Source organism: Caldalkalibacillus uzonensis (assembly GCF_030814135.1).
GTDB classification, from domain to species: Bacteria; Bacillota; Bacilli; order Caldalkalibacillales; family Caldalkalibacillaceae; genus Caldalkalibacillus; species Caldalkalibacillus uzonensis.
The window spans coordinates 1-56,607 of the sequence record NZ_JAUSUQ010000014.1 but is presented as its reverse complement, the minus strand read 5'-3'; the positions used below and the strand labels follow the sequence as shown (position 1 = coordinate 56,607).

Annotated in this window: 57 protein-coding genes, 8 tRNA genes, 1 rRNA gene, 1 pseudogene and 1 riboswitch (1 of these 68 only partly in view); of the genes and pseudogenes, 51 read left to right on the top strand and 16 right to left on the bottom strand. The window is 48.1% G+C overall.

Annotation, left to right across the window (positions count from 1 at the left end):
* Both J2S00_RS16195 and mbcS read left to right on the top strand, forming a co-directional pair.
* On the top strand, positions 1 to 825 hold the 3' portion of the coding sequence (locus J2S00_RS16195) for an SPL family radical SAM protein (RefSeq protein ID WP_307342172.1). It extends 15 nt beyond the left edge of the window; only the last 825 of its 840 coding nucleotides appear in the window; the start codon falls outside the window, past its left edge; its stop codon occupies positions 823 to 825.
* A 184-nt stretch (positions 826 to 1,009) separates the two neighbouring features.
* Positions 1,010 to 2,605: an acyl-CoA synthetase MbcS gene (gene mbcS, locus J2S00_RS16190; RefSeq protein ID WP_307342170.1), complete on the top strand. Its 1,596-nt coding sequence runs from the start codon at positions 1,010 to 1,012 to the stop codon at positions 2,603 to 2,605.
* A 183-nt stretch (positions 2,606 to 2,788) separates the two neighbouring features.
* Here mbcS and kapB read toward each other — a convergent pair whose 3' ends face one another.
* The 5 genes from kapB to J2S00_RS16165 all read right to left on the bottom strand — a co-directional run bounded on the left by kapB (position 2,789) and on the right by J2S00_RS16165 (position 7,469).
* Positions 2,789 to 3,172, bottom strand: a complete 384-nt coding sequence (gene kapB, locus J2S00_RS16185) for a kinase-associated lipoprotein KapB (protein WP_307342167.1) — start codon at positions 3,170 to 3,172, stop codon at positions 2,789 to 2,791.
* A 72-nt stretch (positions 3,173 to 3,244) separates the two neighbouring features.
* Positions 3,245 to 4,261 (bottom strand): aldo/keto reductase, encoded by a 1,017-nt coding sequence (locus J2S00_RS16180; RefSeq protein WP_307342164.1) that lies wholly within the window; start codon positions 4,259 to 4,261, stop codon positions 3,245 to 3,247.
* A gap of 55 nt (positions 4,262 to 4,316) precedes the next feature.
* Entirely contained in the window at positions 4,317 to 5,528 is a 1,212-nt protein-coding gene (locus J2S00_RS16175) for a chromate transporter (RefSeq protein WP_307342161.1), read from the bottom strand.
* 67 nt (positions 5,529 to 5,595) lie between these two features.
* On the bottom strand, positions 5,596 to 6,180 hold the full coding sequence (locus J2S00_RS16170) for a bifunctional transcriptional activator/DNA repair enzyme AdaA (RefSeq protein ID WP_307342158.1): 585 nt from the start codon (positions 6,178 to 6,180) through the stop codon (positions 5,596 to 5,598).
* Complete coding sequence (locus J2S00_RS16165) at positions 6,177 to 7,469, bottom strand: APC family permease (RefSeq protein ID WP_307342155.1); 1,293 nt, start codon at positions 7,467 to 7,469, stop codon at positions 6,177 to 6,179. The genes J2S00_RS16170 and J2S00_RS16165 overlap by 4 nt, the downstream gene beginning before the upstream one ends.
* A gap of 200 nt (positions 7,470 to 7,669) precedes the next feature.
* Here J2S00_RS16165 and J2S00_RS16160 point away from each other — a divergent pair, with 200 nt between their 5' ends.
* Together J2S00_RS16160 and J2S00_RS16155 are read left to right on the top strand one after the other, a co-directional pair.
* Positions 7,670 to 7,897 (top strand): EamA family transporter, encoded by a 228-nt coding sequence (locus J2S00_RS16160; RefSeq protein WP_307342152.1) that lies wholly within the window; start codon positions 7,670 to 7,672, stop codon positions 7,895 to 7,897.
* 107 nt (positions 7,898 to 8,004) lie between these two features.
* Positions 8,005 to 8,295, top strand: coding sequence for an EamA family transporter (locus J2S00_RS16155; protein ID WP_370875891.1), 291 nt, complete (start codon positions 8,005 to 8,007; stop codon positions 8,293 to 8,295).
* 28 nt (positions 8,296 to 8,323) lie between these two features.
* Here the strand turns inward: J2S00_RS16155 and J2S00_RS16150 are convergent, their stop codons facing one another.
* The 4 genes from J2S00_RS16150 to J2S00_RS16135 all read right to left on the bottom strand — a co-directional run bounded on the left by J2S00_RS16150 (position 8,324) and on the right by J2S00_RS16135 (position 12,625).
* A complete protein-coding gene (locus J2S00_RS16150; RefSeq protein WP_307342149.1) occupies positions 8,324 to 8,701 on the bottom strand; it encodes a DoxX family protein in 378 nt (125 codons plus the stop codon).
* A 656-nt stretch (positions 8,702 to 9,357) separates the two neighbouring features.
* Positions 9,358 to 10,269 (bottom strand): homoserine kinase, encoded by a 912-nt coding sequence (thrB, locus tag J2S00_RS16145; protein ID WP_307342146.1) that lies wholly within the window; start codon positions 10,267 to 10,269, stop codon positions 9,358 to 9,360.
* Positions 10,266 to 11,327 (bottom strand): threonine synthase, encoded by a 1,062-nt coding sequence (gene thrC / locus J2S00_RS16140; RefSeq protein WP_307342143.1) that lies wholly within the window; start codon positions 11,325 to 11,327, stop codon positions 10,266 to 10,268. Before thrC ends, thrB begins: the two co-directional genes overlap by 4 nt.
* 2 nt (positions 11,328 to 11,329) lie before the next feature.
* Entirely contained in the window at positions 11,330 to 12,625 is a 1,296-nt protein-coding gene (locus tag J2S00_RS16135; RefSeq protein WP_307342140.1) for a homoserine dehydrogenase, read from the bottom strand.
* 172 nt (positions 12,626 to 12,797) lie between these two features.
* On the opposite strand from J2S00_RS16135, the gene J2S00_RS16130 reads away from it, so the two are divergent.
* Positions 12,798 to 14,207: a class II fumarate hydratase gene (locus J2S00_RS16130; RefSeq protein ID WP_307342138.1), complete on the top strand. Its 1,410-nt coding sequence runs from the start codon at positions 12,798 to 12,800 to the stop codon at positions 14,205 to 14,207.
* Between the two features lie 68 nt (positions 14,208 to 14,275).
* Here the strand turns inward: J2S00_RS16130 and J2S00_RS16125 are convergent, their stop codons facing one another.
* Complete coding sequence (locus tag J2S00_RS16125) at positions 14,276 to 15,046, bottom strand: rhomboid family intramembrane serine protease (protein ID WP_307342134.1); 771 nt, start codon at positions 15,044 to 15,046, stop codon at positions 14,276 to 14,278.
* A 95-nt stretch (positions 15,047 to 15,141) separates the two neighbouring features.
* Between J2S00_RS16125 and acpS the strand changes: the two genes are divergently transcribed.
* From acpS to J2S00_RS16085, 8 genes are all read left to right on the top strand, one after another.
* Positions 15,142 to 15,516: a holo-ACP synthase gene (acpS, locus tag J2S00_RS16120; RefSeq protein WP_307342131.1), complete on the top strand. Its 375-nt coding sequence runs from the start codon at positions 15,142 to 15,144 to the stop codon at positions 15,514 to 15,516.
* A 90-nt stretch (positions 15,517 to 15,606) separates the two neighbouring features.
* Positions 15,607 to 16,614, top strand: coding sequence for an outer membrane lipoprotein-sorting protein (locus J2S00_RS16115; RefSeq protein ID WP_307342129.1), 1,008 nt, complete (start codon positions 15,607 to 15,609; stop codon positions 16,612 to 16,614).
* A gap of 151 nt (positions 16,615 to 16,765) precedes the next feature.
* Positions 16,766 to 17,959 (top strand): alanine racemase, encoded by a 1,194-nt coding sequence (alr, locus tag J2S00_RS16110; RefSeq protein ID WP_307342127.1) that lies wholly within the window; start codon positions 16,766 to 16,768, stop codon positions 17,957 to 17,959.
* Positions 17,960 to 18,117: 158 nt separating this feature from the next.
* On the top strand, positions 18,118 to 18,396 hold the full coding sequence (locus J2S00_RS16105) for a CopG family ribbon-helix-helix protein (RefSeq protein ID WP_307342124.1): 279 nt from the start codon (positions 18,118 to 18,120) through the stop codon (positions 18,394 to 18,396).
* A gap of 3 nt (positions 18,397 to 18,399) precedes the next feature.
* Positions 18,400 to 18,750, top strand: a complete 351-nt coding sequence (ndoA, locus tag J2S00_RS16100) for a type II toxin-antitoxin system endoribonuclease NdoA (protein WP_307342121.1) — start codon at positions 18,400 to 18,402, stop codon at positions 18,748 to 18,750.
* A gap of 223 nt (positions 18,751 to 18,973) precedes the next feature.
* Positions 18,974 to 19,441, top strand: a complete 468-nt coding sequence (gene rsbW / locus J2S00_RS16095; protein ID WP_307342118.1) for an anti-sigma B factor RsbW — start codon at positions 18,974 to 18,976, stop codon at positions 19,439 to 19,441.
* Complete coding sequence (sigB, locus tag J2S00_RS16090; protein ID WP_307342115.1) at positions 19,410 to 20,186, top strand: RNA polymerase sigma factor SigB; 777 nt, start codon at positions 19,410 to 19,412, stop codon at positions 20,184 to 20,186. Before rsbW ends, sigB begins: the two co-directional genes overlap by 32 nt.
* Positions 20,187 to 20,212: 26 nt before the next feature.
* Positions 20,213 to 22,414 carry a Tex family protein gene (locus J2S00_RS16085; RefSeq protein WP_307342112.1) on the top strand — a complete coding sequence of 734 codons (2,202 nt, stop codon included), beginning with the start codon at positions 20,213 to 20,215 and terminating at the stop codon, positions 22,412 to 22,414.
* Between the two features lie 101 nt (positions 22,415 to 22,515).
* Here the strand turns inward: J2S00_RS16085 and cmpA are convergent, their stop codons facing one another.
* On the bottom strand, positions 22,516 to 22,653 hold the full coding sequence (cmpA, locus tag J2S00_RS16080; protein WP_307342109.1) for a cortex morphogenetic protein CmpA: 138 nt from the start codon (positions 22,651 to 22,653) through the stop codon (positions 22,516 to 22,518).
* Positions 22,654 to 22,890: 237 nt separating this feature from the next.
* On the opposite strand from cmpA, the gene J2S00_RS16075 reads away from it, so the two are divergent.
* The 10 genes from J2S00_RS16075 (at position 22,891) to J2S00_RS16030 (ending at position 25,670) form a co-directional block, all read left to right on the top strand.
* Positions 22,891 to 22,965, top strand: a tRNA-Asn gene (locus tag J2S00_RS16075).
* A 5-nt stretch (positions 22,966 to 22,970) separates the two neighbouring features.
* A tRNA-Ser gene (locus tag J2S00_RS16070) sits at positions 22,971 to 23,063 on the top strand.
* Positions 23,064 to 23,092: 29 nt separating this feature from the next.
* A tRNA-Glu gene (locus tag J2S00_RS16065) sits at positions 23,093 to 23,169 on the top strand.
* A gap of 8 nt (positions 23,170 to 23,177) precedes the next feature.
* Positions 23,178 to 23,254: transfer RNA gene (locus J2S00_RS16060), tRNA-Asp, on the top strand.
* A 7-nt stretch (positions 23,255 to 23,261) separates the two neighbouring features.
* A tRNA-Gln gene (locus J2S00_RS16055) sits at positions 23,262 to 23,336 on the top strand.
* Positions 23,337 to 23,388: 52 nt separating this feature from the next.
* Positions 23,389 to 23,474, top strand: a tRNA-Leu gene (locus J2S00_RS16050).
* 104 nt (positions 23,475 to 23,578) lie between these two features.
* A complete protein-coding gene (locus J2S00_RS16045; RefSeq protein ID WP_307342107.1) occupies positions 23,579 to 23,827 on the top strand; it encodes a GIY-YIG nuclease family protein in 249 nt (82 codons plus the stop codon).
* 182 nt (positions 23,828 to 24,009) lie between these two features.
* The gene (locus J2S00_RS16040; protein ID WP_307342104.1) at positions 24,010 to 24,288 is read left to right on the top strand and encodes a hypothetical protein; all 279 of its coding nucleotides are present in this window, start codon (positions 24,010 to 24,012) and stop codon (positions 24,286 to 24,288) included.
* Complete coding sequence (locus J2S00_RS16035) at positions 24,285 to 24,848, top strand: hypothetical protein (RefSeq protein ID WP_307342103.1); 564 nt, start codon at positions 24,285 to 24,287, stop codon at positions 24,846 to 24,848. The genes J2S00_RS16040 and J2S00_RS16035 overlap by 4 nt, the downstream gene beginning before the upstream one ends.
* 90 nt (positions 24,849 to 24,938) lie before the next feature.
* Positions 24,939 to 25,670 (top strand): DUF421 domain-containing protein, encoded by a 732-nt coding sequence (locus tag J2S00_RS16030; protein ID WP_307342100.1) that lies wholly within the window; start codon positions 24,939 to 24,941, stop codon positions 25,668 to 25,670.
* A 136-nt stretch (positions 25,671 to 25,806) separates the two neighbouring features.
* Here the strand turns inward: J2S00_RS16030 and J2S00_RS16025 are convergent, their stop codons facing one another.
* Positions 25,807 to 26,421: a cell wall hydrolase gene (locus J2S00_RS16025; protein ID WP_307342097.1), complete on the bottom strand. Its 615-nt coding sequence runs from the start codon at positions 26,419 to 26,421 to the stop codon at positions 25,807 to 25,809.
* 190 nt (positions 26,422 to 26,611) lie between these two features.
* On the opposite strand from J2S00_RS16025, the gene J2S00_RS16020 reads away from it, so the two are divergent.
* Positions 26,612 to 26,688, top strand: a tRNA-Pro gene (locus J2S00_RS16020).
* Between the two features lie 9 nt (positions 26,689 to 26,697).
* A tRNA-Gly gene (locus J2S00_RS16015) sits at positions 26,698 to 26,771 on the top strand.
* 110 nt (positions 26,772 to 26,881) lie between these two features.
* On the opposite strand, the gene J2S00_RS16010 is transcribed toward J2S00_RS16015, so the two are convergent.
* Entirely contained in the window at positions 26,882 to 27,076 is a 195-nt protein-coding gene (locus tag J2S00_RS16010; RefSeq protein WP_307342094.1) for an iron-sulfur cluster biosynthesis family protein, read from the bottom strand.
* A gap of 205 nt (positions 27,077 to 27,281) precedes the next feature.
* Here J2S00_RS16010 and thiL point away from each other — a divergent pair, with 205 nt between their 5' ends.
* From thiL to tsaD, 5 genes are all read left to right on the top strand, one after another.
* Entirely contained in the window at positions 27,282 to 28,316 is a 1,035-nt protein-coding gene (thiL, locus tag J2S00_RS16005; RefSeq protein WP_307342092.1) for a thiamine-phosphate kinase, read from the top strand.
* A gap of 3 nt (positions 28,317 to 28,319) precedes the next feature.
* Positions 28,320 to 28,784, top strand: a complete 465-nt coding sequence (gene tsaE, locus J2S00_RS16000) for a tRNA (adenosine(37)-N6)-threonylcarbamoyltransferase complex ATPase subunit type 1 TsaE (protein ID WP_307342089.1) — start codon at positions 28,320 to 28,322, stop codon at positions 28,782 to 28,784.
* Positions 28,781 to 29,488 (top strand): tRNA (adenosine(37)-N6)-threonylcarbamoyltransferase complex dimerization subunit type 1 TsaB, encoded by a 708-nt coding sequence (tsaB, locus tag J2S00_RS15995; protein WP_307342086.1) that lies wholly within the window; start codon positions 28,781 to 28,783, stop codon positions 29,486 to 29,488. Before tsaE ends, tsaB begins: the two co-directional genes overlap by 4 nt.
* 76 nt (positions 29,489 to 29,564) lie before the next feature.
* Complete coding sequence (gene rimI, locus J2S00_RS15990) at positions 29,565 to 30,092, top strand: ribosomal protein S18-alanine N-acetyltransferase (RefSeq protein WP_307342083.1); 528 nt, start codon at positions 29,565 to 29,567, stop codon at positions 30,090 to 30,092.
* Complete coding sequence (gene tsaD, locus J2S00_RS15985; RefSeq protein ID WP_307342282.1) at positions 30,070 to 31,131, top strand: tRNA (adenosine(37)-N6)-threonylcarbamoyltransferase complex transferase subunit TsaD; 1,062 nt, start codon at positions 30,070 to 30,072, stop codon at positions 31,129 to 31,131. Before rimI ends, tsaD begins: the two co-directional genes overlap by 23 nt.
* Positions 31,132 to 31,209: 78 nt before the next feature.
* Here the strand turns inward: tsaD and J2S00_RS15980 are convergent, their stop codons facing one another.
* Positions 31,210 to 32,106, bottom strand: a complete 897-nt coding sequence (locus tag J2S00_RS15980; protein ID WP_307342080.1) for a Cof-type HAD-IIB family hydrolase — start codon at positions 32,104 to 32,106, stop codon at positions 31,210 to 31,212.
* A 261-nt stretch (positions 32,107 to 32,367) separates the two neighbouring features.
* Between J2S00_RS15980 and J2S00_RS15975 the strand changes: the two genes are divergently transcribed.
* Both J2S00_RS15975 and speE read left to right on the top strand, forming a co-directional pair.
* Positions 32,368 to 34,653 carry a hypothetical protein gene (locus J2S00_RS15975; RefSeq protein ID WP_307342076.1) on the top strand — a complete coding sequence of 762 codons (2,286 nt, stop codon included), beginning with the start codon at positions 32,368 to 32,370 and terminating at the stop codon, positions 34,651 to 34,653.
* 99 nt (positions 34,654 to 34,752) lie between these two features.
* Positions 34,753 to 35,613 carry a polyamine aminopropyltransferase gene (gene speE / locus J2S00_RS15970; protein ID WP_307342073.1) on the top strand — a complete coding sequence of 287 codons (861 nt, stop codon included), beginning with the start codon at positions 34,753 to 34,755 and terminating at the stop codon, positions 35,611 to 35,613.
* Between the two features lie 79 nt (positions 35,614 to 35,692).
* On the opposite strand, the gene J2S00_RS15965 is transcribed toward speE, so the two are convergent.
* Positions 35,693 to 37,621 carry an ABC-F family ATP-binding cassette domain-containing protein gene (locus tag J2S00_RS15965; protein ID WP_307342070.1) on the bottom strand — a complete coding sequence of 643 codons (1,929 nt, stop codon included), beginning with the start codon at positions 37,619 to 37,621 and terminating at the stop codon, positions 35,693 to 35,695.
* A 229-nt stretch (positions 37,622 to 37,850) separates the two neighbouring features.
* Between J2S00_RS15965 and moaC the strand changes: the two genes are divergently transcribed.
* From moaC to J2S00_RS15905, 12 genes and pseudogenes are all read left to right on the top strand, one after another.
* On the top strand, positions 37,851 to 38,339 hold the full coding sequence (gene moaC / locus J2S00_RS15960; protein WP_307342067.1) for a cyclic pyranopterin monophosphate synthase MoaC: 489 nt from the start codon (positions 37,851 to 37,853) through the stop codon (positions 38,337 to 38,339).
* Between the two features lies 1 nt (position 38,340).
* The gene (locus J2S00_RS15955) at positions 38,341 to 38,829 is read left to right on the top strand and encodes a MogA/MoaB family molybdenum cofactor biosynthesis protein (protein WP_307342064.1); all 489 of its coding nucleotides are present in this window, start codon (positions 38,341 to 38,343) and stop codon (positions 38,827 to 38,829) included.
* Positions 38,829 to 39,494: a redox-sensing transcriptional repressor Rex gene (locus tag J2S00_RS15950; protein WP_370875890.1), complete on the top strand. Its 666-nt coding sequence runs from the start codon at positions 38,829 to 38,831 to the stop codon at positions 39,492 to 39,494. The genes J2S00_RS15955 and J2S00_RS15950 overlap by 1 nt, the downstream gene beginning before the upstream one ends.
* Before the next feature lie 4 nt (positions 39,495 to 39,498).
* Complete coding sequence (locus J2S00_RS15945) at positions 39,499 to 39,684, top strand: twin-arginine translocase TatA/TatE family subunit (protein WP_307342062.1); 186 nt, start codon at positions 39,499 to 39,501, stop codon at positions 39,682 to 39,684.
* A gap of 110 nt (positions 39,685 to 39,794) precedes the next feature.
* Positions 39,795 to 40,517, top strand: coding sequence for a twin-arginine translocase subunit TatC (tatC, locus tag J2S00_RS15940; protein ID WP_503128588.1), 723 nt, complete (start codon positions 39,795 to 39,797; stop codon positions 40,515 to 40,517).
* Between the two features lie 153 nt (positions 40,518 to 40,670).
* Positions 40,671 to 40,952: a co-chaperone GroES gene (gene groES, locus J2S00_RS15935; RefSeq protein ID WP_307342057.1), complete on the top strand. Its 282-nt coding sequence runs from the start codon at positions 40,671 to 40,673 to the stop codon at positions 40,950 to 40,952.
* A gap of 85 nt (positions 40,953 to 41,037) precedes the next feature.
* A complete protein-coding gene (gene groL, locus J2S00_RS15930; protein WP_307342054.1) occupies positions 41,038 to 42,660 on the top strand; it encodes a chaperonin GroEL in 1,623 nt (540 codons plus the stop codon).
* Between the two features lie 301 nt (positions 42,661 to 42,961).
* On the top strand, positions 42,962 to 43,264 hold the full coding sequence (locus J2S00_RS15925; protein WP_307342051.1) for a CC/Se motif family (seleno)protein: 303 nt from the start codon (positions 42,962 to 42,964) through the stop codon (positions 43,262 to 43,264).
* Positions 43,265 to 43,287: 23 nt separating this feature from the next.
* Entirely contained in the window at positions 43,288 to 43,818 is a 531-nt protein-coding gene (locus J2S00_RS15920) for a DUF8052 family protein (protein ID WP_307342048.1), read from the top strand.
* 4 nt (positions 43,819 to 43,822) lie between these two features.
* Positions 43,823 to 45,448, top strand: coding sequence for a carbon starvation CstA family protein (locus tag J2S00_RS15915; protein WP_307342045.1), 1,626 nt, complete (start codon positions 43,823 to 43,825; stop codon positions 45,446 to 45,448).
* A 216-nt stretch (positions 45,449 to 45,664) separates the two neighbouring features.
* A pseudogene (locus J2S00_RS15910) lies at positions 45,665 to 46,455 on the top strand (TIGR00366 family protein); the annotation flags it as partial.
* 217 nt (positions 46,456 to 46,672) lie between these two features.
* Complete coding sequence (locus tag J2S00_RS15905) at positions 46,673 to 46,999, top strand: DUF2325 domain-containing protein (RefSeq protein ID WP_307342042.1); 327 nt, start codon at positions 46,673 to 46,675, stop codon at positions 46,997 to 46,999.
* A gap of 28 nt (positions 47,000 to 47,027) precedes the next feature.
* On the opposite strand, the gene J2S00_RS15900 is transcribed toward J2S00_RS15905, so the two are convergent.
* Positions 47,028 to 47,957 (bottom strand): diacylglycerol/lipid kinase family protein, encoded by a 930-nt coding sequence (locus tag J2S00_RS15900; RefSeq protein ID WP_307342039.1) that lies wholly within the window; start codon positions 47,955 to 47,957, stop codon positions 47,028 to 47,030.
* A 178-nt stretch (positions 47,958 to 48,135) separates the two neighbouring features.
* Here J2S00_RS15900 and J2S00_RS15895 point away from each other — a divergent pair, with 178 nt between their 5' ends.
* The 7 genes from J2S00_RS15895 to J2S00_RS15865 all read left to right on the top strand — a co-directional run.
* Positions 48,136 to 49,116, top strand: a complete 981-nt coding sequence (locus J2S00_RS15895) for an AAA family ATPase (RefSeq protein WP_307342036.1) — start codon at positions 48,136 to 48,138, stop codon at positions 49,114 to 49,116.
* Between the two features lie 10 nt (positions 49,117 to 49,126).
* Positions 49,127 to 50,359, top strand: a complete 1,233-nt coding sequence (locus tag J2S00_RS15890; protein WP_307342033.1) for a DUF58 domain-containing protein — start codon at positions 49,127 to 49,129, stop codon at positions 50,357 to 50,359.
* On the top strand, positions 50,340 to 52,589 hold the full coding sequence (locus J2S00_RS15885; protein WP_307342030.1) for a transglutaminase TgpA family protein: 2,250 nt from the start codon (positions 50,340 to 50,342) through the stop codon (positions 52,587 to 52,589). The genes J2S00_RS15890 and J2S00_RS15885 overlap by 20 nt, the downstream gene beginning before the upstream one ends.
* Before the next feature lie 93 nt (positions 52,590 to 52,682).
* The gene (gene guaA / locus J2S00_RS15880; protein ID WP_307342028.1) at positions 52,683 to 54,221 is read left to right on the top strand and encodes a glutamine-hydrolyzing GMP synthase; all 1,539 of its coding nucleotides are present in this window, start codon (positions 52,683 to 52,685) and stop codon (positions 54,219 to 54,221) included.
* Between the two features lie 136 nt (positions 54,222 to 54,357).
* Positions 54,358 to 54,459, top strand: a riboswitch (purine riboswitch).
* A 195-nt stretch (positions 54,460 to 54,654) separates the two neighbouring features.
* Positions 54,655 to 55,971 carry an NCS2 family permease gene (locus J2S00_RS15875; RefSeq protein WP_307342025.1) on the top strand — a complete coding sequence of 439 codons (1,317 nt, stop codon included), beginning with the start codon at positions 54,655 to 54,657 and terminating at the stop codon, positions 55,969 to 55,971.
* A gap of 178 nt (positions 55,972 to 56,149) precedes the next feature.
* On the top strand, positions 56,150 to 56,305 hold the full coding sequence (locus tag J2S00_RS15870) for a hypothetical protein (protein ID WP_307342022.1): 156 nt from the start codon (positions 56,150 to 56,152) through the stop codon (positions 56,303 to 56,305).
* A 224-nt stretch (positions 56,306 to 56,529) separates the two neighbouring features.
* Positions 56,530 to 56,607, top strand: a 16S ribosomal RNA gene (locus J2S00_RS15865); the annotation flags it as partial.

The window sequence follows — 56,607 nt, the reverse complement described above, 5'->3', positions numbered from 1 at the left end:
CTAAATATTACCTATGGTCAACCGGGCAGGTTACTTAACCCGGCAAGCGGTTATTTGACCGGTTACACCCATACGTTAAATCCGTATGGGGGATGTGCCTTTGCTTGCACTTTTTGCTATGTCCGCCGGCTGCCTGTTGCTTTGTTTCGCCAGGAAGAATGGGGGACCTGGGTTCATGTGAAGGAGAATGCGCCACAAATGCTGCAAAAAGAGTTACAGCGGGCGAAGCAGAAAGGTAAGGTCACCATCTTTATGTCTTCCAGCACTGACCCGTATCAACCGCTGGAAGGGCAAATAGAATTAAGTCGGCGCCTGTTAGAAGTGATGGTCAGGAACAAGCCCGACTTTTTGTTTGTACAAACCCGAAGTCCGTTAATCACAAGAGATATGGAACTCTTGCTCGAACTTAAAGACAGGTTATGTATCAGCATCACCATTGAAACGGATCTGGAGCAGGTGCGTAAAACACTTTCTCCCGCGGCACCTCCTCTGGCAGCCAGATTGAAGGCATTAACAACACTTAAACAAGCAGGTCTTCCCGTACAAGCCGCTGTATCCCCCATTTTGCCTTATTCTGAACTGTTTGCCAAGCGACTGAAGGAAGTGGTGGATTGGGTTTGCCTGGATGATTTCTTCCGGGGGGATGGGGCTAGGGGAAAGCGGACCGAAAAGCTGGGCATCAAGTCTCTTTATCATCAGTTGGATTATGCAGACTGGTATTCGCCTGACAAGTTTGACGAGACCTATTCCATCTTCAAGGATGTGTTTGGGGAACAACGTGTACTGACGAGCCAACAGGGATTTATGCCCTTTTTAAGGGTATAAAACAATAGACCATTTGAAGCTTTACATCAAGGAGAACGGGTGTGGTTTTCATGCTCGGTTAAACCGGTATGCACATATTGTCTAAAAGTGTCAACCTTTTGTTTTAATCTAAATATTTAAATCTATCGCCTAATTTTGTATAATGGAGACGAGCATAATATCACCACATCAGGGAGGCCAAATCGTGAAACTGGAACAGTTGCTTGCACCAGAGCAGTACAACATGACTCAGGAGTTTGAAGCTTTTGCAGCGGACCCTCAGAAAGTAGCCATCCGCTGGCTGAACGACAACGGAGACAAGCGTGAGATTACTTATCAGGCGCTCATTAAACAGGCTAACCGTCTGGCCAATGCTTTGGTCAAACAGGGTCTTAAAAAAGGGGACAAAGTGCTGGTGATTCTCCCCCGGGTTCCTGAAGCGTATGTGACCTACATAGCTTGTTTAAAAGCTGGGTTCGTTGTCATTCCCAGTTCTGAAATGTTAAGAGCCAAAGATTTGAGTTACCGTATCAATCACGGAGAAGCCAAAGCCGTGATTGCTTACCAGGACAGCGTAGCAGAGTTTGAGAAGATCGAGGACCCCCTTCCGTCTCTGCAATATAAGTTTGTTGTTGGAGCAGGACAGCCTGGCTGGACAGATGTGGACATGTTGGTTGAAAATGAAAGCGATTACTTCGAAGCGGTGTCCACTCACCGTGAAGATATGGCCTTTTTGTCTTACACTTCGGGAACAACAGGCAATCCTAAAGGGGTTGTGCATGTTCATGGGTGGGGGTACGCTCATTTGCAGGTGGCAGCCAAACAATGGCTGGATATTAAAGAAAATGATGTGGTCTGGGCCACGGCAGGACCGGGTTGGGCCAAATGGGTGTGGAGTCCGTTTTTGTCGGTGCTTGGATTAGGAGCAACAGCTGTCGTTTATCATGGTCCTTTTGCCCCCGCCCGTTACTTATCTATTATGGAAGAGTATCAAGTCAACGTCTTGTGTTGCACGCCAACCGAATACCGGCTCATGGCTAAGGTAGATGGGCTTGAACGGTATTCTTTGCCCCACTTAAGAAGTGCCGTTTCAGCCGGTGAGCCTTTGAATCGAGAAGTCATCGACACCTTCAGACGTTATTTCAGTGTAGATGTGCGGGACGGTTACGGCCAGACTGAAAACACCTTGCTGGTGGGTACGCTGAAAGGCATGGAGATCAAGCCTGGCTCCATGGGTAAACCGACGCCTGGAAACCAGGTTGAGATTATTAATGAGGATGGTGAACCAGTTGGTGTGGGGGAAGTGGGTGATATTGCCGTCCATCGCGAGACACCTGCCTTGTTCAGGGAATATTATAAGGACCCTGAACGGACTCAGGCCGCTTACCGGGGTGAATATTACCTGACGGGAGACCAGGCCCGCAGAGATGAAGACGGTTATTTTTGGTTTGAAGGGCGCAGCGATGATATCATTATCAGTTCAGGTTATACCATTGGTCCCTTTGAAGTGGAGGATGCGCTGGTCAAACATCCAGCGGTGAGAGAGTGTGCCGTCGTAGCCAGCCCGGATGAGGTCCGGGGCCATGTGGTTAAAGCGTTTGTGGTATTAAAAAATCCTGAGGACGCCAAAGATCACACACTGGTAGAGCGGTTGCAGGAACATGTCAAGTCACTCACTGCGCCTTATAAATATCCACGCAAAATTGAATTCGTGGATTCACTGCCCAAAACCACGTCGGGCAAGATCCGCCGGGTAGAACTCCGCCAGCGGGAAAAGGAGCAGTTTACAACCCGTTCTTAATCTGTGGCAAATGAAAAAGAAGTTGCTATTGAATTGCTGAAGAAATTGGGGCGCATTGCGTGTCTGAAGTTGTAACACCGATTCTAGAAATTTAATTCACAGTAGAATCTGAATCACTCACAGAACACCAGACCGGGGGCTGTGACCCAGCAAAAAAGCTGTTCAGCCCCCGGTCTTTTTCCTTTAATACTCCTCTTTTAACTGTTGTAAATGTTTGATTGCTTGCTCTGCCCAGGGTGAGTTTTGCTGCTGCAGTACCTCAATTTCTGTGTCAAGGGCTGCATGCAAAGAAGCGGTATAGTCGGGTATTTCCCCGTCATAGGGGGACAGGTGGCTGAGCGGGATATTCGCCTGTTCCTTATAAGCCAGGGCACGGCGCTGGTGGAACAGGGGCACATCCGCTTGCAAAGGCTGGTGCAAGTCGCCTTGGGCAGGATGTTTGAGTACAGCCAGCACTTTGACCACGGCTTTGCCGCGGTCAGGTTTCAGTTCGGTAATTTCACCAATATAGACACCGGTTTTATACACTGCTTTCACAATGGCACCTGTCTTCATATTTGTATCCATCCTATACACCTCCAAACGAAGTCAGGTCAATGTCATAAGACCTCCCTTTTCGGCAGGGAGGTCTGTTGATGCTTAAACGTCAAGATTGTCATAAATCACATCACGGCGGAATTTTTCAAGGAAACGGTTGGGATACTCGCTGGGAAGTTGGCTGACCTCGTCCAAGGCTTTAAAGTGCTCAGGGCTTAATCTCCAACCGGTGCTGCCCAGGTTCTCCTCCAACTGCTCCGCTGTACGGGCACCGAAAATAGGGGACGTGATGCCTTTTTTACACAACAACCAGTTCAGGGCGACTTGGGCATGAGTTTTACCCACTTCATCGGCAATGCTCTGCACTTTATCCAGGATCTTAAAGTTTCGGTCCGTTGCTTTACGCTCCCACATGTACTCTCCGGTTGCGGAATTGTTAAAACGGCCAAAATTGGGTTTTTCCTTTGTGCGGGGATATTTTCCTGTTAAAAAACCGCCGGCCAAAGGTGCCCATGGAATCACGCCCACTTCTTCTTCCAGGCACAGGGACAGCACTTCCCGGTCCATTTCCCTGTTCACCAAGCTGTACTGGGGCTGAATGGAGATAAAGCGCACATAGTTTTTAAAGTCACTGTAAGCCAGTGCTTTCATCAGCTGCCAGGCCAAAAAATTGGAGCAGCCAATGTAACGCACCTTCCCAGATGAAACCAGGTCATCAAGAGTGCGCAGGGTTTCCTCAATGGGTGTCAGGTGGTCCCACACATGCAGCTGGTACAAGTCAATATAATCGGTCCCTAAGCGGCGCAAACTCTGCTCCACACCGTCCATAATCCGTTTGCGGGAATAGCCGGCATCGTTAGGATGCGGGCCCACTTTCATGCGCACTTTGGTGGCCAGAATCACTTCTGAGCGGCGGTCTTTGATGGCCTGGCCGACAATTTCCTCTGAACGTCCGTCAGCATAAACGTCAGCCGTATCAATAAAGTTTCCCCCCGCATCAAGGAAGTGATGAATCATGCGGGTGGCCGTCTCCTTATCTGTTTCACGGCCAAAAGTCATCGTTCCCAGGCATAATTCGGAAACAAACAAACCACTTTTGCCTAAGCGGCGATATTTCATGCGTACTTCACTCCTTTGTTCAAGTTTGTCGCTCTGTTTTGAATTCAGTGGTGCTTTATGATGTAAACAAGGCGATCACACTGCCGCCGATGGCGCCTATCATGACAACCAGCCACGGTGGGGTTTTCCAAAAGATAATCAGGCCAAAGGAGATTAAGGCCAGAGCAAAGTCAGCAGCTGAAGTGACGGTGTTGGTCCACAGAGGGTGGTACAGAGCGGCCAATAAGATGCCAACCACGGCTGCATTAACGCCGTACAGCCCCCCTTGCACCTGGGGATGGCGGCGCAAGATATTCCAAAAGGGAAGGGTGCCAATCACCAAGAAGAATGACGGCAGGAAGATGGCCACCGTGGCCAGCAAAGCCCCGCTCCAACCGTTGGCCAGTGCACCAATATAGGCGGCAAAGGTAAACAAGGGACCAGGAATAGCCTGAGCAGCACCATAACCGGCCAGGAAGGCCTCCTGGCTGACCCAGTCTCCGGCTACCACTTCCCGTTCCAACAAAGGCAAGACAACATGGCCGCCGCCAAAGACCAGTGATCCGACCCGGTAAAACGTATCAGCCATGGCCAGCCACTGGACAGGAAACAACTGGCGCAACAAGGGCAAAAGGAGCAACAGGCCAATAAATAAAACCAAACTGAGGATGGCCCAACGGCGCTTGATGGCAATATGAAACGCTTCTGTTTGGGCTGCCTCTCCAGGTTTGAACAGTAATGTGCCAATGATTCCGCTGGCGATGATAACCACGATTTGGTTGAGTGCAGTTGGCCACAACAAAATGACGATGGTGGCCAGTATGGCGATCGAGGCCCGCTCCCGGTCTGGGGCCAGGCTTTTGCCCATGCCTAACACCGCATGAGCGACAATGGCCAAAGCGGCGATTTTCAGCCCATGAATCCACCCAGCTGAGGTCAAATCTAACCCTTGTAACACAAAAGCAAATAAAGCCATAAGCAGAACCGATGGCAAAGTAAACCCAATCCACGCTGCGAGCGCGCCCCAAAATCCAGCCCGGATCAAGCCGATACCTATTCCCACTTGGCTGCTGGCCGGACCTGGCAAAAACTGGCACAAGGCGACCAAGTCAGCATATGTACGGTCATCCAGCCACCGGCGCCGCTTGATGTATTCCTCCCGGAAAAAACCCAGATGGGCAACCGGTCCGCCAAAAGAAGTTAAGCCCAGCTTGGTGGAAACAGATAACACTTCCCAGACTGAGCCTTTTGATTTTACTTCCGCTTGTGAAGATGTTTCATGTTCCAAGCAGACTCCCCCCAGCCATTTAAGTGTCTTAATTTGTATCTTAACATAATTAGCACTATACTGTCGGCTATTTTGCTTTTCCTCTGGGGCGTGTCTTACTCCTTTTATAGGCTTGTGGGGATAAACCAGTCGCTTGCCGAAAACATCTATAAAATTGAGACAGGTCAGTAAATCCCACCGAAAAACAGATCTCAGTATTAGAGTGTTCCCCTTTAATCAGTAAAAGTTTAGCCTGTTGGATACGAACCTGCTTCAGAAATTGTTTGGGACTGACGCCCACTCTTTGTTTAAATAAGCGTTGCAGATGGTATGGACTAACCCCTAAGCGCTGTGATAGAGATTGTAGCGTCCACGGTTTATGATATTCTAGCTGCATGATGTGCTTTGCGTTGTTGATCACTTCCTGTTGAGGGTCATAAGCCGATAAGGGTAAGTCAGGACGGCAGCGTTTGCATGCACGGTAGCCTTGCTGAACTGCTTCATCCCGATCAAAAAAGAAGACTGCGTTTTCCCGTTTGGGAGGCTTAGAAGGGCAGGAAGGACGGCAAAAAATGCCGGTTGTCTTTACAGCATAGTAAAAGATTCCGTCGTATTTGCGATCACATTCCACAACTGCTTGCCATAACGCTGCTTTATGGATATCCACCATCATACCTTCCATCTCCCCAACATCTGTTTACGGTCTTTCACGCTTACTTTTCCAAGTCCCTTTTGATACAGCCAATACATACCAGTGACCAAAAGCGGCACCAATATGTGCCAACTTAAAAATGGCATGAACAAGACTAGCATGAGTAAGCAAAACAGTCCGCTAAGCCATGGTTTAGAATATTTTTCACATAGTTTAAGTGCTGCTGCCATGGAAAGGATATACACCATCATACCCAACGAATTAGGGATAAACAATAACTGGGTAAAATGGACATGCATCATGGTTGTCAAAATAACCCCCAGTCCGGCAAAGAGAATTACCAGCCAGACGACACGCGTCGGCGTCTGGGTTCGGGCATTTAAATAGAACAGCCAAGCAGGAAAGGCGCCATCCCGGCTTAAGGCATACCCAAGTTGAGCAAGGCTGGCCACAAAAGCATTGGTGGTCCCCATACATATAATCAGGGCAAGGATGGCTGTTATCACTTGTGCTTGAAACCCTAAACCACGGTGAATCATGACCCCGATTGGTGAGGTATTGGTTTGGATGCTGCCATAAGTACCGCTGCCAACGGTGACGATGCTTAACAGGAGAAACACAATCCCAATGATGGTAGCACTCAGCAGTGCACTGCGAATCAAATCCTTTTGCGGATGTTTAAAGCGTTCCGCCAGATTGCTTATTGCTTCCCAGCCGAAAAAGGACCAAAAAATCATCACAATAGCTGTTCCCACTGGGAGCCATCCATGTGGGGCAAGGGGTTGAAACTGGTCCCAGTTCATATACGGGAATGTGACAACGACAGCTGCACAGAGCATGGTGAGTAAAATCGTGCTGAGGACCAGGGAAACCCGCCCGCTTACTTGGAGACCAAAATGATTGGATACACCGGCGCTGACCAAAATGCCGCAAGCAATCATTGCCACCTCAGCGGCTGATAGTTGAAAAGCAACCCCTATATAATTAGCACCTGTTAAGGCGACAATCATTTGTCCCACCGCTGCTGTTAAAAAGTAAAACCAGCCAACCAGATTGCCTAAATGTTGACCGAAAGCCAGCCGCACAAAGGTGGCTGCTCCACCTGCATCGGGATAAGAACGTGATAAAACAGCAAATGTATAGGCCAGAGGAAAACTAAACAGAATCATTATCAGCCAAGCCAATATGGAAGCCGGTCCGGCGACTGTTGCTGTGCTTGCAGAAAGGAATAAAATACCTGAACCTAAAATGGCGGCAACATATAAAGCAATCCCTTGGGATAACGTGATGGAGCGGTTGTAAGAACTCATGTGATCTCCCCCTCTAAGAATGGTTTAACTCTTAAATATCACACAGATGTCAAACAAGTCGTGTGCTGTTTTTGCGATTTAATTTTGATAGATTTTTGGGGAGATCATTTTAATTATGCTATTAAAAGCCAAGTATACAGGAATATTGCTAATTTAAGGGATTTGGCATATCATTCATATATCGGTGGTTTGTAGGAGGCTTGAGAACAACCTATGAGCGTGATTATTTAAAAAGCACAGTTGCTTTGTTGACAGCCATGGCCTTGTGGGGTTCGACATTTATAACGACAAAAATCGCTCTGAATGAAGTCCCTCCTTTCCTCCTTACCTCTTTACGTTTTATCATCGGTTTTGGTATATTGCTTCCCTTTGCCTATCAAAGAGGGTTTCGTTTTAACATCATCAAACAGCCTGTGATTCTCAGCTAAACAGTTATCATGACCCCATTGTCATCACTACAGCGGGGTTTGCGGCAGGATTATTGTTTTTGATCCCCGCTGCTATAGTCGATGGGCTGTTTACAGGCTACCCCCAGATGAGTGGGCTGAGTTGGATCATTATTTTTTATCTAGGATTGGGTGCCACAGCATTAACGCTTTTTCTGTGGAACTATGCCCTAAGGATACTGGATGCCTCAGTTGCGTCGTTGTATACCAGTCTCATTCCCGTTTTCGGCCTCTTATTTGCTGTTTTGTTGGGAGAGTCAACCAGCTGGATTCAACTGACAGGAGGCTTTTTAGCCATAGTGGGTGTGTGTATCGGCGATTGGTTAACTGACCGAAAATACTCATATGCTGCCGACCACCTAGATGACGTAGAAAAGTAGTTTACAGCTGACCTGGGAGGACTGTTAACTAACGTCCCGTTTGCCTTAAATACACAAGCAAAAAAATCATCAATACATCAATGCGGGACTCATTCAGCATAGTCCATAATCCGTCAGAAGATAAAAGCGGAAGCTTTACCCAGACCAGGGCTCCCAACATGATGACTAACAAGGGGATAGTGGCCAGTTTAACACGCCAATTGAACAAAATCAGAATGGCGCCCACAGTTTCCACACTTGCGACGGCCAATATTGACCACTGTGGAAATGGGATTCCTAACTCTCCGAAAAGCTGGGTGCTTTGGTCCATATGGAGCCATTTTTGAATAGCGGCCAACAGAAAGATATAACTGACAGCCAGGCGAATCAGGGGGTGGGCGTGTCTCTTCTGTCGTGTGAAAGGCATCAGGATCCCTCCAGTACATTATTTGTTCCTTTTTAAGAAAGTGTAGGCCTATGGTCACATAAAAATGGGCCCTGCTTTCCAAAAATAGAGGTTTAAATTTTAAAAAAACATTGTATAATGTAATTATGTTTGTTATATAATGATAACCGAGGTGTTGCCGCACCTCGGTTATCCGCAAAGGGTAGGCTGTCATCCGTCGTCTACTCAGCGGGAAAAAGTAACCTGCCTTGTCGGGAGGTGGGTTACTTTTTCATCTTGTCGATGAGTGTAATGACCAAATTGACCAGAGAGATTACAAACATTCCGGCAGCAATGATGGCTGTAGCGATGGTAAGCTCCATCTCATCTCCCCCCTTTTGCCTCTTTTTTTTCCCCACCCCAAAGTAGGGCTCTAATTTTATCATACAACAATTTCCAACCCAACACAGTAGTCTAATAGGACCAAATATATAAATATTTAGAAAATATAATCATCTTGTCTTTATTATAGAGATGCTTTCTTACTATCTTTTGGCTTGTACAGATGTTTAAGGGAATACAAGGGCATATTTGGTGGGGGTAGTTTATATATATGAGAAGTTAGGGCCAAATATGTTGTGCTAGAAAAAACCACACTAAAATAGGCGTAACAGCCTATTTTAGTGTGGTTTTGTGTGTCAAGAACGGCATATACTTGATTTGATCACTGTGACCCCGTGGGAATCAGGTTGCAGCTGTTCAAAACTGTACTGAGGGTAACGCTTAGCCAAGAGCTGTTCAAGATATTTCCCTTCTCCCACAGGAGAAAACCAGATAATGGAAGGTCCGGCGCCACTTAATGCAGCTCCGTAAGCAGGGAAGTGGTCTTGCTCCTGTAATATTGATGCCAGTTCCGGAATCAACTGGGTTCTGTAGGGGTGATGGAAACGGTCGCGCCTCATCATTTTTCCTGCTGTGGCCCAGTCATTGTTTAAGAGAGCAGCGACCAGGACATTGCTGATGCTGCTTGCTGTAACTGCTTCTTTGAATGCCAAGCGGTCAGGGAGAATGTTACGTGCCTTCTTGGTTAACAATTGGCTGTCCGGGACCATGAGCACCATGTCCACAGGTGGAACACCGCAAGGCACCACATCAGTCCACTCTTGGCAATGGCTGCCGATGACCAACCCCCCAAACACTGAAGCGGAGACATTGTCTGGATGCCCTTCGATTAAAGCAGCCAGGCGTAATTTTTCATTCTGTGTCAGCCCGAGCTCCAAGACTTGATTGGCCAGCTCAATGGCGGCCACAATGGCAGCTGCACTGCTGCCCAACCCTTTGGCCAAGGGAATCGTGCTTTGCATCGCCACTTGGCGGGGAGGGAGTGACCGTCCATGTTGTTCGGCCACTTGCTGGGCCACCTGGTAAATCAAGTTATCCTCAAGAGGAGGCAAGTCACGCAGCTCACCGTCACCGACAAACAACCAGCTTTCCCCCGGGGTGACAGTCAGCTCAAGGTAGCGGTTAACAGCCAAACCGATGGAGTCGAAGCCCGGTCCCAAGTTAGCCGTACTTCCAGGGACACGGATTATAAAGGAAGGTTCATTCATGAGCGTACACCTTCTTTTAGCTTGTGTAACAAAGCCTGTTTGTCATTGGGGATCACCTGTGGCTTCATGCTGACCGCTTCCATGGCTGTGTTGGGATCTTTTAACCCGTTGCCGGTCAAAACGCAAACGATACGGCTGCCTGCTTTGATTTGTCCTGTTTCAAGTTGTTTTTTGACGCCGGCCAAGGAGGCGCAGGAGGCCGGTTCGGCAAACAAACCTTCTTCACGAGCCAGCAGACGATAAGCCTCAAGAATCTCTTCATCGGTCACAGCATCGATTTGTCCGCCGGACTCCTGAGCGGCGGCAACAGCGGTTTGCCAGCTGGCCGGATTGCCAATGCGAATGGCTGTGGCAATCGTTTCGGGGTATTCGATCACCCGGCCTTGCACGATTGCTGCCGCACCCTCTGCTTCAAAGCCGTGCATCTCAGGGAGCCCGGTGTGATGGCAGCGGTCATATTCTTTAAATCCTTTCCAATAAGCGCTGATGTTGCCGGCATTGCCCACTGGAATGGCCAAAATGTCCGGTGCTTGCCCTAACGAATCGCAGATTTCAAAAGCGGCTGTTTTCTGGCCTTCAATCCGGTAAGGGTTCACTGAATTGACCAGCGTCAGCGGTTCTTCTGCCGCAATGTCCCGCACCATGGCCAGCGCTTGGTCAAAATTGCCCTCAATGGCGTAAATCTCAGCACCATACATGACCGCCTGAGCCAGTTTGCCTAAAGCGATCTTTCCTTCCGGGATGACAATGATACAGCGCAGCTTGGCCCGGGCGGCATAGGCGGCAGCTGAAGCAGAGGTGTTGCCGGTGGAAGCGCAGATGATGGCTTCACTGCCTTCTTCTTTGGCCTTGGCAACGGCCAGCACCATCCCTCTGTCTTTAAATGATCCGGTGGGATTGGCTCCCTCCACTTTGACATACAGATCCACATTCCAGCGCTCTGACAGTGTCTCTAAACGGATGAGGGGGGTATTGCCCTCATTGAGTGACAAACGGGGTGTTTGCTCGGTAATAGGCAGATACGGGGCATAATGATCTAATAGTCCTTTCCAACTCATGCTTATGACTCTCCTTCCACGCGGTAACGACTCTTGACGGCTTGAATCACTTCTAGACATTCCAGTGCCTGGCACACCTCATCAAAGGCTTTTTTATTGGTTTGATGAGTCATGATCACCACTTCGGCCAACCCTGCTTCTTTTAGAGGCAGTTGCAGCACCCGTTCCAGGCTAACGCCATGCTCTGAAAACAGGGAAGTGATAGTGGCGAACGCTCCCGTTTGATCTTTCACATGCAGGCGCAAAAAGTATTTAGATAAAATTTCCTCCTTTGTTTTGAGATGCTTAGGATACAAGGGAGCCACCATACTGCGCCCGCTCACTCCAAGGCGCATGTGTTTGACGACAGTGACCAAATCGGAGACAACAGCTGTGGCGGTGGGCAGCTGCCCGGCTCCCGGGCCGTAAAACATGGTTTGCCCCACACTCTCTCCGTAAACATAGACCGCATTATATTCATTGCTGACCGCGGCCAGAGGATGGTCATGTGGCAAAAGGGTGGGCTGAACGCTGACTTCAATGCGCCCCTCATCCCGCTGGGCAATGCCGATCAGTTTCATGGTATAGCCCAGTTTGGCGCAGTAAGCAATATCTTCAGCTGTCACTTGGGAAATGCCCTGTACAGAGACGTCATCCAATTCCACATTGGTCAAAAAACCGAGGGTGCTTAAGATGGCCATTTTGCGGGCCGCATCCAACCCTTCCACATCAGCGGTGGGATCGGCTTCCGCATAACCCAGCTTTTGCGCTTCCCGCAGTGCTTCTTCATAGGCGGCCCCTTCTTTGCTCATTTTGGTTAAGATGTAGTTGGTCGTGCCATTGACAATCCCCATGATCTTAAGAATACGGTCAGAAGCAAGCCCTTCGACCAAACTGCGGAGGATGGGAATGCCGCCGGCAACGCTGGCTTCATAATACAAGTCGCAGCCGTTTTCCTGAGCCGCTTGCAAAAGCTCGGCCCCATGCAAGGCGATTAAATCTTTGTTGGCGGTGACCACATGTTTTTTCTGGCGCAAGGCGTCCAGGACATACTCCCTGGTTTGTTCAATCCCACCCATCACTTCTACAATCACATCGATTTCCGGATCAAATATCACCTCTTCGGCATGATTGGTTAATAAGTCTGGGTCCAGCTTAACGTCCCGTTCTTTATCTAAATGCTGTACCAACGCTTTTTTAATGCGAATAGCACAGCCAGTTTGATGCTCAAGCTCTTCTTGATGATCCTCGATAATGCGGGCCACGCCGCAGCCAACCGTCCCCAGCCCTAATAATCCAACCGATATCACATCTGTCATTCTCTACCACTCCCCGTGTGTTTTTGTGAAAGAAACAATTGTCTATATATAGAGGACATTATACTCCTGTAAAGGTTATTTGGCAAGGGATTTACGCGAAAATGTTCTAAACTTTTTCAGGGATGCTTGTTGGGCAAAGCGGGATTAGGGGAGACTGTAGAAGGGAACATAAATGAAAACCAGAGAGGTGGAGATGATGACTGATGCTTTCCGCATTGCCCGTGATCCGCTAGGTGAAGTTAAAGTACCGAAAGAGGCTTATTACGGCGCTCAAACCCAGCGGGCGGTAGAAAATTTTCCCATCAGCGGCCAGCGGTTGCCTCGTTCGTTTATCCGGGCCCAGGGCATTATTAAAGCATCAGCCGCCAAAGCGAACTGCGAAGTAGGGGCACTGGAGGAACGGGTGGCCAAAGCCATCATTCAGGCGGCTGAGGAAGTGATTGAAGGCAAATGGGATGATCAGTTTGTGGTGGATGCTTATCAGGCGGGAGCAGGCACGTCGCAAAACATGAATGCCAACGAAGTGATTGCCAGCCGGTCCAGTGAAATTTTGGGGGGTGAGCGGGGCGATATCAGCCTGGTTCATCCCAACGATCATGTGAATATGGCCCAATCGACCAATGACACCATTCATGCAGCTATTAACATTGCCGTTGCAGAGGACATTCAGCATCGCTTGCTGGGTGAAGTGGATGCCTTGATTACGGTATTGAAAGAAAAAGCAGAAACCTATGATAATGTGATTAAAGCGGGGCGCACCCACCTGCAGGATGCGGTTCCAATCCGTTATTCACAAGTTTTCGGGGGCTATGCCCAATCGTTGGCTTATGCCAGGGACAACATTCATGGGTGTCTTGACTATCTGTATGAGATCGGTCTTGGCGGGAATGCGGTGGGAACAGGGATCAATGCCCATCCTGATTATGCGCGAAAAGCGGTGTCCGACGTGGCCAGGCGAACTCAGTTGCCCTTCCGTCTGCCAAAGGACAGGTTCAGTTTCATGCAAAACACAGGTGCGGCTGTTCGTGTCAGTCATGCTTTAAAAGAGCTGGCCATCCATTTAATCAAAATCTCCAGTGATTTGCGCCTCTTAAGCTCGGGACCACGTACCGGCTTGGCCGAAATCCGATTGCCGGCTGTGCAGCCAGGATCTTCCATCATGCCGGGAAAAGTAAACCCTGTAATACCGGAGAACATGTACATGATTTGTGCCCAGGTCATTGGCAATGACACGGTTGTGACAACAGCTGCTTGTGAAAGCCAGCTGGAGATTAATGCCATGATGCCGGTGATTGGTTACAATGTTTTAAACTCCGTTACCCTGCTGGGTAACGGCATCAAGGTGTTCCGGGAACGGTGTGTCACAGGATTGGAAGTGGACCGGGACCAATGCGCCTATTGGCTGGAGAGAAGCACCGCTTTGGCCACAGTTCTGAACCCGTACATGGGGTATGAACGTGCGTCTCAAATCGCCAAAAAAGCATATCAACAAGGCAAAACGGTGCGTGAAGTTGTGGTGGAAGAGAGGCTCTTGACTGAAGAAGAAGCGGAGCGTATCTTAAATCCCGAGCATCTGGTTTAGGTTCACATAGGTTGACATGACAAGCCAAGAGCCCGCCTCTGACAGGCCGGGCTCGTGTATGTGGCTGTCTAGCGCAGGCTGTTGATCAAGCCGAGTACAATCAGGAACACAACAAAACCGATCAGCACATACTTGCCTATTTGTTTGTGCTTGTGCCTTTTTTGCCAGCGCCGGGGATCAAAGCGAATCTTATGGGGATCAGCAGAACGGGTGGGCGCCGGGTCGCTCATCAGGGTAAAATACTTCATTTGCCCCTTGAACACAAGCGGCCCCAGGGCCAGGCCGCAGAGAAACCCAAACAGGTGGGCATACCAGTTGATACCTGGCATAATAATGCTGTAAATAAAACCGATGATCAGAATGGTGGTGACGATCTGACTGGAGGCTGGGTCCATCAGGTCTTTGCGGAACAGCACCATGTACAGGTACAAACCCAGCAAACCGTACAAAGCGCCGGATGCACCCAGGTGGGCGTAATAGTCTGGGCCCAGGAAATACGTGCCCACATTACCGGCAATGCCTGTTGCCAGATACAGACCGATAAATTTCCAGCGTCCGAGCAGCCGTTCCAAGGCAGGTGCGAAAATAATTAAGCCAAAGGTGTTAAACAAAAAGTGCATCAACCCATAATGTAAAAAAATAGGGGTGATCAAGCGCCAGTATTCACCCATGGCGACGGCCATATTTTGGCCCACTCCATAAAAACGGACCACTTCGCCGATAACCGGGAGACGCATCAAGACAAACAGCACGGTGTTAATGGCAATCAATGCGGTGATCACAGGGTAGTAACGAATAAACTGTTGAAAGCTTTCCGTCCGTACAAACAAGCAGTTCACCTCACATTACAAGCATTCCTTCCAACAGAGATACTGCCCATATTGTATCATATTTTACATAGCGGAAAATCATGAATTGGAAGAGGGGCGGAAGAATGATTATAGGAACAGGGATTGATATGGTAGAGTTGGAGAGGATCAAACGCTTGCGTGAAGAACGGCCACGTTTGATCAGGCGCATACTGACAGATGATGAATGGGAGCAGTATGCGGGTTTGTCTGCTTTCCGGCAAGTGGAGTATCTGGCGGGCCGGTTTGCAGCGAAGGAGGCATTGGCCAAAGCGCTGGGATGTGGGGTCGGCCGGCGTTTTACATGGCATCACGTCTCCATCTTAAATCAACCTGGCGGAGCGCCCTCCGTCCATTGGCACCGATCCTTAACTGATGGTGCTGCTGGCCAGCTGAACATCCATCTGTCCATTTCCCATACACGTCAGTACGCCATTGCCCAGGTGATCCTGGAACACTGAGATATTTTTTGAGCATGTCATGCTAGTCTGCATATCTTCTCTTTTTCACTCATAGATATGGATTGTAAAAAGAGTGAAAGGGATGATGATATGAGAAAGGCATGGCTGATCCTTGCTTTACTGGCAATAACGCTCTCCCTTCTCGCAGCCTGCGGTGCGAAAGATGAAGAGCAAGTAGTAGGAGAGTTAAGCGAACGCCTGGACACCTTGCAAAGCTATAAAGCTGATATTCAGCTGGTGCTCCAGACCGGTCAGGAACCCCACGAATATGAAGTGGAAGTGTGGCATAAGGCACCGGATTATTACCGCATCAGCCTGACAAACAAGGCACGGGACATCACGCAGATTATTCTCAAAAACGATGATGGTGTCTTTGTGCTCACCCCTCATTTGAACAAAAGCTTTCGTTTCCAAAGCAACTGGCCCGGCAACCAGCCTCAAGTGTATTTGTATGAATCCCTGATCAGAGACATCTTAAGTGATTCAAACCGCCAGTTTAGTATTGAGGGGGACCAGTATGTCTTCGACACAGCGGCTAATTATCAGAACAAAACCTTGAAGCATCAACGCATTTGGCTGGATAAAGACTTGAAACCGACCAAAGTTCACATTATGGATGCAGACTTTAATGTGTTGGTCGAATTGCATTTCTCCAATGTGGAATTTGACGCTACCTTTGAAGATGACGCTTTTGATATACAGCGGAATATGCAAGGGGCCGGGCTGGATGCTTTGCCCACCATGTCGGCCGATGAGGAAACAGAAGAAAAGAGAAGCTTAGGCACCTTCTACCCGGCTTATGAACCACCCAACGTGGAACTGGTTGAAGAAGAAGAGGTCAACCAAGACGGTGAAGCGAAAGTGGTGCTGCGTTACGCCGGAGATTATCATTTCACCATTATTCAGCAGCACGCCGAGGCCAAAATGGTGCATATTCCCCAGGGTGAGCCTGTTGACCTTGGCTTTGCCGTTGGTGTGATGACTGACAAAAGCTTAATCTGGACCTATGACGGTGTCGATTTCTGGTTAACCGGTGATCTGCCTAAAGAAGAAATGGTGGCTGTTGCCCAATCCATGGTGGGGCAAGCGGATAAATAAGCAACTGGAGAGACAAGGGGCCTTCACATAGACCGGGTCAGTTTTGTCCGCAGGGAAGAATAGGCATTGATCTCCTATTCTTCTTTTTTTGTTGTCATGGTATGATTGAGAAAGGATGATGGAGAAAAAAAGATAAAGAGAGTGAAACAAGATGTTTTACCGGCAGACATGGGCTGAAATTAATTTAGACGCCATTTTTAATAATGTAGCCCGGTTTAAAACGTACCTGTCCAAAGATAAACAGCTTATGGCCACGGTAAAGGCAGACGGTTACGGTCATGGGGCTGTTCCTGCGGCCAAAACGGCCCTTAGAGCTGGAGCCGATTGGCTGGCAGTGGCCCTCTTGGAAGAAGGCATTGAATTGCGCCAGGCAGGTATCCGCGCCCCTATATTGGTGCTGGGTTATGTGCTCCCCACGTACTTGCCCTTGGCCCAGCGGCACCAGCTGCATATCACGGTGCCGGATCACGCTTATTTTAAGGACATGGCGGCACATGTTCACCCCGATGAACCGCCGCTTCAGTTTCATCTGAAGCTGGACACCGGCATGGGCCGGCTGGGCATCTGCTCCCAGCAAGAGCTTGAACAGGTGATTAGTAAGTACCTCCAATGGAGCTCTTCTGACCCCGCCAGCCAAGTGCTGAAGTGGACGGGTGTTTATTCCCATTTAGCTACCGCTGATGAGCGGGACGACACCTATTTACGCCAGCAACTGGCGACTTTTGATTACATGGTGGACCAGATTCTGGCCAGCGGCATCCAGCCTGACAGTATTCATCTGGCTAACAGTGCCGGGCTGATCCGGCAAACCATGGGACGGCATGCCACGCTTGTCCGCTTGGGGATCAGCATGTATGGCTTATTGCCGTCCGCCTGGATGGCAGAACTGCTGCCCTTTGATCTCGAGCCTGCTTTTTCCCTGCACTCCAAATTGAGCCAGGTGAAGCGGGTGACTGCCGGCCACGGCATCAGCTACGGCTGTACTTATCGGGCCCAGAAGGAGGAATGGATTGGCACCATTCCTATCGGTTATGCCGATGGTTACAGCCGGCTCTTATCCAACCGGGCCCATGTGCTGATTAATGGCCGGCGCTACCCTGTTGTTGGGAGGGTATGTATGGATCAAATGATGATTAAGCTGGACCGTCCTTACAGCCGCCATCAACAAGTGACGCTGATCGGCAGGCAAGGAGGACAAGAGGTCAGTGTTGATGAATTGGCCGGGCTGATTGGGACCATTAACTATGAAATCCCCTGCCAGATTACCAAACGGGTGCCCAGGGTCCATGTGGGCGTCAAACCGGAAGTGCAGGATCTCATCAGCCGGAAACGAAATGAGGTCTAGAAATTATGTGTTGCAGGACGTTTTGCACCCGTGTTAGAATCTATAAAGGAAGAAGGACTCACGTATAAATTCCTTTGTTTCTCTGCATAATGGTAGTATATTTAAACGATACGTGACATAATATTGGTTGTACGGCAATTGTTGGAGGTGCGTTGATCGTGTCTAATTCCAAAACAAAGCGGATTATGATTACCCTTCCCCAGAACTTGCTGAAAGAAGTGGATGGGGTGGCCAAGAAAGAGCAGTCCAACCGCAGTGAACTGATTCGCCAAGCCATGAAATTCTACCTCCGCGAGCGGAAAAAACGCATGCTGCGGGAGACCATGAAAAAAGGGTATATGGAAATGGCCAACATTAATCTGAATATGGCCTCAGAAGCCTTTCTTGCTGAGGAAGAGGCAGATCACACCTTAGACCGCTTAGTAAGCGGGGTGTAGCATTTGATCGTTAAACGAGGCGATGTTTTTTTTGCGGATCTGTCACCTGTTGTAGGTTCAGAACAAGGTGGCGTACGCCCCGTGCTGGTCATTCAAAATGACATTGGCAACCGCTTTAGCCCCACTGTGATTGTCGCCGCCATTACAGCCCAAATCCAAAAAGCGAAGCTGCCGACACACGTGGAAATTGATGCTAAATTGTACGGATTTGAAAAGGATTCCGTTATTCTGCTGGAGCAAATACGGACCATTGATAAACAGCGGCTGACAGATAAAATTACGCACCTTGACGAGGAAATGATGGCGCGAGTCGATGATGCACTGCAGATCAGCCTAGGGTTAATTGATTTCTAATTTTTGCAGCATTTGCCCGGTTTTCTGGCAAGTTAACAATTGAAGAAAGGAATCCGCATGAAAAAAGCCCGTTTACGATGAACAGGGCTTTTTATTTTTGGCCGAATAAATAAGAAAAAGTTAAAACGTGCAAAATGGCCAGCGGACAGTTATGATTAAAGAAAAAGGAAGTTTCTCACCTGGATCGGGGAACGGTGGATATCAAATAGGGAGGATCATGACGATGCAAGCAAATGATGTGGTGGAACTGAATATTCCAGCAAAACCCGAATATGTGGGCGTAGTTCGTTTGCTGATTTCCGGTCTGGCCAGTCGTTTGGGCTTCTCGTTTGATGAGATTGAAGATATGAAGGTGGCTGTGGCTGAGGCCTGTACCAATGCTGTCACCCATGCTTATCAGGAGCAGGAGGGTACCATTCAGGTTAAATGCTTGTCTTATCCCAACCGCTTGGAGATTATGGTGATTGATCACGGTCAAAGTTTCGATATCAACCGGATCAAGCGTCATTCCGGTCCAATCAACCAAGAAACAGATATTCAAAAGTTGTATGAGGGAGGGTTAGGCCTTTATTTAATCGAGACATTGATGGATCGCGTGGAGATCCAGAGTAAGGACGGAATCATGATCCAAATGACCAAATTTAAAGAGGTGGCATCCAATGACCGTCCAATCCAAGCGTCATCTTCATAACAAAGATGACATTTACCGTCTGATTAATGCTTTCCAAAAGAAACCGGACGAAGACATAAAGACCAGGCTGGTGCTCTATTTTGAACCCCTTGTTCAATCATTGGCCCGCAAGTTTGCCAGCAATGACCAAGTATACGATGATTTGGTCCAGGTGGGGATGATCGGCCTTCTAGCGGCTTTGTCCCGCTATGATGCTTCCCACGGGTGGACTTTTGAAAGTTTCGCCGTTTCTACTATCGTGGGAGAGATCAAGCGGTATATCCGAGACAAAACGTGGAGTGTTCATGTTCCCCGACGGATTAAGGAACTGTCACCCAAAATTAAAAAGACCATTGATGATTTAACCAGTGAGCTTGGCCGCTCTCCTAAGATTGATGAAATCGCAGAGCGGGTGGAAGCCTCGGTGGAAGAAGTGTTGGAAACCCTGGAGATCACCCGCAGTTACCAAGCTTTGTCCATGGATAATGAGTTTGAAGTGGACTATGATGGCAGTAAAGTGACGCTGCTTGATCTGGTGGGTGAAACAGAACAGGGTTATGAACAGGTCAACAGACGCATGTTGCTGGAAAAATTGCTGCCTGCCTTATCTGACCGAGAGCAGCAGGTTATCAGGCTTACATTTTTTGAGGGTTTAAGTCAGAAGGAGACCGGAGAACGGCTCAATATTTCCCAGATGCATGTGTCCCGTTTACAAAGACGGGCACTCCATAAATTAAGGGAAATGATGAAAAAACAGGTGTCTTGAGTCAAACAAGCTGGGAGTGTGGATGGATGACAGACGTACAGCAACAAGAACAGTGGATGATACAGGAAAAAATGATGACCACGATACACCAGGAATTAGGTATTCCAAGCGGAGCGGTTAAAAAAACAATAGCACTTTTGCAAGAAGGGAATACCGTGCCTTTTGTGGCCCGTTACCGGAAGGAAGTGACCGGTGGATTAAATGAAGAACAAATTCGGGCCATTGAGGAACGATTCCACTATCTTCAGAACTTGTGGCAGCGCAAGGAAGAAGTACTGCGCCTCATTGCTGAACAAGGCAAGTTGACCGAGGACTTGAAACACAACATTTTGCAAGCTGAGAAATTGCAAGAAGTGGAAGATTATTACCGCCCCTTTCGTCCCAAGCGCAGAACCAGAGCCACGATCGCCAAGGAAAAAGGGTTGGAACCCTTGGCTGAGTGGCTGGTTAACTGTCACCCTGAAAGTCCGGAGCAGGAAGCGAAAGGCTATCTTTCTTCTGAACATGAACTTCACACAGTGGAAGACGTCCTGCAAGGGGCGATGGATATTATTGCCGAGTGGATTGCCGATGAGGCAGAGGCGAGACAATGGATCCGGGATTATACTTTTTCCAAAGGCCAGCTGATCACTGAGTTAAAGAGCCAAGACAATGATCCAAAGCAGGTGTACCGCATCTATTATGACTATCAAAGTAAAATTTCACAGGTGGTTTCCCATCGGGTGTTGGCCATCAACCGGGCTGAGAAAGAAGAGGTTATCAAAGTTAAGCTTGAGGTTGAGACGGAGGCCATCGAGCGCTATCTCAGGAAGCGCTGGGTTAAAGATGAACATTCCCCTGCTGCAACATACATACATCTGGCCATAACCGACAGTTATAAACGCTTAATTGCTCCGGCTATTGAACGGGAGATCCGCCGGGAATTAACCGAGCAGGCTGAAGAGCAGACGATCCACATTTTTGCCAAAAATCTCCGCGCTCTGCTGCTTCAGCCTCCGGTTCGTGGTAAAACAGTACTGGGCATTGACCCCGCCTACCGTACGGGCTGTAAATTGGCCGTGGTTGATGCTACAGGGAAAGTGTTGGCCATTGATGTGATTTACCCTGTCCCGCCTCACAATAAAGTGGATGAGGCCAAGCAGAAAATGCTGGCTTTGGTAGACAAACATCAGGTTGACATTGTGGCCATTGGCAATGGCACAGCATCAAGGGAAACAGAGCAGTTTGTGGCTCAAGTGATACAAGAGGCTGGACGGGAGCTAGCCTATATTATCATTAATGAGGCTGGAGCCAGTGTATATTCTGCCTCTCCCTTGGCGAAAGAAGAGTTTCCTGATCTTGACGTGGCTGAGCGAAGCGCCATCTCTATTGCCCGGCGTCTGCAGGATCCGTTGGCCGAATTGGTCAAAATCGATCCCAAATCGATTGGTGTGGGACAGTATCAGCATGATGTCTCCCAGAGCAGACTGAGTGAGAGTTTATCCTTTGTTGTAGAAACGGTGGTCAATCAGGTAGGCGTTGATGTGAATACGGCCTCTGTTTCTCTGTTGCAGTACGTGTCAGGGCTGAACAAATCAGTAGCCAAGGAAATTGTCAAGTACAGGGAACAGCATGGACGGCTGACCCACCGCCGGCAATTGCTGGACGTTCCCCGACTGGGAGCCAAAACATATGAACAGGCTGTTGGGTTTTTACGGATTTTTGAAGGGGATGATCCCTTTGACCAAACCCCCATTCACCCTGAATCCTATGCCGAGGCAGAACGTTTTTTATCCCAATTGGGCTTTGAAAAGCAAGAGATAGGTTCCCGCCAGGTCATTGAAGCCCTGCAGGATGTGGAGATAACAGACTGGGCAGCACGGCTTAACATAGGGATTCCCACTCTGACAGATATTGTTGAAGCATTGCAAAAACCCCGCCGGGACCCCCGCGATGAGCTGGCCCAGCCGTTATTAATGAAAGATATCTTGAAGATTGAAGACCTTCAAGCAGGGTTGAAGCTGGAAGGCACGGTTCGTAATGTGGTTGATTTTGGGGCCTTTGTGGACATCGGGCTCAAGAATGATGGTTTGGTGCACATTTCCCAATTAAGTAGGCAATATGTCCGCCATCCCCTTGATGTGGTGGCCGTGGGTGACATTGTCACTGTGTGGGTCAAAGAAGTTGACTTGGAACGGGAGCGAGTGGGCTTAACCATGATTTCCCCTGAGGATCAAGAGGTCATTTAAAGAGAAAGAGCTTGTCAAACACGCCGCCAACCATGTCCACTGGATCGGTACATGAGTTGGCGAGCCCGTATTTTACACAAAAAGATCTCATGGCGGCTGGTCTAACCAAAGTGACGAGGCCTGAATTTGCCCTGAAGACGGGTATAATATAAGTACCAGCATTCGTTTAACAAGCGGATTTGATATAGATCCTTTTCATAAAAGGCACGCTGCAGTTGGTTCTGTAACCATCTGGGCATAAGGAGCACCTCCGCACAAGCTCGACCTGATGAGCATTATGACCAGGATGTTTACCATCTTGTTAAAATTGTGTGATACGGACAAGTTAGCATGATAGTTATGGTGATAGCAGTATATGCGTCACTGGCGGACACGGTTCACTTAATTTTTCCAGTCATTTTTTTAGGAAAAGGACTTGCATTTTTGGCCAAGAAATTGTATTATATCAAATGTTCCCATCACACATGACAATATATTCCGCAGTAGCTCAGTGGTAGAGCAACCGGCTGTTAACCGGTTGGTCGTAGGTTCGAATCCTACCTGCGGAGCCATTTGCGGAGAAATACCCAAGTTGGCTGAAGGGGCTCCCCTGCTAAGGGAGTAGGCGGCTAACAGCCGCGCGAGGGTTCGAATCCCTCTTTCTCCGCCATTATTTACGCGTGTTAGCAATCATCTTATGGCCCGTTGGTGAAGTGGCTTAACACACCGGCCTTTCACGCCGGCATTCAGGGGTTCGAATCCCCTACGGGTCACCATCTAAAGCGGAGCTGTGGTGTAGAGGCCTAACATGCCTGCCTGTCACGCAGGAGATCGCGGGTTCGAATCCCGTCAGCTCCGCCATTCACATTGGGCCGTAGCCAAGCGGTAAGGCAACGGGTTTTGGCCCCGTGATGCGCTGGTTCGAATCCAGCCGGCCCAGCCACTTTAAATTCTTATTATTTTAATCTTATATTGTGCTTATATTGTGCCAATTTGCGGTCGTGGTGGAACTGGCAGACACGCTGTCTTGAGGGGGCAGTGCCCATTGGGCGTGTGGGTTCAAATCCCACCGACCGCACCATACATAATAATCGCTCTATCCCTTGTGTAGCAAGGGATTTTTTGTTTATTCACAGAGAGCACCACATCAGGTTTTAGAAAAGAGAATAAAACAGGAGGAAAAGTATGCCTGGTTGCTATTGTGTCTATATTCTACGTTGCAGGGACGGCAGTTTGTATACCGGCTATACAAACGATTTGTCCCGGCGGCTTCGTGCCCATCGAGAGGGAAAAGCGTCCAAATACACACGCAGTCGACTACCTGTTGAACTGGTCTATTATGAACAAGGTGAGAGCAAAAGCTGGGCACTAAAGCGTGAGTATGAGATTAAACAGTTATCTCGTTCAGCAAAAGAAGCGCTGCTCAAGTCCTAGTCCCTTTGCAATTGAGTGTATGCTTGTAAGTTAGTGTTCCTATCCGGCATATGATAGAATATGTAAAAGTTTGTTATATAAGCTATACGCTGGGGGAGCTCATTTGAAGTTGAAACTTTCAAACAAAAATCTTATATGGGGATTAGGCGTTTTATTGGAGTGCCAGCAGGTTAGAGTACGAATTGGCTGGACTGTTGGTCACCACCTCGGCAGACAAAAGAATGGACCATCTATATCACGCCAATCGAGAAATGTGGATTTTACACCAAAGCTTGTGGGACCCGAGGGTAAATCGGCAGCTTAGCGTTGCTTCCCTGAATATGGCTTCCTATGAGGACTTTTTACAACAGACAAGTAACTATTTGACTTATTTACGCTCTGAACTTGGTGGTGATGAAGTGACAGAGCTTCAAAGAGAAAACATCACGCGGATCATGGAGGGCCTCGCTGTGCAGAAGTGAGCCGGAACGGAGGGCATTTGATCAGCTTGCCGTTGCTGTCAGATAGAAAGCTGAAGTTGATGCCCGGTGAACCAATCGCAACCGAACAACTAGCGATCGACTTTGCCCATAAGTTGCTTGAGGCCTGGCGTCCGGAAACGTTTGTCCTGGAGCGTATTGATAAACGGCAGAACTGGTATTGGGTTGACGGTGAAAAACGTACATTACTTTTGTTAACTTTTGTTCCCGAATATAACGGAATACCTGTCCTGACACGCGGTGTGGAATTTGAATTTGATTTAGATCAGGGCAAACTGGTCTCTTTCCATGCGGCCCCATTCTATTTTACATTTAACGATGACCTGTCCACTAATCCTCTTTTGTCTCCACAGGAGGCCGTGAAGAAGCTGAATCCCTACCTAAGGGTGGCCGGAGAACCCAGGTTGATCGTCGATTTTGGAGGGAAAGGTCGTGAAGTATTAATGTACAGGATTCCCATTGAGGGAGTGCCAGCGGTTTCCCATGTGGATATCAACGCTATAAATGGTCATGAAGAGGGTTATCGGTTGTATCTCGACTGATTTTATGAAAATAAAACAATAATATATGGCTAAAGGGAATAAGCTAGGACTTGTGGTAAAAAATAGGGGTAAAAAGGATGGAGCATGGTCATGGAACTTGTTAAGGAACTCTTGATTCTTTTGGGACGCATCATCACCATTATACCCCTGTTACTCATCATCACGCTCTTGATGGGTAAACGTTCCATTGGAGAATTGCCCGTTTTTGATTTCCTTATCATTATTACTTTGGGTGCGGTTGTTGGGGCAGATATTGCTGATATCGACATTAAGCACATCCACACAGCTGTAGCTGTTTTGGCAATTGGTTTGTTTCAAGTGATAGTAGCCAAGTGGAAAATATCGAACAGAAAGGTGGGGCGTTGGCTCACCTTTGAACCCACTCCGGTTGTATACAACGGTCAATTGTTGGTGGATAACATGCACAGGATCCGTTACTCCATCGATAATGTGTTGCAAATGCTCAGGGAAAAAGATGTTTTTGACATTAATGATGTGGAGCTGGCTTTGATTGAGCCTAACGGCCGGTTGACCGTGCATAGAAAACCGACCAAAGCCAATGTCACCATTGAAGATATGGGGATCGCCAAAGCCTCACCGGGCATTGCTTATCCTGTTATCGTAGAAGGGAAGACATATCATGATGTGTTGGATAAACTGGGACTGGATGAGGAGTGGTTGAATAGGCAATTATCAAACCTAAACATAAGGGATGTCGATGACATTTTTTTTGCCTCGGTCACTGAGCAGGGCATTCTGCATGTGACCTTAAACAATGATCAGATGCGCTTAGAAAATGAAGCGCCTCCTTTGCACCATTAGCAGAGGTTCATCATCAGCGCACAAAGATCCACTTCTTTGTTTCTCTGCCTGTTCCCAGCTAGAAGGGACGGGCATGCCGGAACAAAGAAGTGGAATATTTAATCAGCACAATTTCAAAGACTATTATTTCTGTAAACTATCTGGCAAATACATGGTTACCTATCACTTTGACTGTCTCGCGTGAGAAAACCCACGAATTTGTGGCAGTCTGGGGATTGTAGAAATATAAAGACCCCTTACTGCTGCCACGGGTTTTTAGTGCTTCCTCAACAGCTCTGACTGATTCTGTGTCGGGTGACTGGTTAATGGCGCCGTTAGCAACAGGCTGGAACTGTCTGGGCTGGAAAATGACTTCGGTGATCGTATCTGGAAAGGCATCGTGCTCCACCCGATTCAACACAACATGTGCAACGGCGACCTTACCGGCGAAAGGTTCACCTTTTGCTTCGGCATGAACGATCCTGGCTAACAAGTCCTTTTCTTTAGCAGTAATGTTGTGTGACTTGTTACCACTCTTCTTCGTTTGTTTAGCTTCAGACTCTCCATCCGGTAGATTAAGAGAATCGCCGGCATAAATGAGATCGGGATCCTTAATTTCAGGGTTGAGCTTAAGGATATCATCCACACCTAATCCCAACTTTTGAGCCAGTTCACTCAATGTATCACCAGGCTTAATGGTGTAAGCGCTGGCAAGACCCGGCACAACAAGGATCACTGCCAGAACTGTGAGGATCAGCAACGTCCTGCGCACGCTATCCCTCCTCTCGAAGATTGCAAGATTTTGGCCCAGCAGCCATGGACTAAGGCTGTTGGCTATTAACCAGCATTGACGAATCTGTGAAGGAATATACTTCGAGAGGTAAAAATGATAGAATTGACTTTCCCGGTCATCTGTGCTATATTTGGATACGCAGTTGTCACTAGCAAACTATGAAATCACTCGGGAAGTGGCTCAGCTTGGTAGAGCACCTGGTTTGGGACCAGGGGTCGCAGGTTCACAATCCTGTCTTCCCGACCATGTGAGCGAGCGGGTGTAGTTCAGTGGTAGAACTCCAGCTTCCCAAGCTGGCAGCGCGGGTTCGATTCCCGTCACCCGCTCCATTTTTATGTTTAAATGACGAGTACATACAAGGGCTGTCTCAAACGCTTTGAGACAGCCCTTGCTGATAAATGGTGTTCTATCATATGTTCAAAGCAGGGAACAAAACCTTTTAATAAATCGTGATGCCTTGGCACAGAATTTCTTCGGGGCTAGACAAACGAAAACCTTGTGCCGGATCAAAATCAAGCGTGAGTGATTCCCCAACATAACGCTGGGTGAAACGGTCAATAAAAAAGGTAAGATGATCAATATTGATTATTTTATCATTGGGTCTGGGCTCATCCAGAGCCAGCTGTATATCCACCGTGCAGCTTCAGCCACCGGTTATTTGTGCATCAATACGCAACCCTTTTCCTTCTGGAATGGCGTAATCTTGCAATTCAGCCAAGGCTGCTTTAGTCACATGCAACTTCATCATAGGCCACCTCCTCGTGTCCCTTCGCTTTTATTGTAACCGTTAGATGGGATATAATCAAAGAGTAAGCATCTGTCGGGCTGGGGGAATAGATGTGGGAGATCAACAAAAGCTAGATAATGAATTTGCCTTTATCAGGGATGTTTCCTCTCTTTTCCGGAACTACCGGGCTGGTCAAACGCTTGTTCCAGTAGGGGACGATGCCGCTGTCTACAGCCCCGGAAAAGGTATGGGGCAAGTGGTCACAGTGGACACGATGGTGGAAGGCGTTCATTTTAAACGGGAAACCATGTCTTGCTGGCAAATCGGTTATAAAGCGCTGGCTGCCAATTTAAGTGATATTGCTGCCATGGGAGGAAAACCCGCTTATTTCATTATATCCATTGCCATTCCTCAGGATTGGACATATACGGAGCTGCTGGACATCTATAAAGGTATGCAGGCGCTGGCGGACCGGTTTAAAGTGGACCTGCTCGGAGGGGACACCGTTTCCACCCCTGATCACTTGGTGATCACCATTACCGCCATCGGGGAGGTGGAAGAAGAGGTCCGCCTCCTTCGTTCACAAGCCCAAGCCGGACATGTTGTGTTTGTCACCGGTCCGCTGGGCCATGCAGCAGCGGGGCTGGATCTGCTGCTGCACGGATACACCGCTGATCGGGAACAAAAAGTATGGCAGCTGCTCTTAGATGCCCACCAGCAGCCGCTCCCCCATGTGGATCAGGGGCGTATACTGGCCCGTTTTGCCAAAGCGCACACTATTTCCCTCAACGATGTCAGCGATGGTCTGGCCAGTGAAGCCAATGAGATAGCTGCAGCCAGCGGAGTTGATGTGGTGATTCGGAAAGAACAGTTGCCTGTCAGTGACGTCTTGCTCAGCTATGCCCGGCAGCGTGGTGTAGACCCGTATACATGGGTACTTGGCGGCGGGGAAGATTTCGTCCTGGTGGGCACAGCACAGGCTGAGGTTGTGGGGCGGATCCGTCAGGCGTTTAGAGACCAAGGTTTTGCTTTTTACCCCATTGGTTATACATCAGAGGGGACAGGACGGGTGTGGCTGGAAACGGATAAAACCAAAAAATGTTTGGCCCCTGCCGGGTATAATCATTTCAGGCAAAAGAGGGATTAAGTGATGCAAACATACGAACACGTAGTTTACAGTCATTCTGTCGGGCATACTCAAGCGTTGGCCGAAGCATTGGCTGATAAGCTTACCGGGGGCGAAGTGATTACGCTCAGCGGAGATTTAGGGGCAGGTAAAACCAGCTTTGTGCAAGGTCTGGCCCGTGGTTTGGGGATTACGCGGAAGGTCAACAGTCCCACGTTTACCATTATTAAAGAATATCAGGGGAGCCAATTCCCCCTTTATCATATAGATGCCTACCGTTTGGAAGATGAAACGGAAGATGTTGGTTTTGAGGAGTATATTTATGGAGACGGTGTGACGGTGATCGAATGGCCTGAACGGATTGCGCCTTATCTGCCTGAGGCGCGCTTACACATCCGTATCGAAAAGCGCGGGGAAACGGAGCGGAACATTTATTTGCTTCCGCACGGAGAACGTTTTGTCAAGCTGGTTAAAGAGGTGTTGGCATGAAGATATTAGCCATAGATACATCAACCTGGGCCTTGGCCATTGGTGTGACGGACAATGGACGCCTGCTGGGAGAGTTTAACACCTATGTGCAAAAAAATCATTCTTTGCGCCTGATGCCGGCCATTGAACAGCTGCTGGCTGGACTGGACCTAAAACCTTCCGCTCTGGATCTTGTCGCTGTCGCCCATGGCCCGGGTTCGTACACGGGTGTGCGCATCGGCGTCACCACAGCCAAAACCCTGGCCTGGAGTTTGGAGCGGCCTATATTAGGTTTATCCAGCTTACAGGCCGTTGCTCAAAACAGGGCCGACTTTAAGGGTTTCATCATCCCCGTGTTTGATGCCAGAAGGGAACATGTGTATGGCGGTGTATACAAAAGTGAAGGCGGTTTGGTGACACCTGTTGTTCATGACCGTATTCAGCCTCTGGGCGTGTTTTTAAAGGAGATCATGGCCATAGGGGAAGGTCCTTTACTGTTTATCGGGGAAGGTGTGGGGGTTCACCGTGATGCCATAAGAGAGCAGCTGGGGACACAAGCCGGTTTTGCTGCCCGAACCGACAACTTTGCCAGGGGACGATCATTGGCCGAGCTGGCCTGGCATTACAGGGAAAAGGCATCAGGGAATGTTCATGCGTTTGCCCCACAATATCTGCAATTGGCTGAAGCCGAAAAGAAATGGCTGGAGAAACAAGAATCGTGTTAACCTGTCCGGGTGGAACTTATAGCTGCCAGGTTGAAAAGACTGCAGGCTTGTTAAGGCTGTGGGAAGGGGACAGTGTATGGCCGGTACAGAAATCCAGATCCGTTTAATGGACTTGGAGGATATTAAACAAGTTCTCGAAGTGGAAAAGAGCTCATTTACCACCCCGTGGACACAAGAGGCTTTTCACAACGAATTGATAAACAACCGGTTTGCCTACTATTTGGTGGCCGAAACCAGCAAGGGAGTGGCCGGTTACTGCGGGGTGTGGGTCATTGCGGATGAGGCTCATATTACCAATATTGCCGTTCATCCCGATTTCCGCGGTCAAAAAGTGGGAGAACGCTTGTTGCGCAGTATCATGCTTTTGGCCCGTTTAAAAGGGGCGCTAAAAATGACACTGGAAGTGAGGGTGTCCAATCAGGTGGCCCAAAACTTGTACCGTAAACTGGGTTTTGAGACAACCGGCCGGCGCAAAGGCTACTATACCGATAACCAAGAAGATGCGCTGATTATGTGGGCGGACCTTGAACCATGCTTGGCAGATGACTGGTTAGAAAAAGGTGTAGGAAAAGGTGAAAGCGATGGACTTCAGCAGAAGCAATGAGACAAGCGGATTGGCACATGGTCAAGAAGAGCCGGTCATCATTTTGGGGATTGAGACCAGCTGTGATGAAACGGCTGCAGCCGTGGTGAAGAACGGGCGTGAGCTTTTGGCCAATGAAGTGGCCTCGCAAATGGATATTCATAAGCGGTTCGGTGGCGTAGTCCCCGAAGTGGCTTCACGCCGGCATGTAGAGCATATCACATTGGTGATTGAGGAAGCTTTAAAAAAAGCCAATGTCTCTGCCGCTCAATTGTCTGCCATTGCCGTTACGAAAGGACCCGGACTGGTAGGCGCCCTCTTGGTCGGTGTATCTGCAGCCAAAGCGATGGCCTTTGCCCATCAGCTGCCCTTGGTGGGTGTCCACCACATCGCAGGTCACATCTATGCTAACCGCTTGGTGACAGAGTTTCAATTTCCCAATGTGACCCTGGTTGTATCTGGGGGACATACGGAACTGATCTTAATGGAAAAACACGGAGAGTATCAGATTTTGGGTGAGACACGGGATGATGCAGCTGGTGAAGCTTATGACAAAGTGGCCCGGGCACTGGATCTTCCCTATCCAGGGGGGCCGCACATCGACCGTATGTCAAAAAAGGGGAAAGACACCATCAACTTTCCGCGGGCCTGGTTGGAGGCGGGTTCCTATGACTTTAGCTTCAGCGGTTTAAAATCAGCTGTGCTTAACTATCTGAACCAAGCCAGCCAGAAAGGAGAAGCCATTCAGAAACCGGACGTGGCTGCCAGCTTCCAGGAAAGCGTTGTGGATGTGCTTGTTACCAAAACCATGAAGGCGGCCCAAGCGTATGGCGCCAAGCAGGTATTATTAGCTGGAGGCGTCGCCTGTAACAGCCGCTTGCGGGAGAGAATGACCGCAGCATGTGCCCAAGAGGGGTTTCCGTTGGTCATACCTCCTGCTTATCTGTGTACCGATAATGCAGCGATGATTGCCGCTGCAGGTTACATTGAGTTTCTTAAAGGAAACCGGGAGTACATGGACCTTAATGCCAGTCCCGGCTTGATGCTGGGCTCTACATAAGGTCAGCTGAAAGGCGACGTTAGAGTACAACAACGCCCAAGTACAAGTACAGAAGGTTACAAATCGCCTGGCCAAGTGCTAGGCGTTTTGTTTTGCTTGGCCGCCGTGAGGGAGTTGACCGTCCAGTAAACCGTAAACGACATGAGCTACCCCATGCTGGTCATTGGTCAGCGTGATAAAATCACATATTTGTTTTACTTCTTCCTCAGCATTGCCCATGGCGACGCTAAACCCAGCGATTTGCAGCATGGAAACGTCGTTTAGGTTATCTCCGATTGCTACCACCTCACTCAGCGGGATGCGCAAGAGATGGGCTGCTTTTTTTAAGGCTTTCCCTTTGGTTGCCTCATGGCTGGTCAGTTCTAAATTGTAACGGTCTGATGAGGTGACGTTAAGCCCGCTGATCTCATTAAGCTCCTGTTTCAGTTCTTTTAATTGTTGCTGATCAAAGGAATACAGCAGCAGTTTATACACTTCCAGCTCTTTATAGGTGAGCATCTTCTGTAATTCCTGGTCTTTGACTTGTGTGGTCTGGGCCAGATGGTGATCAAGAAAGGTGTAAAACTGATCAGCCGAAAGAGAGGGGAGTGAAGAGCGGAAGTTTCTCCACTGTGACTCCAGTATAGTCCTGCTCTTGGTTTTGGTTACGATCCCTCTGTTTGTATAAACTTCGAGATAGATGTCCTGTGCGGCCAGCTTAGCCCACACAGGTTTCAGCACAGTACCAGGGAGCGGTTGGCAAGCCATGAGTTTTCCTGCCTCTGAGTGCAAGAGCGCCCCATTGACACTAATGATCGGCGGATGTAAACCGGCTGCGGCCAACAGCTCTTTGGCATTGGTATAGGACCGCCCGGTGGCGATGATCACTTGCAAACCTTCCTGTTCTGCTCTGCGCAGCGCGCATGCATTTTCTTCACTTATTTGTCCTTTATGGTTTAACAATGTCCCGTCCATATCAATAGCCACTAATTTCATCATCGTCCTCCTCACTCCCCCTTTTTAACACTATTATAAACGAGAACGATGACAGCCGCACACCTCACCTCTTGGTATTCAGAATTGTCCCTACACAGAGTGGTGACAAAAACTGCTTGTCCACAGATGTGGTTAAAGTTATCCACAGTTTGTGGACAGATTGTGACTTTTGTGGCTCAGGTATGATTTCGACGGGAGGTGAAAAGATAACATTAAGTCCAGTTGTTGTGGAAAAATGTGTGGAAAAAGGAGATTGTCATGTTGGAGAGGAACAGGTTAACGGGAAGAGTTGGCTATGTACTTATGCTGTTTATCTTGTGTTATGGGGTGTTGGCAGGCTGGTTGGGGAGCTCTCACGCTTATGCCCAGTCTGTCGAGAAAGGAACTGACATGCTGGCCTCACCTCACTTAGTTGTGCTCATGGTTCCTGCACTTGGCTTTGAAGACGTGAAAAAGTGGATGGATGGTTTGCCGGAAGACATTCAATCCCACATCCAGTTGGCCGGCATGACCATGCGCACAGCTGGACGAATTGACTGGGTCAATAACCTGTTTACGCTGTCCACTGGCCAATTTGCCGAAGGTCCCCCCTTGTGGAATGGGTATCAGTTACCCGGCGAGACCATAATCCATCCGGTGCAAAAGTTAAGAGAGCTCCACTCCAAACGCTCGGGTCTTTTGTTGACTGCCGATCAGCGCCCTTGGGGTTACTTGGGGGAAACCCTCCAGAATCATCAAGTGTTCACCTTTGCGCTGGGCAACAGTGATACCCGCCACATGATGAGAAGGATGGGGGCTACTTTGATCATGAACAGCAAGGGGGAAGCCCGGGGACACATTGGCAGTACCATCTTAACACCGGCTCCTTATGAGCCGGGAGACTGGCGAACGGATTGGGACCAGTTATCCGCAGAGCTTGAAACTGTCTGGAACCGTCAACCCCGTACGCTAACCATTGTTGAACTGGGAGATTTATGGCGAATTGAACAAGCCTATGACAAATTTAAAAGAACTGCCCGCCTCAGCCAAATTTACAAGGAAAAATGGCTAAGCGAGTGGCAAACCTGGTTTGTGAACACGGTGCAGCACCTGCTGGCTGAGCAGAATCGCTCGGTCACCATCTGGGTGATGACACCGGCTGTGTCGAAGGAGGCCAAGGCGAGAGGACAGCTTTTGGCTCCCTTTCTCACCTGGCATCCCGGTCAACAAGGAGGCATTCTGAGTTCCGCCACGACGAAACAGACTGGTGTAGTGGCCAATGTTGATTTTCTGCCAACCTTGCTGGCCTATTATGGCTTATCTGTTCCTTCCCGGGCTTACGGAGAGGTGATCTCTCTTCAGGAAACGTTAGAGCAAGCGGGACAAGAGGGGCAAACTTTCTTTGCCTCCTTCTTTGATGACTTACAATATTTGTTCGTCATTTATCGAACAAGGCGAATCATTATTAGCGTTTACCTGCTGGTGATGATATTTTTACTCATTGCTACGGCATGTTACTGGTGGTTTTCCAAACAATACTGGGGGGCCAGGATTGTGCAGGTGTTGATCGGAACGGTGTTGGTATCACCTATCTACTTTTTGTGGCTGACCCCACTCATTCAGGTAATCGGGCCGTACCGATGGATTGTGCTGCTGTTTTGCAGTGCCTTTGTCACCAGTTTTGTTTTGTATCATCTAGTCAGCAATTTGTGGTTTTTAACGCTGATTGGCCTGACCAATACGTTGGTCATCCTGTTTGATCTGTGGCGCGGAAGTGTGTGGATGAGACGTTCTTTTCTGGGGTATGATCCCTTGATTGGAGCACGCTTTTATGGGTTGGGCAATGAATATGCCGGTATCTTGTTGGGCAGTTCCCTCCTGGCCGTGACAGGAATCAGTGTGTGGTTGTCCCGCCAAGGATGGCTGCATCGGCGGCGGGTGAAGGGCATGTTGGTCATGTTCATCAGTGTGTTTTATCTCTTGATCATTTACAGTATGGCTGCACCCCGTTTAGGGACCAATGCGGGGGCGACCATTGCTGCATTATTAACCTATGCTGTCTCTTTGCTCTTCTTGTTTCGGCTGAAGGTCAGCTGGCGCTACCTTACACCGGTGTTTGGACTGGTTGTGCTGTGCTTGGCTGGTTTAATTCACCTGCATTTGCAAGGCGAACACACGCATATTGGCACCTTTGTACAGGCAGCCCAACAGGGGGATCTGCAAACAATCGGGGAAATCCTCACCCGTAAACTGGAGATGAATTGGCGGTTGATCAAAGTGTCCTTATGGGGCAAACTGTTCACCACAGCCTTAATGGTCATGGGACTTGTTTCCTTCCGGCTGCGCCGCAATCCGTTATATAAACACTATGAGGAGATGGCCCAGCATCACATGTGGATGACGGGTTTTCGCACTATGATTATCGGTGCGATGACCATTTTAATGGTCAATGATTCCGGAGTTGTGGCGGCGGCAACCACCATCATTTTCCTGACGTTTCCCTTCATTTTTTTACGCTTTAACCGCCATTCCATACGTACTGGTTCTGCGCCCCCGGGTCTGGCTTAACCTGCGGGGCTGTTCATGGTAAGATAAGAGAGGTACAGTTAACAGGCCAGTGTTGATAATCCATGTATACAAGTATCATTGATCGAGGGAGGGTGTCTGGTGATTACACAACTTGAATGGTTGAAGGAAATAGACGGTCACTTGTGGCTGGTGGAAGATGAAAGGGAAAATATGAAATTAAGCTACCGGGTCAAAGAAGTCATCCATGCGGAACAATCACCGTTTCAGCATGTGATGATTGTGGATACATATGATTTTGGACCGACGCTCGTTCTGGATGGTGTGGTCCAAACCACATCCCGGGATGGCCATATTTACAATGAGATGATCACACACATTCCCCTTTTAACCCATCCCCATCCTAAGCGGGTCTTAATTATCGGTGGAGGTGACTGCGGGGCGGCCCGAGAGGTGTGTAAATACCCTCAGGTGGAACAGATTGATATGGTTGAAATTGATGAATTAGTCGTCAAAGTCTCCAAGCAATACTTAACAGATGTGTCAGGCAACTTGTCCGATCCCCGCGTTAACTTTATCTACGAAGACGGGACAAGCTTTATCAAAAATCGCCAAGAAACGTACGATGTGGTCATTGTGGATTCCTCTGATCCCATTGGACCGGCTGAACAACTTTTCTCCTACGAGTTTTACCGTGACGTGCACCGGGCTTTGCAAACAGACGGTGTCATGGTCTGCCAGAGTCAGTCACCTATCTTTCATATGAATATTTTGAAGCAAACTTATGAGCGGATAGGTCAGCTTTTTCCTGTTGTCCATGTTTATCAGGCTGTGGTGCCCACTTATCCGGGAGGATTATGGAGTTTTACGCTTGGCTCGAAAACATACCGTCCGGAGCAGCTGGATGCTAAGTGGGATAAACAGGCCAAGTATGTCAATCAGGGAATTTTGCAAGGCTGCTTCCAACTGCCTGAATCTGTGCGTCAGGCGTTGGAAAAGTAAACAGACGGGTAGCACGCATGATGCGGCTACCCGTTTCCTTTAGTCCTTAGCTTTAAAGTGCCGGGAATAGTCCCATCCGTCAGTGCAGCTGTTCCTCCAGTTCTGCCCACTCTTCCAGCAGCTGATCCAATGTTTGTCGTGCGGCGTCAATATGACGCTGAACCTCTTGAGCCTGTTCGTAATCTTGGTAGACATCAGGAGAGTAAAGCTGCTCTTCCAACGTTTTAATCATCTCTTCCGTTTGTTTAATTTCCCCTTCCAATTGTTCTTTGCGCCGCTTGAGCTTCCTTAATTCCCGCTGGCGGGCCTTCTCCAGTTCATAATTGTGTTGCTCCGGTTTGGTGGATTGTTCCAGGGCCTTTTGTTGGCCAAGTGCCTCGATTTCCGCTTGTTCTTTTCTTTTTTCAAGATAATAATCGTAATTGCCAAGGTACATCTCCGCTCCGCGGGCGGTTAACCGTATCACTTTAGTGGCCAGCCGGTTTAGGAAGTAGCGGTCATGAGAGACGAATATAATGGTTCCGGGAAACGCCTCTAAGGCCTCCTCCAACACCTCTTTGGCGTAGATGTCCAAGTGATTGGTCGGCTCGTCCAAGATGAGTGTGTTGGCTTGTTCCAGCATCAATTTGGCCAAAGCCAGTCTGGCCCGTTCTCCGCCGCTTAAAGCAGAAACGGTTTTGTTTACGTCCTCCCCGCTAAACAGAAATTGCCCCAAGAGGGAACGCACTTCTTGTTCCTGGAGATGGGGATAGTCATCCCACACTTCGGCCAGTACTGTTTTGTGAGGATGGAGCTTGTCATGCTCCTGGTCAAAATACCCGAACTTAACATGCGCTCCGATCTGAATGGTACCGGACAGTCTGGGCAGCTGCCCTGTAATTGTTTTTAACAAAGTAGTTTTGCCAATACCATTAGGACCCACAACCGCGATCCGGTCAGCGCGAAAGACTGAGAAGGAGATATTTTGGGCCAGCACATGGTGCTGATCATAACCCAGCTTTAAGCCTTCCACCTTGAGCACGTCATACCCGCTGGGACGTCCCGCCTCAAAGCGGAAAAGGGCGGTTTTGTGCTCTGTGCGGGGGCGTTCAACCACTTCCATTTTTTCAAGCATCTTGCGTTTGGACTGGGCCCGTTTGGAAGTGGAAGCCCTGGCAATGTTACGTTGGATAAATTCTTCAGCCCGGGCGATCTCTTGTTGTTGCCTGCGGTACTGTTTCAACTGCTGCTCAAGACGGGCGCTTTTTTGTTGGATAAAAGCGGAGTAGTTGCCTTGATAGCATGTGATTTTGGTGTGGTCCAATTCATAGATCACTGTGGCTAATCGATCTAGGAAATAGCGGTCGTGGGAGACGATCAGTATGGCCCCCGGGTAAGCTGACAAATAGTTTTCCAGCCAGGAGAGGGTATCCAGATCCAGATAGTTGGTCGGCTCATCTAACATGATCAGATCCGGCTCTTGGAGCAGGAGTTTGGCCAGGGCCAGCCGTGTTTTCTCTCCGCCACTTAAGACAGATACGGGAGCTGTATAATCTTTATGGGCAAAGCGCAAACCGTGCAGCACATTGCGGATCTTGGCCTCGTATTCATATCCCCCTTGGGCTTTAAACGCATCCTGAGCCCTGCTATACTCCTCAAGCAGTTGCTGGTATCGCTCCTGATCTTGGTAAACCTCTCCCTGGGACATGAGCTGCTCCATATGCCGCAAACGCCGTTCCTCATCGATCAAATGTTGAAACACACTCAGCATCTCTTGCCAGATGGAACGGGAGGAGACAAGTCCGGCATTTTGAGCCAGGTAACCAACCGTGACATCTTTGGGATGGTAAATCTCCCCACTGTCGTAAGAGGTCTCACCAATTAAAATTTTAAGCAAGGTTGATTTGCCTGCACCATTGGGCCCTACCAGGCCAATTCTGTCCTTAGCTTGTATGTCTATGGTGACGTCCGTGAGAATCGGTATTCCCGCATAGGTCTTTGTTAAACGGTGTGTGCCGAGAATTCGCATGTTCTTCACCCCAGTTCTTTTTCAGTGTACCTGAGGGACAAGTGTTGTTCAAGGCTAGCCAAAGTCCCAAGCTCACCTGATTGTTCAAAAAAAGTTCACCATTTTTTTAAATGGGAAGCCGCTTGGTGCAAGACAAGGATATGTGAAATGATGTACAATAAATACGGAATCGTGCACAAATTTGTTCACCAACATTTTGGCACTTAAAACAGGAGGCTCAACATAAACCATGTCGTCATTTACCCATTTTAATGAACAGGGGAGGGCCAGGATGGTCGATGTCTCTGATAAACAAGAGACCAAACGGACGGCTGTGGCCTTCAGCCAGGTTCAAATGCCCCGTGAAGTTTTGGATCAGATTGAACAAGGGAAGGTTAAAAAGGGGGATGTACTGGCCGTTGCCCAAGTGGCTGGTGTGATGGCCGCTAAAAATACACCCCAATGGATTCCCATGTGTCATCCTTTGCCCTTGACAGGGATCGACATTCGCTTTGAACCGGTACGGGAAGGGAAACAGGCTGTGATTAAAATTTATGCGGAAGTAAAAACAACAGGAAAAACAGGTGTAGAAATGGAAGCACTTACAGCTGCACAAGCGGCCGCCCTGACCATTTATGATATGTGTAAAGCATTGGACAAAGGCATGGTGATTGGCCCCACCTATCTCCTGAAAAAAACAGGAGGCAAAAGCGGAGATTTCAAGAGGGAGGAACGTTAGTATGTGGAAAGTGGCCATTGTTGTAGCGAGCAATAAAGCATCACGGGGGGAGCGGGTGGATAACAGCGGGCCGGCGGTAAAAGATGTGTTAACCCACCATCTGGAAGCCAATGTTATCATCTACCGTGTCTTGCCGGATTGTATCGAAACCCTGAAAGAAAATATGATTGAGATCACCGACCGTCACCAAGTGGATTTGCTGGTCACTGTGGGCGGAACAGGCTTAAGTCCGGATGACGTCACCCCTGAAGCGACCAGACAGGTGATTGACCGCGTCGTTCCAGGCATGGCTGAAGAGATGCGGCGCAAAGCACTGGAGAGCTCCCGCTTGGCCATGTTTACCCGCGCCATTTGCGGTACGCGCGGCAACTCGCTCATTATTAACCTTCCGGGTGCTGTGCAAGATGCTCAAACCTGTTTAGAAGCAATCATTGATCAATTGCCTAACGCTTTGACTATTTTGCGTGGTGAAGAAGGGGTTAATGCCTGATGAGCGAGCAACGGATTCCGCAAGCCACAGCCAAGCGGCTGCCGTTGTATTACCGGGTGCTGGAAAATATTAAAAGGGCAGGAAAACAGCGCATCTCATCGACGGAACTGAGCGAAGCTGTTAAAATAGATGCAGCCACCATCCGGCGGGATTTTTCCTACTTTGGAGCGCTGGGCCGCAAAGGTTATGGGTACAATGTGGAGTATTTATTGTCCTTTTTTCGGAAAATCTTAGAACAAGATAATAAAACAGGCGTGGTGCTCATCGGGGTTGGTAACCTGGGTACGGCCCTGTTGCGCTATAATTTCCAAAAAAGCCACAACATCAAAATTATGAAAGCCTACGACGTTGATCCGCACAAGATTGGCCAAACCATTGGCGGGATCCCCATTTATGCTTTGGACAATCTCCAGGAAGGGGACCTGGCTGACACCCCCATTGCCATTTTAACGGTGCCGGCCCAAGTGGCTCAAGAGACAGTAAACCTGCTGATCAAAGCTGGCATCAAAGGGATCCTTAACTTTACCCCTGCCAGAATTGATGTGCCAGATCATATCCGTATCCATCATATTGATCTGACCATCGAATTACAAACCCTGATTTACTTTTTAAAACATTATCCTTCACCTTCTAAGGAAGAAGGATTGGATAAATTGGAGGGATAAACAAATGCCAACTATCGGACCTGTCAGTTTAATTTTAATTATTTTAGTGGCACTGCTCTTGTTCGGGCCGAGCAAACTGCCTGAATTGGGCCGTGCCTTTGGAAAAACCTTGCGTGAATTTAAAAATGCCACCAATGGCCTGGTTGATGAGGATAAACCGAAGCAAACAGAAGAGAAAAACGATCGTTAAACAATTGTTTAAACTGCCTGGTGCCGGAGGAGAGAGAAATGGAGCAGGAACAGCGTTCCATACCCAAACATATCAAAAGAACCAATATTAAGCACAAGCAAAGCGATGATATGAGCGTCATGGAACATATCGGTGAATTGAGAAAAAGGGTCATCTATGTTTTGATCCTTTTTCTTGTGTCCATGGTATTGGGATTTTTCCTCGCCGATAACGTGGTGCAGTATCTGCAAAAACAACCGGTGGCTGCTCAGATTCCCTGGGTGGTCATCGGTTTAACTGATGCCTTTAAGGTTTTTTTCCTGTTTTCCATCGTCGTTGGTTTGGTGATAACCTTTCCATTTGCGTTGTACCAAATCTGGGCCTTTGTTAGCCCAGGTTTAACCGAGAAAGAACGTAAAATCACCCTGGCCTACATTCCAGGGGCTGCCGTTCTGTTTGTTGCCGGCTTGGCGTTCGGTTATTATTGGTTGTTCCCTTTTGTCATTCAGTTTATGACGGGGATTGCCAGCCGGCTTGGGGCGGAAGAGATGTACGGTATGATCCACTATTTTCAGTTTATGTTCACGCTGGTTGTTCCCTTTGGTTTCATCTTTCAAATGCCGCTACTGGTTCTCTTTCTCACCCGGTTGGGTGTGGTTTCCCCGTTGCTGTTAAAACGCATGCGTAAGTACGCCTATTTTGCCCTGTTTGTCATTGCGGCCTTAATTACGCCTCCTGAGCTCCTTTCCCACCTTTTGGTCACTGTGCCGTTGATCATCCTCTATGAGATCAGCGTATGGCTGTCCCAGCTAACATACCGGCGGATGGCAGCAAAAAGAATAAATCAGGAGTAAAAGTTATATGCTATTAAAGTGCAAAACTTTTTCATACAACAGATGAAAAAGGGACTTGCAAAACCAAACTAAAATGATTAATATATTAGGTGTTAGCACTCGTGTTGGGTGAGTGCTAACAATTAAAATCAAATATTAAGGAGGGCGTTTGAAATGTTGAAGCCACTAGGCGATCGTGTGGTTATTGAACCCATTGAAAAAGAAGAAACAACAGCAAGCGGCATTGTGCTTCCTGATACGGCTAAAGAAAAGCCGCAAGAAGGTAAAGTGGTTGCTGTTGGCAGTGGCCGGATTGAAAACGGTGAGCGCATTCCTTTAGAAGTGAAAGAAGGCGATCGTGTTATCTTTTCCAAATACGCCGGAACGGAAGTTAAATTTGATAACAAAGAATTGCTGATTATGCGCGAGAGCGATATTCTGGCTATTTTAAGCTAACATCAGCTTGGTGTGCGTTATACAGGCCATGGTTGTCTAAAACTTTTTAAGTAAAAATAATATTACATAATAGGAGGCGGAAGTGATGGCTAAACAGCTTAAGTTTAGTGAAACAGCTCGTCGTGCCATGCTGCGCGGTGTGGATACATTGGCTGATGCAGTGAAAGTAACCCTTGGACCAAAAGGGCGCAACGTTGTTCTGGAAAAGAAATTTGGTTCCCCGTTAATTACCAATGACGGTGTGACCATTGCCAAAGAAATTGAATTGAAAGACCCGTTTGAAAACATGGGTGCCAAACTGGTTGCTGAAGTGGCCAACAAAACCAACGATGTAGCTGGTGACGGTACAACCACTGCGACTGTTCTGGCCCAAGCCATGATCCGTGAAGGATTGAAAAACGTGGCTGCCGGTGCCAACCCCATGGGTCTGAAGCGAGGCATCGAAAAAGCCATCAAAGCTGCCGTTGAAGAAATTAAAAACATTTCCAAGCCGATTGAAGGCAAATCTTCCATTGCCCAAGTCGCTGCCATTTCTGCTGCTGACGAAGAGATTGGGCAACTCATTGCAGAAGCAATGGAAAAAGTGGGCAATGACGGTGTGATCACCGTTGAGGAATCCAAAGGTTTTGTCACTGAATTAGAAGTGGTTGAAGGTATGCAATTCGACCGCGGTTACGCTTCTCCTTACATGGTAACTGATACGGACAAAATGGAAGCTGTCCTTGACAATCCCTATATCTTGATTACCGATAAGAAAATCTCCAACATTCAAGAGGTATTGCCGATCCTGGAACAAGTCGTCCAGCAAGGCAAGCCGCTGTTGATCATCGCTGAAGATGTTGAAGGTGAAGCACTGGCTACCTTAGTGGTTAACAAGCTGCGCGGAACATTCAACGCTGTAGCTGTTAAAGCACCTGGTTTCGGCGACCGTCGCAAGGCGATGCTTGAAGATATTGCTATCCTGACGGGTGGCCAAGTGATCACCGAAGACCTCGGCTTAGAGCTGAAATCTGCCCGCATCGATCAACTGGGCCGCGCTGGCAAAGTGGTTGTGACCAAAGAACACACCACCATTGTTGAAGGCCATGGCGACTCTGACAAAATTGCCGGCCGCGTCAACCAAATTCGTGCTCAACTGGAAGAGACTACATCTGAGTTTGACAAAGAAAAATTACAAGAGCGCTTAGCCAAATTGGCCGGCGGTGTGGCTGTCATCAAAGTGGGTGCTGCCACTGAAACCGAATTGAAAGAGAAAAAGCTGCGCATCGAGGATGCTTTGAACTCAACTCGCGCTGCTGTTGAAGAAGGTATCGTTTCCGGTGGTGGTACTGCACTGGTTAACGTGATTTCCGCTGTTGAGAAGCTGGATGTTGAAGGCGACGAGAAAACAGGTGTCAACATTGTGCTGCGTGCCCTTGAAGAGCCTGTACGTCAAATTGCCCACAATGCCGGTCTGGAAGGTTCCGTCATTGTTGAGCGCCTGAAAAAAGAACCGGTAGGCACCGGATTTAACGCGGCTACCGGCGAATGGGTAAACATGCTGGAAGCGGGTATTGTTGACCCGGCTAAAGTGACCCGTTCTGCTCTGCAAAACGCAGCCAGTGTATCCGCTATGTTCTTAACCACGGAGGCCATTGTGGCTGATGAGCCTGAAGAAGAAGATAAAAACGGAAACCCTGGCATGCCGGACATGGGCGGCATGATGTAATCCCCCTCCTCTATAAAAACAAGATTATAAAAACAAGATTAGGAAGCAACCTGCCACCTGTACAGTGGCAGGTTTTTTTAAACTAAGTTATAATAGTAATAGAAAATGACAGCGCTTTCATAAATATTTATTAGGCAGGTTAATCATCCCACTACTTCATTTGTCCGGAAATTGATATAATATTATTACCTCTTACTTAGGAGCGCCTATTCCTCCTGGTCTTGTTAATTTAGTCAGATAATTGGCAAGATAGGATGAACCTGGTCAATTTTAAATTGAACAACGAAAGGGGGCTTTAAAGATGTCCCTCCACGTTCAGCTGGAGGATAAAGCCAAAACCTGGCTGGCTGCCAAAGGAAAAACATTAACTGTGCAACTGTTGAAAGCCCGAGGATGTTGTGGAGGCGGGCCAATGGAACTGACGGCCCACTTGGGGGAGCCTGATGACCTGCAGCGCTTTAAAGAAATTCAAGTAGATGGTTTGCGTATCTTTGTCCCATATCATATAGAACAGTTTCTGAAAAAAGACACATTAGACCTCAAACTATGGGGAATTGGCCCCTTTAAATCAATCATTGTGGCAAACGGTGTCGATCTTTTCTAACTGTCGCAGAGAGGATGAAGCACATGTCGGTAAACGAACAGACTATTCGGCACTATATCCAAAAGATCGCTAACCGGTTTGTCCACTTTTTTGATGTGTACCGGGATGAAGACCTTGGACAAATCCCACTTGCCTTTATGGCCTTGTATAAACGCAGAGATGAACGATATTTGATTACCAAATCGATTAAAGTTTGGGGAGTTGAAAATCAGCAGTGCGTTTTTGTTGCGGCCAGTAAAGCACCGTTAACTTCGGGTTTTATTCAGATGTTTAAAGAGGAGCTGATCAAGAATATAAAGCACTATGTTCCCGAGCACCGGGAACATATGTCCACCATTTTTCTAGGTGTGATGGTGACCGATCAGCCAGTAACTCGTGATCTTGTGAGGGAGGTGAGGCGCTTTAGAAAATTGAGGTTTATCAAATATGGCTGGTATGGTTGGGCTGAAATTTATATGGCCATTGTGGATCTCAAAGCTAAGGAAGTGCATATTCATCCGAAGGGTGAATCGTTTGTTGAGCCTTTTAAAAAACAATTGACAGAGGAGGCTTAGACAGGTGAACTTTCTCACGTTGATGTTCATTTGTGGTGTTATCTTTATCATTGCTTACTTTACTTACGGCAAATTTCTGGAACGCAAGCTGGGTATAGACCCCAACCGTCCCACACCTGCTCATACCATGCATGATGGTGTGGACTATGTACCGGCTAAAAAACCTGTTCTTTTAGGGCACCATTATGCCTCCATCGCCGGGGGAGGACCGATTGTCGGGCCGATTACAGCAGCGGTCTTTGGTTGGTTGCCTGCCGTGCTGTGGGTAGTGATTGGAAGCATCTTTGTCGGCGGAGTGCATGATTACAGTTCACTGCAAGCATCAATCCGTCATAAAGCCCAATCGATTGGTGCTGTGATAAAAGAGTATATTGGCAACCGCGGCCAAATTCTATTCTTACTTTTCTCTATTTCGGCTCTAATTTTAATTGTTGGTGTATTTGTTATCCTCGTTGCTGACACCTTTGTAGCGGTCCCTCAAGCAGCTACGGCTTCTATGCTCTTTTTGGGGCTGGCCATCCTGTTTGGTTTTGTGGTTAACCAGTTGCGTGTCAACCTGGTGGTAGCTACTATTTTCGGTATGATTGCCATGCTGGCTTCTGTATGGATCGGCATTAACTATCCGCTGAACTTAAGTGCAACCACATGGGTTTGGATCTTGCTCATTTACGCCTATGTGGCATCAGTATTGCCTGTGTGGGTCCTTTTGCAGCCCCGGGACTATCTCAACTCCTTCTTGTTGTACGGGATGATGGTTGGTGCGGTGCTGGGTATCATTATTGCCGCTCCCGCTATTCAAATGGACGCTTATACTGGCTTTTATGATGAAAATCTTGGTTATCTGTTCCCCATCTTGTTTATTACCATTGCTTGCGGGGCTATTTCCGGATTTCACTCCCTGGTGTCTTCAGGTACGACTGCCAAACAGCTGGACAATGAAAGAAGCGGGAAATTTATCACCTACGGCGGCATGTTACTGGAAGGTTTCCTGGCTATCATCGTCATTGGATCTATTGCCTATTTGACCCAAGCAGAATATGCGGCTAGATTGGCAGAATTGGGCGGGCCGATTGGTACTTTTGCTGCTGGCATCGGCTACTTCATGTCCCATTGGGGTATTGCTGAAACAACGGCAACCACCTTTGCGGCCTTAACTGCTTCAGCCTTCCTGTTTACTACCCTGGATTCAGCGACACGTCTTGGCCGTTATGCCGTACAGGAGCTGGCTGATCAGAGGGTACCGGCTCTAGCTAAAAACATCCATTTATCCACATTGATTGTATTGATCGGTGCAGGTGCCTTGGCACTATCCGGTACTTGGTCTACTGTCTGGCCTTTGTTCGGTTCAGCCAATCAGATGCTAGGGGCCATTGCCTTGCTGGCGGTATCTGTATGGCTGATTAAGAAAGGGGTTAAATCTTACTTTACCATTATTCCCATGGTGTTTATGTTTATTGTGACATTGAGTGCCCTAGTGGTTCTCATCCAGCGCAACTTTGCGACAGGGAATTATTTCCTCGCTATTTCAGCCATTTTCCTGGCTGTACTGTGTTTGTTCTTAATAATGGAGGCGTGGCGTTCCCTGTCTGCCACCAAGGATGAGGATACCACAGTGAAAGCAGACAGCTAGGAACCTTTATCGCTTGGTCGGATGCGGAGACGCAAGGTGCACTTGGTCATCTTTGAAAAAGGCGCATGAGTGATTCATGCGCCTGTTAATTTCAGCTCAAATGAAAGCGTTTGCCTTACTTGTGAGAACAATATGAGCAGTCATAAAGGGGGAGCGGCATGTTTAAACGAGCAACGATATTTTTTGACGGCCTGATGCAGCGTTATCTGCCTGATCCATTTCTGTGAGGAACTGATTGGCGTGATTCCGACCAGTCATACAATTTTTGCTGGTTTTAACCTGTTTATCGTAATTGCTTTACTGGTTGTGCTGCCTGTTCTTAACCGGATGATGCTTACGTCAACTGAAAACCGGGTTTACATTGACCGGACACTGCTGGAGGAACCGGCTGAATCTGCCACTCAAGATCAGTATGTTGCCCGTACACCAGCCGAAAAACTGGAAAACAGCCGTCTGGTTTCCCTTCTGACAGGTGCCATGGGGCTGGCGTTCATTTTATATTATTTCATTGTGCAATCGGGAACCTGGGCATTCTCTTTCATGGCACACCGCGGCGGTTTTTGGAAAGTGTGAAACAGGCGGTTAAAAATGCGGGAGGGATTATGATCCAGTTTCCGTTTTATGCGGGGATTATGGGCATGATGGTCTCTTCCGGGCTGGCGGAGAAAATGTCTCTGTGGTTTGTGCAGATCTCTAACGAATATACATTCCCCTTGTTTACCTTTATCAGTGCGGGTATCGTAAACTTTTTCGTGCCTTCTGGCGGGGGACAATGGGCTGTGCAGGCCCCGGTCATGCTTCCGGCTGCTTTGGAGCTGGGCGTTGATACAGCCAAAACAGCCATGGCTGTTGCCTGGGGAGATGCGTGGACAAACATGATCCAACCTTTCTGGGCTTTACCGGCGCTTGCTATTGCCGGACTGCGGGCAAAAGATATTATGGGATTCTGTATCATGGCTCTAATTGTCAGCGGCTTGATTATTTCCATTGGTTTATTAGTGTTTTAACGTGCTTAACAACCAAAAGAGAATTAGAGTATGACCAGGCTCAGCCATTGTGTCTAAAGGTGAAGAGCACAATGGCTGGGGTTATTTTTTCATTTGATAATCATTTTCATTGACAAATGGGCGCATTTTTCTTACAATTTAATTGAAATTGATTCTCATTATCTGAAAAGTTAAAGTCGGCCATGTTTATAAAACAATCGAACAGAGGTGATGAAAGATGCGCTCATTACTGGTTGTCGGAGGCGATCACCTGGGTAATATTACAGATCAATTAAAAGAATTGGGTGTCTGTCAGATTTGTCATGTGTCAGGACGCAAGTGTCAGCAAGTGAAACGGGAGATCCCCAAGAATGTGGATGCCGTGCTGGTTCTGACCGATTATATCAATCACAATTTATCTAAAGTGATTAAACAACGGGCCAAGGAACAGAGAGTACCGATCTATTTTGCTAAGCGTTCCTGGTGTTCAATCTATAGGTGTTTAACAGCAGGGGATCCCCAGCGTTTTTTATCATCAACCAAGCCCAGGTCTCATGTGCATTAAATAGACGGTCTTGGGTGCGATGTTGAAATCATCTCCATATGGTCCGGGTTCTTTTTTCGATGGTTAACAAGATGGGAGAGGTTCCGATGATCTCACCATCAGCATGAACCGTCATCGGCTCCTCGCTGCTCACTTGGATCATTTCCCCTTTAATCAGCTTGACAGCTTTAAGCCGTGTGTGCCAGCCAAGATAAACAGAGCCAAGGGCTAACATCACCTGCCATGGCTTAAGCTGATGGACCACGCAAACATTAAGCAGTCCATCGTTGGGGCGAGCTTGGGGAATGATTTTCATACCGCCCCCATAATAAGGGATATTACATATAGCTACCAGCCACACATCCCTAAAGGTGTATTCCTGCCCGTCGACCCTGATGATGACTTCCTGTGTCCGGTATTTGAACAATAATTTAAGTGCTGAGATCACATAAGCCAATATCCCCAGCTTAAAGGTGTTCAGCCATTTTTTATAGCGCGCCTGGTTGGTATATTTAGCCACTTCACCGTCAAAACCGACACCAATCCCGTTGATAAAATAACCTTTTCCCTTACGCTTATGGCCCAGGTGGTAAACCCCCATATCATAGCGGGCAAGGGATGAGGAAGAAGTGGCCAAAATGTGGTTTAAGGCAGGCAAGGGACGTCGGGGCAGGCCAAAACCCCGGGCAAAGTCGTTGCCGGAACCGGCTGAAATCGCACTAAACGGGATTCGGGGGTACTTAGACAATCCATTAATGATTTCGTGTACGGTGCCATCACCGCCTACGGCGATGATGGCTGTTATTTTTTCTTGGTAGAGTTCGGCCAGTTGTTTAGCCAGCTCTGTACCATGACCAGCTTGTTTGGTAAAAAAGGAGCGGTAAGGAACTTGCCGTTTATCCAGCTCCTTGCGTACTTTTTTCCATATTTTTAACCCTTTACCATTCCCTGATACAGGATTGACAATAAAGATATACATGTTTTTTTCTCCGTTCTAGAACTTTTCTTCAACGTATTCGTCTTTTATCTCTAAAATTCCTTCTTCACTTGCAGTATGTTAACATCAAAGAAAAGGATTAAAAGCAGGGTGGAATGGTATTAATGGAATAATGGGAAATAGAATCATAGAAAAGGAACGAGAGAACAAGGAGGCGCTTATGACCGATTCAAATCTTGTTTCAGTGGATCAGTATCATCCTAAACTAGCAGAAGTCATGAACAATGTGCATAAGGTGATGGTGGGCAAAGAACAGGTTGTGGAACTGACTTTAGTCGCTATATTGGCCAAAGGACATATATTGCTGGAAGATGTGCCTGGGGTTGGTAAAACCATGCTTGTCCGTTCTCTGGCCCGTTCTCTGGGCTGTACATTTAAACGCATTCAATTTACCCCGGACCTGTTGCCGTCGGATGTCACGGGTGTGTCGATTTTTAATCAGAAGGAACTTAAGTTTGAGTTTCGCCCAGGCCCCATTTTTGGACACATTGTATTGGCCGATGAGATCAACCGGACTTCTCCCAAAACCCAGTCTGCCTTGCTGGAAGCAATGGAAGAGGGCAGTGTGACAGTAGATGGTGAAACCCGGCCGCTGCCATCGCCTTTTTTGGTGATGGCCACCCAAAATCCCATCGAGTATGAAGGCACTTATCCGTTGCCCGAGGCCCAATTGGACCGTTTTCTATTAAAATTAAAGCTTGGCTATCCTTCTAAAGATCAAGAAGTAGACTTATTAGTCCGCCTCAGAGCAGGACATCCCATTGACAAGCTGGAAGCGGTGATGTCTATCGAAGAACTGGTCAACCTGCAGGAGGAGGTTCGCAAAGTGTATGTTGAGGATTCGGTTGCACGGTATATGGTAGCCCTAGCCCGTGCTACCCGGGAGCATCCCAGTGTCTACCTTGGAGCCAGTCCGCGTGGTTCGATTGCCCTGCTTCATGCCGCACAAGCCCTGGCCTTTATCCGGGGGCGGGATTATGTGATTCCTGATGATGTGAAATATTTGGCTCCTTATACTCTGGGCCATCGTATCATCCTCACATCTGAAGCACGCTTAAATGGGGCCAGTGTGGAACTCATCATCGCTGAGGTTTTGAAGCATGTCAGTGTCCCTGTAGTGGAAGAAGTGATGAAAAGCTAGGAGTGATTGAATGTCCCTGCGCTCATCGACAGGATTGTTCACCATTTTGGTCTTGCTGCTGGTCACTTACGCCTTTGCCAAATTTCAGGGCGGGTTTATCAGTTGGTTTATTTTTTACACGTATGCACCCGTTGCTTTCTTAGCTGTACTCCAATATTTTTTTGGATTAAGCGGGGTGACTGTTGAACGGGAAGTCAGTAGAGAACGCTGTGTGGCCGGGGAGGCGCTCCAAGTGAGCCTTATTGTGCATAATCCTTATCGTTTGCCCTTGGTCTACCTCGTTCTTGCTGATCATCTTCCTGCACAGCTGAAAGCAAGAACATCAGTAAAGGAGATCATGGTCTTCCCGTGGTTTAAACGCATGTTTAAAGTGACTTATCGGATTGACGAGCTTCCCAGAGGCCGCTATCAATGGCAGCGGGTCGAACTCAAGACAGGTGATTGGTTTGGTTTTGTCAAGTGTACAAAGCAAGTGGAAGCACGACAGACAGTCGTGGTCTACCCCCGTTATCAGGAGATTTTCAGCTGGCCTGTTGTAAATGACCGCAATACGGGCCTGGGTCGTGCCCGCCATGTCAAGAAAAGTGAGGAGATGGCCTCGGTTATTGGCACCCGGGAGTATGTCCCAGGTGACCGCTTGGCCCGTATCCATTGGAAAGCAAGTGCCAAAAGCGGGGGACTTAAAACCAAAGAATTTGAGCATAAGCTCCGTCGCGATGTAATGCTGTTTTTAGACAGGGAAAAACAGGCTTACGGTGATGAGGAACATCCCTTGTTCGAGTGGGCCATATCCCTCACCGCAACTTTGGTACGCTATACATTAAAACATCATTTTGCCTGCGGATTGGTTTCTTACGGAAAGACCCAGACCGTATTGCCCCTGGAGCGAGCAGGGGAACAACTGTATCGCATCTTTGATCATTTGGCCCATATTAAAGCGGATGCTGCCTATCCTTTTATCAAGACGGTGTTGCGTGAGGTGGCTCATCTTCCGCAGGGCACAACTGTTGTTATTGTTTCTCCGGTCTTAAATAAGAAGATGACCATGATGCTGGCTGATTTAGCCTATCGTAAGATTCAAGCAGAATTTTTTTGGATAAAAGGAGGACGGGAAATGACATCTGCTGAAAAAGACGCGCTGTCAGTGCTCAACAGGGAGGGGATCCCAGTATACCCCATCACCTCCCCTTTATTCCCGTCTCACCTGTCAAGGAGTGAGCTTAATGCTTCTCTTGTACAATGATCAAAGGCAAGGTTCAGCAAGCCCTTTGTTAACCAGTGTTATGTTAGCCTTGCTCACCTTGCTGTTTTGGGAGTGGTTGCGCCCTCTTCCCTTATTGACCGAGACTCATGCGGTTTACCCTTTTGTGATTTTCTTTGTGATTGTAATGGTGCTAAAAGTTTTAAGGTTGGCCTGGTACTTTTCCGTGCCGCTGGTTAGTTTAGTGTGGCTGTTCTTACTTCATCACTTGTACTTCACCGGCCCTTTGTTCAGTCTCAGCTGGCTTTCCTATCTTGTTCAGGAACTTGTTTATGCTATTCCCTTTATTTTAGAGCGCGATTGGAGCAGTGTGTCATTTTTAAGCCGGACCTTTTTCTTCTTCATGTTGATATGGCTAATTGCTCTCTCTTTGTATGAAAGTGTGTTTCTAAGGCAGCGGGTGTTGTACTTTGTCGTGATGACCATCACCTATCTGGCTGTCTTGGACACTTTTACCCCCTTTGACGCTAAAGGCCCGGTCATTAGGACGGTGCTGGGTGGATTTCTGCTTTTGTCTGTGGTTCACTGGAGGCATATTGCCAGTAAAGCTGAACAACAGGGAGGGACGGGTGCAGCATTCCGTCCTGCAAGCTGGATGGTGCTCAGTCTGGTTTTTATTGTGGCAGCAGCAAGTGTCGCTTATACGGCGCCAAAGGCTGAGCCTGCCTGGCCCGACCCGGTGGCTTTTATTCAAGCTTATTCAGAAGGCTCCGGAGCAAGAGCGGTGCAGCGGGTTGGATACGATGGAGCGGATGAAGTGCTGGGTGGTCCTTTTATTGAAGATGATACCATTGTGTTTCAGGCTGTGACGGAGACCCTTCATTATTGGCGTGGGGAGTCTCGGGATTATTATAATGGTCAGGGATGGGAAAACTCTGACAGCATGGAAATTTTCTTTGCCTTCGACGATGTGGAACAGGTCAGAACTAACATGGATCTCTTCTTGGCGGATCCAGCAACGGAGACTGACATGATCCGGGCCGAGTTGTATTTTGCCGGGGAACGGGCCCAGCTGTTTTACCCAGGAGATCCACTTGAAGTCAAAGTCTTTACCAATACAGACGTCGTTGCCGGATGGGAGAGGTTTTCCGGGCGTTGGTTCAGTTATGATCGTCTTCATCATTATCAACCGGCCCCGCTCTCAGGATATGAACTGGTTAGTGCCTTCCCGTCCTATTCAGTGAAAGCCCTGAGGGAAGCAAATACAGAGCAAATACCTGCAGAGATCCGCAACCGTTACACCCAGCTGCCTGATACTCTTCCAGACAGGGTGGGCCAGCTGGCGCTTGAAGCGGTTGAAGGGGAAGAGACCATGTATGACCAGGTACGGGCCATTGAGGCTTATTTTCGGCTGAACGGCTTCGAATATGAAACAGAGGATGTGCCTGTGCCGGGACCCGGTGAGGATTATGTGGATCAGTTCTTGTTTGAAACACAGCGTGGTTATTGTGATAACTTTTCCTCTGCCATGGTGGTGATGTTGCGCACTTTGGATATTCCGGCCCGCTGGGTCAAGGGCTTTACGTCTGGAGAAGTCGTGGACCGTCATGACCGTACTTATAACACAGTGGTGCGCAATAAAAATGCTCATTCTTGGGTGGAAGTTTATTTTCCAGGCGTCGGCTGGGTTCCTTTTGAGCCAACGCGTACCTTCCAGAATCCTTACCAATTCGAACGGGATGATCTGGACCTCACTCAGGAGTGGGACAGTGCAACTGCACAGCAAGAGTTTCTAGAGGAACAGCGGTCTGAACAGTACTTAGAGCAGGAAAGTGAATCGGCAGCCGCACAGGTGGATAATCAAAACCTGACACATGGTCTGCAGCCCGTGGGTTGGATGATCGCTATAGCTTTGGGGTTTATGTGTATCGTCAGCTTGGTTTTTGTTTTCACTTGGCGGAGAGTGATCTTGTCCTGGATTATTTGGCGTTACCGGCAGGGTACAGATCAGCGGTGGTTGATGAACACATACGCTGTGTTGCTCCGCTATTTGGGACGTTTTATCAAACCGAAGCACCCTTCCCAAACATTGCGTGAATATGTGTTAAGCCTGGAAAGCGAGTTGGAGATCCAGCAGTTAATCCCCTTAATCCGCCGCTTTGAAGAAACGCGCTATGGTAACCATTCCCTTTCAGCCTCAAGCATGCGGCAGATTTACCAGCTCTGGCTCTCAGTCATGAAACAATTAAAATCTTCACCAGGGAAAAAATAAAGGTTGACCTTTGTCAGCTGACTTGTTAGAAATAGAAAAGAACGTGATGCCTGATGACATGCAGAAGAAATGCGAGAATAGGAGGACAACACAATGGAAAGACCAGACGAAATGATTGTAGTACTTGATTTTGGGGGGCAGTACAATCAGCTCATTGCCAGGCGCATTCGTGAGCTGGGGGTATACAGTGAGCTCTTGCCTTATCATATTCCTGTGGAAAAATTGAAGGAGCTCAATCCTAAAGGGATTATCTTCTCAGGTGGTCCCAACAGCGTATATGATGAAGGAGCTCCCCGGTGTGACCAGCGCATTTTTGAGCTGAACATCCCCATTTTGGGTATTTGTTATGGGATGCAGCTCTTGGCTCATCATTTGGGAGGGCGTGTGGAAAAAGCCCAGCACCGTGAATATGGCAAGGCCACACTTTCCCTGCGAGCCGGTTCTGTTTTGTTGCAAGGGCTTGAAGAGGAGCAAGTGGTATGGATGAGCCATGGAGACCTTGTCCAGGAACCTCCGGCTGGTTTTGAAGTCACCGCAGTGAGTCCCACTTGTCCGGTGGCTGCTATGGAGGATAGGGACAGAAAGTTGTATGCTGTGCAGTTCCATCCAGAGGTCAGACACACATTAAAGGGCATGGAGATACTGAGACAGTTTGTGTATGGTGTGTGTCAGTGCAAAGGTGAATGGACGATGGATGCCTTTATTGATCAGGCTGTGGCAGCTATTCGCCAACAAGTGGGGGACAAAAAAGTGCTGTGCGCCTTAAGCGGAGGGGTAGACTCATCGGTTGTTGCTGCTCTGGTTCACAGGGCCATCGGTGACCAGTTAACCTGTATGTTTGTGGATCATGGTTTGCTGCGCAAAGGTGAAGCTGACAGTGTCATGCAAACTTTTGCTGACAAGTTCCAAATGAACGTAGTAAAGGTGGACGCCCGGGAACGCTTTTTACAAAAGTTAAAAGGGGTATCTGACCCGGAGCAAAAACGGAAAATCATTGGTAATGAATTTATTTATGTGTTTGAGGAAGAAGCCAGTAAACTTGAAGAGATGGATTTCCTGGCTCAGGGAACATTGTATACGGACATTATTGAGAGCGGAACAGAGACAGCTCAAACCATTAAGTCACACCATAATGTAGGCGGGTTGCCGGAAGAAATGAAAATGGATTTAATCGAGCCTCTTAATACGCTGTTTAAGGATGAGGTGCGTAAGCTGGGTGAAGAACTTGGGCTTCCGCCCGAAATTGTCTGGCGCCAACCTTTCCCCGGTCCAGGCCTTGCGATCCGTGTTTTGGGCGAAGTGACAGAAGAGAAACTGGAGATTGTGCGTGAATCAGATTACATTTTACGTGAGGAGATTAAAAAAGCAGGGCTGGAGCGTGACATCTGGCAGTACTTCACCACCCTGCCTAATATTCGCTCCGTAGGTGTCATGGGTGATGCCCGTACTTATGATTATACCGTTGGAATCAGGGCGGTCACCTCTGTGGACGGCATGACGGCTGATTGGGCACGTATCCCTTATGATGTGTTAGAACGGATTTCTAACCGGATTTGTAATGAAGTGCCCGGTGTCAACCGGGTGGTGTATGACATTACCTCTAAACCCCCGGCTACGATTGAATGGGAATAATGGGTCAGGAATAAACGGCCAATATGTCCCAAGTATAACACGAACCTTCTGGTAAATATTCAAGGAAATGTTCGGTTTTTTGTTGACGAAAATCTACATTTCATTTACACTAAAGATGGTTACAGGCATGTCTTAACATCAATATTATTGTTTCGCGCGTATATGCCTGAGAATATGGCTCAGGTGTCTCTACCAGGCAACCGTAAATTGCTTGACTACGTGCGGAGTGACAGGAATGAAGAGGTCCTCCTCTGTCATTTCATCATCTCTGCATGTCATTTAACAGATAAGCAAAGCCTAGGTAGAAAGAGCCTTGGCTTTGCTTTTTTGTTGCTTTAGAGCACCATCTGCTAAATGCGGTCACCCCAATTCGGCGAAAAAATAAAAGTGCTCTGCTGTGACTGTTAACAGAAGTAACATGAGGAGGATCGACATGGAACGGTACTTTGAATTTGAGAAACATAACACCTCGTACCGGCAAGAATTTATTGCGGGCCTAACCACCTTTTTGGCCATGGCTTATATCTTGTTTGTCAATGCCTTTATTTTAGCTGATGCCGGAATGGATCCGGGTGCTGTTTTTGTGGCCACGGCACTGGCTTCTGCTCTCGGCTGTTTAATCATGGGTTTATGGGCTAAATACCCGATTGCGTTGGCGCCTGGAATGGGACTTAATGCTTTTTTCGCCTATACGGTGGTGCTGGGTATGGGCATTCCCTGGCAGGCAGCCTTAGCTGGTGTGATGGTATCTGGTCTTATTTTCTTTATTTTGACCCTGACCAAGGTGCGCGAAACGATTATTAATGCCATTCCTCTGCAGCTCAAATTGGCTGCTGGAGCCGGTATTGGTTTCTTTATTGCCTTTATTGGGATGCAAAATGCTGGCATTATCGTCGCTGATGAGGTGACACTCGTACAATTGGGTGAATTAATGACACCGTCCACCCTGCTGGCCATCTTCGGCTTGGTGATTACGGCATTATTTATGATTCGCGGTTTTAAAGGCGGCATTTTCTATGGGATGATCCTGACTGCATTAGCTGGTATGGTGGTAGGCATTGTCTCCATGCCATCGGCCATTGTGTCCAGCATACCCAGCCTTGCCCCCACATTTGGGGCTGCCATCGCTTACCCTTTGAGTCATCCGGAACAATTTTTTACGGCCCAAATGCTGGTTGTTATCTTTACCTTCTTGTTTGTGGACTTTTTTGATACAGCCGGAACATTGATGGCTGTTGCCAATCAAGCCGGGTTTCTGAAAAACAATAAGCTGCCCCGGGCATCCAGAGCGCTCTCATCTGATTCTGTTGCTACTGTGGTAGGTGCTGTTTTGGGAACTTCCACGACCACATCTTATATTGAGTCTTCAGCCGGTGTCGCTGCTGGAGGACGGACAGGCTTTACATCGGTCGTTGTGGCAGGGCTGTTTTTAGTTGCTCTCTTTTTCTCTCCCTTACTGGAAATCTTTTTGGAAAATCCGGGGTTAACATCACCTGCTTTAATTATCGTGGGTGTGCTAATGGCAGGAGCTTTGGGGTCGATTGAATGGAACAAACTTGAGTTTGCTTTACCGGCTTTTGTCACGATTATCGCCATGCCCTTGACATATAGTATTGCCACGGGGATCGCCTTAGGCTTTATCATGTATCCCTTAACTAAGATTTTTAAAGGGGAATATAAAGACGTACACCCCATTATGTACGTCATGTTCTTCATCTTCCTGGCTTACTTTATTTGGTTGGTCGAATAGACCGCTGCGCGGCCGATCTTTGCTTAAAATAGGCTTCCAGGTATTAAAATGAAAAAGATGCCTTGTGAGTCGTCGGAACTCGCAAGGCATTTTATTTCGTGTAACGAAATAATTTTGTGGTAAGAAAGCCATCAACTCGTTTTGTGAAGCGGGGGCTGGTACGGAGGAGAAACAGCGGATGACTCAAGTGTACTTATTATTAGCTAGTGCAACCACATTGTGGCTTTTTTATTGCGGCAAAATTTTCTCCCGTCATACAAATTTTCTGCTCATTGCTGCCCATCCTATAGTGTTGCTCCAATTGGTTTATCAAGGAGATGGAAAAATATTCTAGTTGCAATCGGTACAGGGCTATGATATATTATCTCTTGTCGCTGCGAAAGCGGCTTTAAATGATAGGAGCACACCGTTACTAAAGTTATTTTTAATTCCTCCTAGCAAAAATTAACTATTGACATTAAACTAAGTTGTGTTATACTAAGGAATGTCGCTTCAAAACAGAACCTTGAAAACTGAACAAAGCACAAGCGTGCGAGGCTCATTCCTTTGGGAATGACTTTTACGGAGAGTTTGATCCTGGCTCAGGACGAACGCTGGCGGCACGCCTAATACATGCAAGTCGAGCGCGTGAAGCTT

Excerpts from the sequence above, each read along its gene's own strand:
- kapB (WP_307342167.1), bottom strand. The coding sequence starts at position 3,172 with ATGGATACAAATATGAAGACAGGTGCCATTGTGAAAGCAGTGTATAAA.
- J2S00_RS16180 (WP_307342164.1), bottom strand. The coding sequence starts at position 4,261 with ATGAAATATCGCCGCTTAGGCAAAAGTGGTTTGTTTGTTTCCGAATTA.
- J2S00_RS16170 (WP_307342158.1), bottom strand. The coding sequence starts at position 6,180 with ATGATGGTGGATATCCATAAAGCAGCGTTATGGCAAGCAGTTGTGGAA.
- J2S00_RS16165 (WP_307342155.1), bottom strand. The coding sequence starts at position 7,469 with ATGAGTTCTTACAACCGCTCCATCACGTTATCCCAAGGGATTGCTTTA.
- J2S00_RS16155 (WP_370875891.1), top strand. The coding sequence starts at position 8,005 with ATGAGTGGGCTGAGTTGGATCATTATTTTTTATCTAGGATTGGGTGCC.
- J2S00_RS16150 (WP_307342149.1), bottom strand. The coding sequence starts at position 8,701 with ATGCCTTTCACACGACAGAAGAGACACGCCCACCCCCTGATTCGCCTG.
- thrB (WP_307342146.1), bottom strand. The coding sequence starts at position 10,269 with ATGAATGAACCTTCCTTTATAATCCGTGTCCCTGGAAGTACGGCTAAC.
- thrC (WP_307342143.1), bottom strand. The coding sequence starts at position 11,327 with ATGAGTTGGAAAGGACTATTAGATCATTATGCCCCGTATCTGCCTATT.
- J2S00_RS16135 (WP_307342140.1), bottom strand. The coding sequence starts at position 12,625 with ATGACAGATGTGATATCGGTTGGATTATTAGGGCTGGGGACGGTTGGC.
- J2S00_RS16130 (WP_307342138.1), top strand. The coding sequence starts at position 12,798 with ATGAAAACCAGAGAGGTGGAGATGATGACTGATGCTTTCCGCATTGCC.
- acpS (WP_307342131.1), top strand. The coding sequence starts at position 15,142 with ATGATTATAGGAACAGGGATTGATATGGTAGAGTTGGAGAGGATCAAA.
- J2S00_RS16115 (WP_307342129.1), top strand. The coding sequence starts at position 15,607 with ATGAGAAAGGCATGGCTGATCCTTGCTTTACTGGCAATAACGCTCTCC.
- alr (WP_307342127.1), top strand. The coding sequence starts at position 16,766 with ATGTTTTACCGGCAGACATGGGCTGAAATTAATTTAGACGCCATTTTT.
- rsbW (WP_307342118.1), top strand. The coding sequence starts at position 18,974 with ATGCAAGCAAATGATGTGGTGGAACTGAATATTCCAGCAAAACCCGAA.
- sigB (WP_307342115.1), top strand. The coding sequence starts at position 19,410 with ATGACCGTCCAATCCAAGCGTCATCTTCATAACAAAGATGACATTTAC.
- J2S00_RS16085 (WP_307342112.1), top strand. The coding sequence starts at position 20,213 with ATGACAGACGTACAGCAACAAGAACAGTGGATGATACAGGAAAAAATG.
- cmpA (WP_307342109.1), bottom strand. The coding sequence starts at position 22,653 with ATGCCCAGATGGTTACAGAACCAACTGCAGCGTGCCTTTTATGAAAAG.
- J2S00_RS16045 (WP_307342107.1), top strand. The coding sequence starts at position 23,579 with ATGCCTGGTTGCTATTGTGTCTATATTCTACGTTGCAGGGACGGCAGT.
- J2S00_RS16030 (WP_307342100.1), top strand. The coding sequence starts at position 24,939 with ATGGAACTTGTTAAGGAACTCTTGATTCTTTTGGGACGCATCATCACC.
- tsaE (WP_307342089.1), top strand. The coding sequence starts at position 28,320 with ATGCAAACATACGAACACGTAGTTTACAGTCATTCTGTCGGGCATACT.
- tsaB (WP_307342086.1), top strand. The coding sequence starts at position 28,781 with ATGAAGATATTAGCCATAGATACATCAACCTGGGCCTTGGCCATTGGT.
- rimI (WP_307342083.1), top strand. The coding sequence starts at position 29,565 with ATGGCCGGTACAGAAATCCAGATCCGTTTAATGGACTTGGAGGATATT.
- tsaD (WP_307342282.1), top strand. The coding sequence starts at position 30,070 with ATGGACTTCAGCAGAAGCAATGAGACAAGCGGATTGGCACATGGTCAA.
- J2S00_RS15980 (WP_307342080.1), bottom strand. The coding sequence starts at position 32,106 with ATGAAATTAGTGGCTATTGATATGGACGGGACATTGTTAAACCATAAA.
- J2S00_RS15965 (WP_307342070.1), bottom strand. The coding sequence starts at position 37,621 with ATGCGAATTCTCGGCACACACCGTTTAACAAAGACCTATGCGGGAATA.
- moaC (WP_307342067.1), top strand. The coding sequence starts at position 37,851 with ATGTCGTCATTTACCCATTTTAATGAACAGGGGAGGGCCAGGATGGTC.
- J2S00_RS15955 (WP_307342064.1), top strand. The coding sequence starts at position 38,341 with ATGTGGAAAGTGGCCATTGTTGTAGCGAGCAATAAAGCATCACGGGGG.
- J2S00_RS15950 (WP_370875890.1), top strand. The coding sequence starts at position 38,829 with ATGAGCGAGCAACGGATTCCGCAAGCCACAGCCAAGCGGCTGCCGTTG.
- J2S00_RS15945 (WP_307342062.1), top strand. The coding sequence starts at position 39,499 with ATGCCAACTATCGGACCTGTCAGTTTAATTTTAATTATTTTAGTGGCA.
- tatC (WP_503128588.1), top strand. The coding sequence starts at position 39,795 with ATGAGCGTCATGGAACATATCGGTGAATTGAGAAAAAGGGTCATCTAT.
- groES (WP_307342057.1), top strand. The coding sequence starts at position 40,671 with ATGTTGAAGCCACTAGGCGATCGTGTGGTTATTGAACCCATTGAAAAA.
- groL (WP_307342054.1), top strand. The coding sequence starts at position 41,038 with ATGGCTAAACAGCTTAAGTTTAGTGAAACAGCTCGTCGTGCCATGCTG.
- J2S00_RS15925 (WP_307342051.1), top strand. The coding sequence starts at position 42,962 with ATGTCCCTCCACGTTCAGCTGGAGGATAAAGCCAAAACCTGGCTGGCT.
- J2S00_RS15920 (WP_307342048.1), top strand. The coding sequence starts at position 43,288 with ATGTCGGTAAACGAACAGACTATTCGGCACTATATCCAAAAGATCGCT.
- J2S00_RS15905 (WP_307342042.1), top strand. The coding sequence starts at position 46,673 with ATGCGCTCATTACTGGTTGTCGGAGGCGATCACCTGGGTAATATTACA.
- J2S00_RS15900 (WP_307342039.1), bottom strand. The coding sequence starts at position 47,957 with ATGTATATCTTTATTGTCAATCCTGTATCAGGGAATGGTAAAGGGTTA.
- J2S00_RS15895 (WP_307342036.1), top strand. The coding sequence starts at position 48,136 with ATGACCGATTCAAATCTTGTTTCAGTGGATCAGTATCATCCTAAACTA.
- J2S00_RS15890 (WP_307342033.1), top strand. The coding sequence starts at position 49,127 with ATGTCCCTGCGCTCATCGACAGGATTGTTCACCATTTTGGTCTTGCTG.
- J2S00_RS15885 (WP_307342030.1), top strand. The coding sequence starts at position 50,340 with ATGCTTCTCTTGTACAATGATCAAAGGCAAGGTTCAGCAAGCCCTTTG.
- guaA (WP_307342028.1), top strand. The coding sequence starts at position 52,683 with ATGGAAAGACCAGACGAAATGATTGTAGTACTTGATTTTGGGGGGCAG.
- J2S00_RS15875 (WP_307342025.1), top strand. The coding sequence starts at position 54,655 with ATGGAACGGTACTTTGAATTTGAGAAACATAACACCTCGTACCGGCAA.
- J2S00_RS15870 (WP_307342022.1), top strand. The coding sequence starts at position 56,150 with ATGACTCAAGTGTACTTATTATTAGCTAGTGCAACCACATTGTGGCTT.